The organism is Paenibacillus sp. MAHUQ-45, from assembly GCF_058133325.1.
Genome location: NZ_JBYUPV010000005.1, coordinates 316240 through 373910, shown reverse-complemented (window position 1 = coordinate 373910; position 57671 = coordinate 316240). Strand labels below are relative to the sequence as shown.

The window sequence follows — 57671 nt, the reverse complement described above, 5'->3', positions numbered from 1 at the left end:
ATAATTCCTCTACATCCCCACGCCTCATCCGGATACATCCCAACGACTCATCCTTGCCGATGCTGTTCACATCATTCGTGCCATGAATGGCATAATTCGTATCGGAAAGCTGCATACCGCGACTACCGAACTCTCCGTTGTCATGCCCATTCGGGTTAACGACCTTATCTGAAATTACAAAATGCCCCTCGGGAGTACGGTCACCACCAAGACCCACTTCATAGTTACGCAGCATCACCGAGCCGCTGACGACTGCCAGACGGTGTGTTTTTTTATCTATAATAATAGTAAGCGGGCTGGCAAAATAGGGCTGGCCCGGAGCCCCGCCGCCGGCCCCTGACCCACTTCCAGCAGCTCCTTGGGGCGCTTGGGCCGTATCCTGCTGTTCCGGTTGATCTCCCTTGGCTCCCGGGATCGCCGCCGCCCTGAGCGGCTTAAATGCCTGCTTCATAGCCGGTGTGACGCCCCCCAGCCAATTCCCGGGAAACGGTCCAGCGAGATCCTTCATTGCATCCGGCAGCTTTCCCTTAGCGGCTTGGTAGGCCTTCATTGCACTCCACAACACAGCCTGCTCTTCCTGTGCGTCTTGCCACTCTCCAGCCCGCTTGGCCAGCTCGCCATGCTCTGGCGGCTTACAGTTGCAGACAGCAGGCTCATAGGACTGATACTCGATGGCTCCGTTACCCGTCTTTTCAAGCGTAGAAATCAGTGGCAGCCGCTTCTTCCAGATCAGCCATTGTCCTTGACGCTTCATGCCGAGTACCGTTGTCTTGGAGACCGGCTGCTTGCTACCGAGCAGCGCGACCAGCACCTTGCCGGCTGAGGAAGCGTCTCCACTTTCTACCGCAGTGAAGGATAGCTGACTCTTGTTCGGAGCCTGGCTATTTTCCGGTTTAGCCATCGCAGGAGTCTCGGCAAGATCAGCCGTGTCTGAATCCTCCGAAGCCAGAGCCGGAGCAGAAGCCCCATCGGCTTCCCATGGCCGGACAAGCCCAGGTGCAGCTGCCGAAGGGATGGCTACCAGCAACAAGAGAATTAGTGCCAGCAGCGCGCGGCGAATCTTCTTGTGTTTTCGGTCTCGCTCACGCCCAGCCTGAAGCAGACCTTCCTCATACTCGCGCAGCATCTCAGCTGGCACCTTGCTATGCTCGAAAGCCTCATAGACCTCCCCGGACTGGTTGAAGCAATAATTGGCTTTGCCCTGCTGTCCGTTCTTATAATATTCTTTCCCAAGCAAGTACCATGCCATCTTGTTGTCAGGATGCATCTGCACGTAAGCTTTGAGATGCTGTATATTTTTCATCGGGACCTCCGCTATTAAAAGATTCCTTCATTATTACTATCGGTCAGACAAGAAAAAAAAGACATCCCCAGCACCGAAAATGTGCCAAAGGATGTCTTTTATGTCGTATGACAATAATATCGCGGGTGAATTAACCTTCTTTATTAAACGGCTCGTCCGCAATCTTGATGGAATCTGTCGGGCATCCGTCGCAAGCATCTTGCAGATCGTCGAACAGATCATCTGGAATTGCTGTTACGCCGTGGTTTCCGTCATTCTCATAAATAACTTCCGCCAAACCTTCATCATCGTAATCATAAATATCAGGGGCCGTTGCGCCACATGCACCGCATGCAATGCAAGTATCCTTCTCGACCCAAGTGTACTTAGCCATATTTATCTTTGCCTCCTGTTAAACAATGCAGCGCCGTATGAACGGTCTGTTATTTGTCTCATATTAATATAAAAGGAATGCAATTTCAATGATATTTCAAGACGTTTGCATTTCTGCCTCAAAATATGGTAGCTGACCTAAGGTGACAGCCATGCCTTTATTTCAGTCCTGATCCCGCTCCAAATGCCCGAGATTATCTTTCTGCAGCGAGGTGCCTCGATCCTTGTGGTTACGTAGCAACGAAGAATGCGTGTCGCTCAGCATTCCTGCCGTCAGCACCGCATTCTCGCCAAACTTATTGCGCAGCATGTCCATTGTCTTATTGAGCGATTCCTTCTTGGGCTGACGCTCGTAATCGAACAGATCCAGTTGGATCGCCGCCTCTTCTTTGAGAGACAGCCCTTGAGAGGTCACGCCAAGCAATCGCACGGGCTTATCTCCCCGCCAATGGCGCACAAACAAGTCACAGGCCGCCTTGTAGATATCCTCTGCCGTCTCTGTAGGTGCATCCAATTGCCGCGAACGGGTGATCGTCTTCATATCAGGCGTACGGATGGTCAACTGGATACCGGCAGCCACGAGACCCTGCTTCCGCAGCCGCCTTGCTACCTGGTCACTCAGGTTGAGCAGGATAGGCCGGGCCTCCGCGATGCCTATAACATCCTGCGGCAGAGTAGTCGTATGACCGATCGACTTGCTCTGTTCCCGCTCCGGGTTGACGACACCATGATCGATCCCATTACCTGCCCGCTTCAGCCAGGAACCCATTACACCAAAATGCTCAGTCAGCATCACCTCGTCGGCGGCAGCCAGCTGTCCAATGCTGTAAATCCCAAGCTTCCTTAATTTCTCCGCCGTCTTCCCGCCAATCCCGAACATTTCGTTGCAGGGCTTATGCCACAGAATATTCGGAACATCGCGCAGCCGCAGTACGGAAATACCGTTCGGCTTTTTCAGATCGGAGGCCATCTTAGCCAAGAGTTTATTCGGAGCAATTCCAATGGAGCACGGAAGGCCCAGCTCCTCCATAATGCGGCGCTGGATCTTCTCCGCAATCTCCAGCGGTGTCCCAAACTGGCGAGAGCCGGTAATATCCAGATAACATTCGTCAATGGAGACTGCTTCGAGTAAAGGAGTATAACTATAGGCAATCTGCATGAACGCATTGGAATATTTGCGGTATAGATGAAAGTTTGGCTTAATAACAGTTAGCGATGGACAGATCCGCAGCGCCTTCTGCACCTGCATTCCCGTAGAGATTCCCAGTCGGCGTGCAGCATAGGAGCAGGTCACAATGATTCCCTTACGCATCTCCACACTTCCGGCCACGGCCGTCGGCTTGTCCTTATATTGAGCCGGGTCCTCCGCCTCATGAACAGAGCAGTAAAAAGCGTTCATATCCACATGCAGGATCACACGGCCGCTTGCAGGATAATATTGGTCAACATTCTGCACAATATCTACCCTCTATCCTCTTATGGTTTCTATTGTCAGAATTAGAATACCGCTACCCTGAGCGAAGGTCAACTTGCCGCACCTTCTTTTTTAGCACATACGTTCTCTACCACGTTGCCGTGCAAAAAAGTTCTCTGTTACATTCCCGCGTAAAAATGCTATAATATATGAATTCATTTCCCTTAAGGAGGACTATCATGTCAAAGTCCATCTCCATCTTCGATACAACGTTGCGCGACGGCACCCAAGGTGAAGGTATCAGTCTGTCGGCCGACGACAAACTGAAGATCGCCAAGAAACTCGATGATCTGGGTGTGCACTATATTGAAGGTGGCATCCCGGGAAGCAACAATAAAGACATCGAATTTTTCAAAAGAGTCAAGGAGCTTCACCTGAACGCCAAAATCACCGCCTTCGGCAGCACCCGCCGCAAGAACTCTCTGGCTGAGCATGACGACAATCTGCAGCGAATGCTTGACGCAGGCGTGCCTGCAGCCACACTCGTAGGTAAGTCATGGGACTTCCATGTGCATACCGCACTCCAGACTACTCTGGAGGAGAATCTCGCCATGATTGGGGATTCCATTTCTTTTCTGAAGCACAAGGGCCTTGAAGTTATTTTTGATGCCGAGCATTTCTTTGACGGTTATAAAAATAACCCCGAATACGCCGCTGCAGTCTTGGCCAAAGCCAAAGAAGCCGGCGCAGACTGGCTGGTCATGTGCGACACGAATGGTGGAACACTTCCCCATGAAATACAGGAGATCGTAACATCATTGACGGTACGGCTGCCAGACGCTAAGCTCGGGATCCACACCCACAATGACTGCGAACTGGCAGTGGCCAATACGCTTAGCGCCATCGGTGCAGGTGTCCGCCAGGTTCAGGGAACCATCAACGGTTACGGCGAACGCTGTGGCAACGCCAACCTGTGTTCCATCATCCCTACGCTGCAGCTTAAGATGGGTTACCACTGTATTCCGGGCGATAATCTGTCACAGCTCACCAACACCGCCCGCTTTATTAGCGAAGTGGCCAATGTGAACATGCCTGTGAATCAACCCTATGTAGGGAATGCGGCTTTTGCTCACAAAGGCGGTATTCACGTCTCCGCCATCCTGCGCGATTCGCGTACCTATGAGCATATCGCGCCCGAGCTTGTCGGCAACAAGCAACGCGTTCTCGTCTCAGAACTCGCAGGACAGAGCAATGTGTTGTCGAAAGCCCAGGACATGGGACTTCAACTCGATCCAAGCAGCGAACAGGCTCGCAAAGTTATCGACAAGATCAAGACACTGGAGCATCAAGGCTATCAGTTCGAAGGTGCAGACGCCTCACTAGAGCTGCTGCTTCGTGAAGCAACAGGTGAAGTGAATGAGTTGTTTGTCTTCGAATCCTTCAAAATGCTGGTGGAGAAAAATGCCGGCAGCCCTGTTGTCTCCGAAGCCTTTGTCAAAATCCGGGTCGGGCAAGAGAGCCTCTACACCGCCGCGGAAGGCAATGGTCCGGTCAATGCGCTCGACAACGCGCTGCGTAAGGCTCTGCTAACCTACTTCCCGCAACTCAAAGAAATGCACCTCTCCGATTATAAGGTGCGGGTTCTGGATGAACAGGATCAAACAGCGGCCAAGGTACGCGTATTGATCGAGTCGAAAGACTACCATCAAACCTGGAGTACTGTTGGTGTATCCAGCAACGTGATTGAAGCCAGTTGGGAAGCACTAGTCGACAGTATGCGTTATGCTTTGCTTGGTCAGATTTCCCAGGTGCATGAGCAGCTGGAAGAACATGAGCCAAGAGGTCTCGTTAACCATTAACGAAGCCGCGAACACAGGAAATCCCACTATCAGCAGCGTCATTGCTGATAGTGGGATTTTTCAGGTGCTAATGATTCTCCTTTTCTAAGAACCAGTAAGTGTAACGATCTTCGCTTCCAATTCCTCCGGCGTCAGGATACCCAGTATAATCTCGGAGATGACACCGTTCTTGTCAATAAGCACATTGGTCGGAAAGACCGCGCCATTAAATTTGGCAAAGGCTTCGCCCTTCAGATCGTACATCACCGGAAAAGTCAGCTTGAACTTCTTCACGAAACGCTCAGCATTCGGCTTATAATCATGGCTGGTCACATTGATGCCGTAAATATCCAGCTTGTCTTTATACTTTTGGGCAATAACATTCAGCTCTGGAGCCTCCTGTTGGCAGGGATCGCACCAAGAAGCCCAGAAATTGAGCATGACGGCTTTTTCTCTTTTGCCGCCTACTTGATATGTGCTGCCATCACTTCCTTGAAGGCTCAACGCTGGCGCCAGCAATCCGGCACGAGGTCCAGATTCGGTGGGCAGCTCCTGCGAATTGAATACAGCTACCGCTTCCGATCCCCGTTCACGCCACATTACAAGCACACCCAGAATAACAATCAAGGCTACTACCGCTAAATTCCGTTTATTAACAGCTTTCATTGGCGTCTGTTCCTTTGCGAAATGGGATAGTTTCTTAACTATTGTACCCCCATTCGGTAAAGTTTCAAACCACCCATAAATTTGTCGCACATAAAAAAAGGACTCCGCCGCTGAGGACGAAATCCAAATGAAGAGAGGGGTGAACAATTGACAGCACGCCGGAGAAGGATCCAGTCCACTCGGATGGATTCTTACTTACAGCAAGGGCTGGGGAGGCCACCCGCTGTCCAGTTGTCCACGTCATACATGCGGAGTTCTGCCGGTAGCTGCCGCAGCGGGGGGCATGCGCATCAACAGCTTGTGCCAAGCGCGGGCGTAGCGCCTTACCCGCTGCATCTGTACACCTGCCCATGGATCATGGATACACACATGATGTCTTGTGAAGTTTGCGCGGAACGGTGGACTGGTCAGAGCCCAGCGCGGATGCCCACGGATACACACAATGGCTTGTGTGAATTAGCCGCTCTAGGCTCTACTTAAATAAGCGTACAGATCACCCAGCGTCTCTACCTGACGCCGATTGGCAATCTCACGGAGGTAAGCCACCCAGAGCTGCGCCGTCATTTTAGCATCCTCCAGAGCATGATGCCGTCCTTTAATCGGTATACTATGCACGGCCAGCAGTTCATCCAGAGTGTAATTGCTCCGCTGCGGCTCCAGCCATCTAGCCAGCATCATTGTGTCTAGCACACGATGGGTTAACTGAACCTTAGAGGTTTTCCATAGGGCCGCATTTAGAAAAGCTTTGTCATGTGCACTTGCATGAGCCACCAGTACCCGCTGCCCCACAAAGGACATAAAGTTATGAAGCCCCTCCATCAGAGGTGGCGCTGTCTTGGTCATGTCTTCAGAGATTCCAGTTAGCTCTGTAATGTTAGCCGGAATTGTCGTCTGGCAGTTAACCAAGGTATAAAAGCATTCTTCCTCCTTGATCTCCTCTCCTACCACCCGTATCGCCCCGAAGGACATAATTTCGTCTCCGTGCTGGTGGGAAAAGCCTGTTGTCTCCAGGTCAAAGATTACTGTTTCCAGCTGTGACAGCGGAGTATGCAGCACTTCGGGCCGCCGCTTCTCCCGCATCAACGAGCGAATAAAAGCCATCTGCTGAGCGCTCTGCTGCGCCGTCTCACCACCCCGCATGGAAGCAATCGCCGACGGCATTCCTCCTTGTCTCAAGTTGCTCCAGAATCCGCCGCCCTTGTTCGGCTCCTTCATGACTGCCTCCTCTCCGCTGCTCTAAGCTGTCTTTGCAAGGCACGGTGAATACGCCTGACCAATAGCAGACTTCCACGCAGCTCCGACATCAGCTGCTTGCTCTTAAGGTCCTGCTCCGACACATAATCACTGCTGAGCAACAATCCATCCCGAGTGATATAAGGTGTATTAGATCGCATTCGTAGTGCTGTCAGAAACGCTGTATGGATATCACCAAGATGATCATACTGCCCAAGTTGCTCCAGTTCCGCAAGCCGTTTCAAAGTAGCACTCTGCTGAATTCCATGTAACAGAGACAAGTGCCTTACACTGTTAACCAGCGGGATATACATGCCGTATTTGATATCGAAGCCTCCGGCGTAGTCCCCGAATCGTTCAGTAAGCACTTGACCAAGCAGGTTAAGCGTCGCCTTATGACGGACTGTGTTGCGCAACACGGCTGCGCTAAGCTTCTCATTGCCAATGAATCCTTCATGATAAGCCTTCAGCCATTGCGCCGACAGTCCAGCATCTCCGGCAACATGACGCATATCTGAAGCAATAATGAGATAGCGAACTGGCTCCCATTCCAGCTGCTCTCTCCATCCTTCGAGCTGTTCCTTCCATTCCTGGAGCGTCTTGCGCCACATAGGCTCGGAACACATGACCTTGCCTTCGCATTTCTCATACCCTGCTTCCTCTAATACATCAGAGAGCAGTGCACCAAAGGCTTCGAAATACCGATTCTTAGCTCCATCCGGTTCTCCATCCACAATTAAACCATTGTCCTGGTCACTCCATAATGTAGCTTCTTGTCGGCCCGCACTGCCGAATACAATAAAGGAATAAGCGCAGGGAGGCGGGCCGTAGCCCGCCTCTCTCATCTGCGCCTCGCATATTTGCACTGCGGCCTTGGCAATGAGATCATGCATGGCATTCACGCGTGACAGCCATTCACCAATCGAAATCACATTCAACTGCTGTAGAAGCACATTTTGACAGGTGATGCGCCTTTGCTTAAGTTCATGTGGCGAACCAGCCGTTGCGATGGAAGTATAGTAGTCCTCATTGATCCATCCTGCAGACTCCATCGAAGCCAAGCGGTTCGCCTCCCTTATAAGTGAAGTTATATTAACGATTGACAGCTTTGGATTCCGAATCAGTAATCAACTTCATTTGCTCAGGGTAGCCATAGGTACCATGCTCGCTGATATCCAGTCCCATCAATTCTTCCTCTTCCGTTACCCGGATGCCATTCACCAGTTTCATAACATACAAGATGATAAAGGACAGTGCGGCTACGAAGACGAATGTTCCGGCTACGCCAAGGATTTGAACACCTAACTGATGGAAGCCCCCACCGTAGAACAAGCCCGCTTGACCTACACCCGTAGTTTCAGCCAATTCAGGTGTTGCGAACAAACCAGTGGATACCGCACCCCACATTCCGGCAAGACCGTGAACAGAGAACGCATAGATCGGATCATCCAGACCCGCACGCTCCAGCCATTGTGCTGTCATGAAAGTGAATGCTCCTGCTACAAAACCGATCAGGATTGCAGCCCAAGGCTCAACGAAGGCACATGCTCCTGTGATAGCTACCAATGCTGCCAACACACCATTCAGCATAGCAGGGATATCCGATTTGCCGAAATACAGCCAGGAAGCGATCAGTGCTGCCAAGCCGCCTGCTGCAGCCGCAATGTTTGTAGTTACTGCTACGTGTCCGAAGAAACCACCCATTGGTGACAGCGCACTACCAGGGTTAAATCCGAACCAGCCGAACCAGAGAATGATAACACCGAGGACAGTGAAGACTTGGTTATGACCCGGAATAATGACCGGTTTGCCTTCTTTATTGAATTTGCCAAGTCGTGGCTTCAGCAATATTGTGGCCACTAATGCTGCGGTTGCGCCCGTCAGATGGACTACAGTGGAACCGGCATAATCTTGCATACCCAGAGAAGACAACCAGCCACCGCCCCATACCCAGTGAGCAACTACCGGATAGATGACTACCGAGAAAATAATCCCGAAGATAATATATACGCTAAGTTTAGCACGTTCCGCCATACCACCGGATACGATGGCCAGCGATACCGCTGCAAAAGCCATTTGGAACAGGAATTTAATATTCAGCGTTACATCAGAGCCAGCCAGGGAATCGAAGGAAGCTGCGGTGCTATCCCCACCATAGAGGAAGCCCGTTGTACCGAAGAATCCGTTGCCGTTACCAAAGCCAAGTCCGAAGCCAACAGCCCAAAAGCAAAGGCTTGCGATCGCTAGCGTCAACACTGTTTTACCAGCGACGTGACCCGCGTTCTTCATTCTTACCGAACCAGCCTCCAGCAGTGCAAAACCGGCTTGCATAAAGAATACCAGAATAAAGGCCAGGAAGGTAAATGCTGTGTCGAGCCCGATTTGCAGTTCCGGAGTACTCGGACCATCCGCTGCAAACGCACTTACCGGATAGATCATCAGTGTTATCATCGCTAACACCAAAACCAACCATTTCTTTCTCATTGTTCCCCACTCCCCTAATGTTATATTTTCTAACAAGTTGTGAAACTCTTAATGTCATTATAATCAGGAGTGAGGTAAATTGACAAGGGTTTTTATAAACTTTTCATTATTTATTTTATAGCCGGCATCTAATGCGTTAACTTAAGCTCTGGAGATCCCCGACCAAGGATAGCATGAGAAATCCGTTCGCTTTTATTGTAACCGCATCCATCGAATTGCTGTGTCTGATCATCATTTTATGTATTTTCAATAAGATTCACGAATAACACAACCTTATTGTTCGTGTTTTCATAGTACCGTCTAAAACGCGAATCACTTAACATCACGTGTTATGTTTTTACTATTTCATACCATTCTATAGATGTGAACGATGTATCCCTCCTCTATTTTCAAAGCTGACATAAGAAGGGTCGATCAGGACATCTCATTGTTCATGTCAGGTATTTTCGCCTCATAGCAAGCATATACTTTAGGTAAGTATCACGTTTGACTGTACGGTTTACAGTTTGTTATCATTGTAGAGACAGGTTTAAGATTGCCAAATATAAGGAATGACTGCCACAACCCGGTTGTCTGATTCCCAGCAGCGAGGTGAGTTAACATGGGGATATGACCCTGTATCGAATTGGAGAGTTGGCCAAGTTTGCCGGCATCAGTGAACGTACGATTGATTATTACACCAAGTTAGGTCTTATTTCTCCGGAGTCGCGGAGCATGAAAAATTATCGTTTATACAGTCATGAAACCTTGGCCGCTTTGGAACGTATTACTCAATTGAAGCATGACAAGTATACATTGGAAGAGATCAAGGTCATGATGAGCAAATGGAAAACGGCCGCTCCTGAAGCGGATGTATCCGATAAGCTTGTAGAGCTAGAGCTTCACATGCAGCAGTTAGAACGCGAAGTCAAAGCTCTTGAACCAATGATCAGTGGGCTGAAGCCCGGGCAAGCGAACAGAGCGATGTCCGCACTTCTCCCTCAAGGCTTGGCCTGTATTGAAGCCATACGCCTTTTACTGACCCACGGACCGTCAATGTAAGCAGCTTGTTCACACAACACTCTGGAGGAATGACATATGATGTACTTATTAGTAATTATCGCTTTTATTTTCTCGTTATGGGCCCAGTTCAGGGTCAAAGGCACGTTTAACAAATGGTCCAAGGTAGCAACCTCCAATGGAATGACCGGATATGATGCCGCTCGTCACATGCTGGACGTCAATGGACTCAGCGATGTTCCTATCGAACCTGTAAGAGGCGCTCTATCTGACCACTATGACCCAATCAACCGTGTTGTACGTCTGTCGGAGCCTGTATATTATGAAAGCTCTATTTCTGCCGTATCCGTAGCTTGTCACGAGGTAGGCCATGCAATCCAGCATAAAGTGCATTATCCGATGCTGACCTTGCGTCACCGGATGTTCCCGGTAGTTAACTTCGCTTCCGGCATTGCCCCCTTCATGCTGATCGCTGGATTCCTCTTCAGCTCCTTCAACCTGATCGGTCTTGGCATCATTTTCTTCTCGGCTTCCGTGGCTTTCCAGTTGGTTACTTTGCCGGTAGAGTTCAACGCCAGCAACCGCGCCCGTCAAGTCATGGTGGAGCAAGGCTACATCCGTAATGATGAGGAACACGGAGTTGCAAAGGTTCTGAATGCCGCCGCTTTGACTTACGTGGCTGCAGCACTAGTATCTCTACTTGAACTGCTAAGATTAATAACTTCCTTCCTCGGCAATCGTGACTAATATCTGATCTGCCATCTTTTTAAGGGGTGTCTCCATACCACGTTGTGGTATGGGACACCCCTTATTCGTGTTAATAAAGACACAAAAAACCTCTCCTGTTAAAATGGTGCGCGATCTACCATTTTCCAAAGAGAGGTTTCTTTAGGTCTTCTATATAATTAAGATGTACAACTAGCCTACCGGAGCACCCGAATGCTTCAGCCTGAAGTAGGATAACAGGAAGGCACGGAAGGAGCGAGCTACGAGCGGCAGCTTGCCGTCAGTGCGGTGAATCAGGCCCACCGTTCTGGTAACAACGGGTTCAACCACCTTCACCTGCGCCGGCTGAAGTGGGTTCGTCTGGAATAGCGCCATCTCCGGCAACAGGCTCACTCCCATTCCGGCTGCGACAAGACCACGGATAGTGTCTGTCTCCCCGCCCTCAAAGGCAATCTGCGGCTTGAAGCCCGCCTGGAGGCACGCCTGCCAGACAATAGGACGCAGCGAGTATCCCTGACTGAACAGAACGAACTTATCATCCTTCAGCTGATCCAGCCGAATAACTGATTCCCCGGCGAGCGGATGATTCTGCGGAAGAATCGCGAACAACTCCTCTGTCATCACAATATCTCCCGCCAAATGATCATTACTCTCCGGGAAAGGCGAGATGAAAGCCAGATCTACTTCACCCATCAACACATCCTTGATTAGCGACGGATACGTCCCCTGCTTGAAACGGAATTTGACATGGGGAAAATGTTTGCGGAACTCCGCTACAATACTCGGGATAAGATGCGTGCCCAGGCTATGCGGAAATCCGACACGAATCTCTCCCGACTCTGGATCCAGAAACTCATGCACCTCCGCCACCGAACGCTCAAGCTCTTTGAGTACGGCCTCTACCCTCTTGCAGAATAGCTGACCGACCGGCGTTAACTGCAGGTTTCGGCCTTTCTGCATGAACAAGTCCACTCCCAGTTCCTGCTCCAGCTGATGAATCTGGCGGCTGACCGCAGATTGAGCCACATGCAGTTCTTCCGCCGCGCGGGTGACATGCTCCTTTTGAGCAACCTTGAGAAAATATTGCAGCTGTCTAAGCTCCACGCTTGTCATCTCTCCTGTCTTCGGCTTCTTTTAAATAAGCGAATTATCAGTCCATAGAGGAAAAAGCCAGCGACTAAACCGCCGATATGCGCTACCCAGTCTATATTACGAACCGCAAACGTCATAATAACCCCCGTCAGCAGAAGCCCATAGAGCGTCTTGCGCGACCCTTCATCCATCATTGTTCTCTGCAGTAGGGCAATGTAGAGAAACGCCCCATATACAGCGTAAATTGCGCCTGAGGCCCCTACCGAGACCCGCCACACGTTGTCATTGGGAGTGCTTAGCACGATCGACATCACATTGGCCAGCACACCGCCACCTAAGTAAAGCAGCGCATACCGCCACCATCCAAGAAGCCGCTCCAATGGAGGTGCAAAGACCAGCAGCGCAAAGCTGTTAAAGAACAAATGTGAAAAACCATTGTGTAGAAAGATGGCTGCTCCGTATCTCCACCACTCTCCCCTGAGAGGTCCATTATCCACGATTGCTCCGTAATGGACCAGGGTATCCAGATTGGTTGATCCCCCATTAGCTGTTAAAATTATAAACATGACCACATTCGCCAAAAGCAAGAGCGTGGTCACCGGATAATACCGGATATAGCTTCGCCAATTCTCATATCGTATGAATATCATAAACACCCATCCTTTTATACAAGTTATCCTGTTGGACATACTCCCTTTAAAAAGATTATAATTTATAATGGTACTAACATTCCAATATGCCCATTCGAGGAGGAAACAAGGATATGACGCAAGAAAGAACAGGCGTGGCCACTTTAAAGGGCAGCCCCATCACACTTATCGGACCCGAACTGAAAGTCGGCGACCAAGCACCGGACTTTGTACTCAGCAAGAATCTTCTAGAAGAGGTATCCCTCAGTGATTATGCCGGCAAAATCAAGCTAATCAGTGTTGTGCCTTCTCTGGACACTGGTGTGTGCGATGCACAGACTCGTCGGTTCAATACTGAAGCCGCTGAACTTGGCGATGATGTCGTCATTCTCACTGTCAGCGTAGATCTGCCATTCGCTCAAGCCCGTTGGTGCGGCGCTGCCGGCATTGACCGTGTAATCACGCTTTCCGACCACAAGACGGCTTCATTCGGTGAAGCTTATGGCGTTCTGATCAAGGAACTCCGTTTGGACATGCGTTCCATCTTCGTGATCGACAAGGATAACAAGTTAACTTATGTAGAATACTTGAGCGAAATGGGCGAGCATCCAAACTACGAAGCCGCAATCTCCGCTGTAAAAGAGCTTCTGCAAGCTTAACGCAAGACAAACGCAAGACAAACGCACGTATGCACTTCATTATTTGTGAAAAAAGCGGCAGAAGGCCTCCCTTCTTCCGCTTTTCTTATGCGAATATCTCTCGAAAACGCATACAATCCCCTAATGGAATTGTTATTCGGCTATGCCGCTGTTCTCAATCCACTTTATATTTGCCAAGCTTCTTGTCCAGCGAGCCATAGAGGCGCTGAATTACGCGGTAATTGCCACCCAGGTCACCCAGGGAACCTCTGGAAGCGGAATATATATCAACTGCACAGCGCACCGGCGTCGTATTAAGTACCGAGACGGTGATATCGAGCGTACGGCCTAAGGCTGTTTTTTTCTCTAAAATAATCTCTCCGACTGACTCCACCTCATGCAGCACTTTATAACCCGGAATTTTTTTAAGTGTTGCGGATACTTCTTCCCAAGCCTTGTCCTTCTGCAGATTGTAGTAACGTGTCTTCAGTGCCGGATCTTTTGCGCGGTCACTCGTTCCATCATGGCTGCGGAACAAGCCGACCAAGGTTCTTTTTAACGACAAAATACTTCCCCCTCTTCAAGTCCCATGTTCATTAGTATAAGTGTAACACTCTTGCCTCAGGAACAAAAGAGCAATACTCACTTTCTGAATGTTCTCACAAGACAAGAAGGCGCCCTCTCCGTATAATACGGAAAATAGGGCGCCTGTCATAACCATTGGAAAACCCGCCTATGCCGTCCGGCCACAGTGTCTTCTGAACCTGCTAGAGCAGGTGGGTGATCGCAGAACTCGTTTTTGAATTCCCCAGGCCATATAGGCGGGGCCTTTCAGCCACGTTTCGATTTTGATCTCCCGAGACATTGTCATTGGTTCAAAACAACGAGCAGCCATAACGTACATCGCAGGATTTAGAACTATTATATTGCGTTTTGACGAAAATGTAAACCTGTATGCGCTTTAAATTATAACGGATTAGAAATTTCGCCAGTTTTCCGCAGCGTTATACGATATTGATTTAAACTCGTTTGTTATCTTTATCGCCTTCGTTATCAGCTTTGTCCGTCTCGGACTCGTCATCAGTATTGTCACCCTCAGATTCGCCCTCTTCTTCAAGCTTCCGGGCTTCTTCTGCTTCCTGCTCCTTCAGCTTACTCTGCTCGACTTGCATTTGCAGCTTATTGTAAGTTGCATAGAAGTTAAAGAAAGCAAGCATGGCTATCAGCGTAGGAATGGCAATAAAGTACAATGCAGGATACTTCAGACCTATATAAGCCAGTACCCCAGCTCCGATCAAAGTCATGAACACACGAATCGGTCGAGCAACGGTCAGCAAAAACGAGTTGATGACAACTTGTTTGAAGGTCATTTGGTAATGAACCACGATCGAGAAGAAATTAAACATGGACACGAATAAAATAATCATCAGCACCAGCATCAGAATGCCCACAATTTTGAAGTTGGCCATTTGCGTCATGTATACGGTCACATCAACGTACATAATGACGATCAGCAGCGTGTAAATCAGGCCACCGAGCATACTTTTTACATAATTCTCTTTATACCCCTGGAAGAACGTACGGAAGGTGCCGACATCCGTATTTCCCATTACCCATTTGCGCACAACCGTGAATAATGCGGCCGTAGCCGGAAACACAGTAAATGGTGCGAAAATGCCCATTGCCCAATTCAAGGTCAGCTGTTCGTTGGGGCCACCTGTGCCAGTACCCAACATAATAATTTTCATAACAGCTGCGAACAGAAACGGAATTGAACAGAGCGCCCATAAAATATTACTGAACGCAATCCGTGAAATCCATTCTGTGATGCGGTATAAACCACCCATTGCTCCTTTAAACTCCAATTTCCCTTCCTCCTGTCTGTCTCGCGCATACTGCGTATCTTAACTATACCTCAATATATATTATACAATAATCAAAGCTAATTAAAAATTTGTTTTCTTCCCTCATGGATAGAAAAAGTAATAAATTGTTAATAAAGGAAAATATAGTTCAATAAAACATGTGAGTTCTGAGTGATTTCGTATTCTGAGCATAGCGTCTTTTTCTAATTTTTAGAAAGAGTTTACTAGGAAGCGCATTCTTTTATATCCGGTCCCCTCCTGTCAACCTCAGCTCCTCAACTTTCGCCACAGTTCAGTCTGATGCATTGTATCATGTGTGTAACAGAAAATTGATATGCGCATTAAGTAGTTAATACATTTTTATTTATGTATAATTTTGTTTAAATAAGACCTGTCCGTGATCATTAGTCACGTCAGGAAGTTAATGAATCAGCGAGGTAAAGTTCATCAGGGGAATAGCTAGAGAAGCGAGGCTTTCCATTAACACGGTATCGGAGCTGAATCACGAAAAACGTGCAAGCGTAAAGGTTTAGGAACGCCGGAGAGGTTTCTTAAGCACTTAAAGGTCAGTACCGGAGAATGGCTGGAATACATAGAAGATGAAGAAGCCCCGCCGGAATAGTAAACTGCACTCCATTGTTAGATGCTGTCTAAGAAATGGAGTGCAATTCTCTTGAGTGTGGATGCTGTGAAGTCCCCGTCCTACTTCGAACTTTTGTTGAGCGATTAAAGCCCCTTATGAGAATATAAATATCAGGAACTAAACACAGAGCTCCTTTTCAGGGCTCTAGATCAACTAAAAAACCCTTACTTTAATTTTTTTCATATCTTTACCGTCTGAAAACCATTTAAAACCCTCCTGAACTAGGTCAATGTTAATTTCAAATTTCCCTTTTTCAAGAAACGGTCCTAATTTACCCTCGATTATCACAGATGATCCAGGTTGAACGTCCTGAGGGAGTAACCCAGATCTTCCTTCACGTCTTTCTTCATTATAGGTTTGATAATAGTACCCAAGATTTATTAAAAATCCACCGTCGACTTGCCCAATTGCGGGCCATGTTATTTGGCTACGATTAGTTACCTTTACTTTAAGTGTGCCGGTAACTCCCACAGGCAGTTCAGAAGGGTATTCCATTATTTCAATATCACTCATAGTTCCATCTACTAATGGACCGGTTGATATCGTTCCATTATTTGGCCAGAAAGCAGCATCTGAATAAATAGTACCCAAATCATTTTCCAGCAGTTGGAGAACAACGAACTTCGTGTCTTTATCCAAAAAGGAAGGTGTTCTTTTGAATATATCCGAGTGAATAGAATTGATTTCACTAAAATAGTGTGGAAAGCTATAATCCGAGAAATGGCCTGTAAATGAATTTCCAATTAACAAAGTTTTTGGAAGTACGTTTTTGCATGAATTATCAGACAAATGACTGAATCTGTAAACACTATTCGGAATCAATGTCTTCCCACAATCAGTCCAGTTGTTTTGAATGACCGGAATATCTTCAGTAAGTTTTTTAAATAATCCCATCTGTATATTTTCGCCGCCGGCCCAATTTTTTTCTGTTAAGAATTTAAAATCGTTATTAATAGTTAAATTATTTTCAGTTAAAGAATTTAATTTGCGAGCTATTTCATTCGAAACCACGTACTCAGAGATAGCATTGTAGTGAAAATCAGTTTTGTAATAAGTTTGATAATTCTTTTTTAAATCAAGTAAGACTTTTTTTGTATCTACATATTGAATATCAGAGTTACGTAGATGGTTCATAAATTTATCAAATCCGTTAACCTCAGGGCGCTTTATCTTCGCCATAAACTCATTTGGATAAATCGAGCTTTTACTGGGAATAGGAACTAAAAGCAACTGAATTCCTTTCGATTTAAGCTCTTCATCAAATTTAGCAAATCGTCCAAATAGTGTAGACATTTGCTCATCTGTCTTTCTATCCAACTGTGGTAATTCCACTTCATCAGCAGGCTTATAAAACAAGAATCCATCCTTGCCTATAAACACTTTATCCGAGACATTAAACAATGAGTAATCAATTTGGTTCTTTAGCTTAATTAAAAAGTCTCTATATCCAAAATTGTCATTATAGTACTGTTCGTACTTATGAGTAAACGACTCTTTGCCCTCAAGAAGGTTCGGTATAAATCCGCCATCCGGCAGTTCTGCCTTTACCCTGTTTTCCGAAAGAGGCGTAATCTTAAATAACATTAGTTCTTTTTGAATCCCAGGTAAAAGAATAGCTATCATAAAAATAATCACGAAACTTTTCTTTACGTTATCGGAAACCATCTAGTCCCATCCTTTTTAGAATTGAAAATAAATGAAAGGCTGAAATCCACTCTTCGCGATTGAAGCAGCTGAAAGGATGAACACTAACAAAGATATTATTCCTTTAACTATCGTGGAAAGAGTAGAATCATTTCTTATTACCTTAATCTTCTCATGTGGAACAAAAGCTATCACAAAACCGATTACAGCAAAGACTATAATATTATTTTGCAAGAAATACATTGGTTCAAAGTATGTAATCTTGGAGGCATAACCAAAACTAAACATGGACTTAATGTAAGTAAACGCTCCTTCTAATGATGAAGAACGGAAGAATACCCATCCGATCATTATTAAGTTGAACGTAACCAACCAACCTAAAAATCCTTTAGGTTCAAAATTGTATTTTTGTTTCAGTAATCTTTCTATGATTAGAATAACACCCTGATACATTCCCCATACAACAAACGACCAGGAAGCACCATGCCAAAGACCACATAAAAAGAATACGATAAACAGATTTACGTAGGTTCTTACTGGCCCTTTTCGGCTTCCCCCAAGCGGAATGTACAGAAAATCCCGAAACCATCTAGATAACGACATATGCCACCGTCTCCAAAATTCTGTAACACTTTGAGAACGATACGGCTGGTTGAAGTTCTCTGGGAAATTAAATCCCATAAACTTCGCTAAACCTATAGCCATATCAGTATAGCCGGAGAAATCAAAATAGATTTGAAGTGTATAGCAGATGATACCTATCCATGCAATGCCAGTAGTCAATTCGTTTTGAGGGAGATCAAAGACTTTGTCTGCCACCACACCGATATTATTAGCAATCAACACCTTCTTACTAAGTCCGATAGCAAATCTCCAGATTCCTTCAAACATCATTTCCAACTTGATTTCACGTTCTTCCAATTCTCTCTCTATCTCTGAGTAACGAACGATTGGCCCTGCAACTAGGTGCGGGAACAAAGAAAGATAGGTAGCGAAATCAATGATGTTTCGCGCTGCAGTTTGTCTCCTATAGACTTCAACCAAGTAAGAAATAGCCATGAATGTATAAAACGAAATTGCAGCAGGTAAGATAATTTTTTCCAGACTTCCTGTATATATCCCTATATTTTCAAAAAATAAAGAAAGTTGTTCATAGAAAAAGTTGGAATATTTGTAATAAATCAAAACTGCTAGATTACATGATACTCCCACTATGAGTAATACTTTTCTTATCCCACTCTTTTTTTTCATTAATTGAGCGTTCATCAATATGCCAATGTAATAGTTAACGACTATTGATGCAATAAGAATATACACTGCTTCACCTGAACCCCATAAATAAAAATAAAGACTGGCTAACAAAATATACAAATTGCTGACTAATCTCTTGCTTTTATAGCTAATAATTTCAATAAAATAATAAATCAACAAAAACATGGGTAGAAAACTAAAAAGAAATATGCTGGTGCTAAAAATCATAACTGTACCCCTTATACTGGAAATTATATGATTTGACAACATATTATAACCCATATGACACCATCCAGCAAGGTTTTCCAAAACACGCGCTTATGGTAAAAATATTTTTCACAACACGAAAAATCCCCCGTTAATTCGCTTCAACCAGACCATCTCTCGCATACGGGCTATGATTCGTATAGAGATAGAGCTTTACACTCACTTTCTTTACGTTAATAGTTTATTTCACTTCATTTTTTTACAATTACATTCACGCGACCAAACTTATGCTACAAAAAATTATGAACAGACGAAAAACACCTTTCAGCAGCGTACTAAAACCACCAAGTATTTCAACTTTCTAATATATAAGTGATTTTCATCAATAAACGAAGCTCTGAATACCCATGATATACTTTTGGTTTCAGTGCTGCATGTGTAACTTCAATACCCTATTTGCCCCGTTCTTTTCCAGCGCCCAAGTTTTTGATTAATAGGTTATGGTCTATACCGTCAGAGAAATAAGTCCATATATTAGAGACGTAACCAATTCAATCAACAATTCAAAGGAGGTATTCCTATGTCCTCACCTGTTGGCTACGGCGGCTTCACTTCCACCGGCACAATTCTGGTTCTGTTCATCCTGCTCGTCATCATCACTCGCACATTCATCTAATTTGTGCCTTGGAGCGTCTATATCGTCCAATGAACGATTAGGCGTTCTCCTAACAACGATAAGCAAAGTATTACTTAAAAATTCTTGCTTATACAAAAAAAGACGGGACCCGCGCTGCGGTGTCCCGTCTTCTTCATATGTTCAATCATCAGCAACCGCCGATGACCTGATCAGCTTAAACGTCGGAGGAATCCTCACGTTTTACCGCTGGACGTGTGCTGGTAGTGCTGCCGCTCGGGCGAGTAGAAGGTCTACGCTCACCACTACGGGATGCCGAGTAATCACGGCCTCCTGCGTTGTCACGGTTGCCTTTATAGCCACCGCCGTAGCCGCCATTTCCACCACCGTAGTTGTTGCTGTATCCGCCACGGCTGCTTCCGCCGCCATTGTTGTCACGGTTGCCACGGTATCCGCCGCCGGAACCACCACCGTAGCCACCACGGTTGCCATAGCCACCGTTAGGCTTGCGTCCGCTGCGGATGTCATTCTTGCCACCGCGACGTTTCACGCGAATCGGATCTTCCGGAGTCAGTTCGATTTCGGAATCCTTCTTCTCGCCAGTCAGAAGCTTCATTGCCGCAGACAACAATTGTACGGAATCGTATTGTTCCAACAATTGAATAGCAATGCCTTTATATTCATTCAGTTCACCATTCTCCACCATGTGCAGTAGACGCTCTGCAGTAATGCGTTGCTTACCTTCGATCGCCTCAGCCATTGTTGGCAACGGCTTGCGAGTAATGCGGTGACGGGTAACACGCTCAATCAGGTGCAGGTGATCCATTTCGCGTGGTGTCACGAAGGACCATGCCGTACCTTCCTTACCTGCGCGACCAGTACGGCCGATACGGTGTACATAGCTCTCAGGATCTTGTGGAAGGTCAAAGTTGATTACATGGGTTACACCGGACACGTCGAGACCGCGTGCTGCTACGTCTGTAGCTACCAGTACATCAATGCTTCCGTCACGGAATTTACGCATAACGGCATCACGTTGATTCTGGGAAAGGTCACCGTGAAGTCCATCAGCGGAATATCCACGTTTTTGGAGGGCTTCGGCTAACTCATCAACCCGACGCTTCGTGCGTCCGAAAATGATGGCAAGCTCAGGAGATTCCATATCGATCAAACGGCTAAGCGCTTCGAACTTTTGACGTTCAGGAACTTCAATATAAGCTTGGTCGATCAGCGGAGCGCTGATTTGTTTCGGAATAACCGATACGTGCTGCGGATTTTTCAGGAATTGCTGTGCCAGACGTTGAATGTTAGGGGGCATAGTAGCAGAGAACAACAGGGTTTGACGTTCTTCTGGAACAAGCTTGAGGATGGACTGAATGTCCTCCATGAAGCCCATGTCCAGCATTTCATCTGCTTCGTCAAGGACAACAGTCTGTACATCGTCCAGACGGATGGTTTTGCGGTTAATGTGGTCCAGGAGACGTCCTGGGGTACCGATAATGATTTGAGGTTTCTTCTTCAATCCGCGGATTTGACGACCGATATCCTGTCCGCCATAGATCGCCAGGGAACGAAGTCCTTTGAAGCGAGTCAGTTTGCCGATTTCTTCAGCTACTTGGATGGCAAGTTCCCGTGTCGGGGTCATAACGAGTGCGAGAATCTTCTCATCTTCACGGTTGATTTTGGAAATGAGGGGAATACCAAAAGCAGCAGTTTTACCTGTACCTGTTTGTGCTTGACCAATTAGGTCCGATCCGGTCAATGCCAGGGGAATCGACTGTGCTTGAATAGGTGTTGCTTCCTCAAATCCTAGCTCTGTGATTGCCTGGAGAACTTTTGGCTCCAGGCCGAATTCTGCGAATGTTTTCAAATTATTCATGCTCCTTCTATACAGTGGACATTCCACATGCTTGTCTGTATTCTTAAGTAGCGGTAAACACATTTATAGGCTGTCCAATCATGCCAGAATCTCTGCATGGTTAACGCGTACCTGGGACGAAAAGCCGTCCTATCATCAGGCGCTTCAAAATCACCTGAGCAATTGTAGCTTCACATCCGAAGCAATGCAAAAGTACCATTGTAACGTCCTACTCAAGAATATCCTATACATTATATCACAAACATAAAGGGGAATACCAGTGTATTCCTTTCTTTCATGGTTTACAATACACACCAGAGGTGAATTTGCTTGTTAAAACGTATTGGGAGTTATGCAACAGTAATATTTGGATCTGCATTGATCGCCAGCGGCTTTAATCTTTTTTTGATTCCGCACCGTTTGCTCAGTGGCGGCGTATCGGGTCTGTCGATGCTTGTGGGTTATTTTACACCCTTCAATATCAGTCTGCTGTATCTTTTGTTCAACATTCCACTCCTTGTGGCAGGATGGTTCCAACTGGGACGACGGTTCATCGTTCTCAGCATCCTTTCCGTCGCCTCCACCACCTGGCTGATGACGCTGATCCCCGTAAGAGTTGTGCCCTCGGATATGCTGCTTGCCTCTGTATTCGGCGGCGTGATGGTCGGCGTTGGCAGTGGTATCTCCTTCCGTGCTGGCGGATCGTCGGGGGGATTCGATATTTTGGGTTCCATCATTACCCGTTACCGCGATTTTCCGGTCGGCACCATCATTGCAGGGATGAACGGCCTGGTCATTCTGGCAGCAGCTTATTTTGATAATAACTGGAATCTCGCTTTGGCATCCATGGTTTCAATCTACGTCACCGGTAAGGTTGTCGATATGATTCACATCAGCCATATCAAGGTAACGGTATATATTGTAACCAATCGCACGGAAGAGCTGCTGAAGCAGCTGCTCGTTCTACAGCGTGGAGTTACGAAGATCAGAACCGAAGGTGCTTATTCTCACGTAGAAAAGGACATGCTAATGACAGTAACTACCCGGTATGAGCTTGCAGAGCTGAAACGCATCATCAAAACAACGGACCCGCAAGCTTTTGTTAATATCGTGGAGACTGTAGGCGTCATGGGTTCATTCCGCAAGAGGTAATGAGAAACAATGCACATGCTTCAAATCTGTGGTATATTATAGTCACGCAGGACCCTTTATAATTTCATGAAGATTGTGCTTTACCTTCTTATTCCAAGCATCTCGTTTTTCTGGGTGAACCCTGAATTCAAGTTCAGTACCATTCGAAAAAGGAAGGGTGATTGTTGTGGAAATGGAAACGGTAAAATTGTCAGCAATCGTCATGAGATGGTATCCCGATATGATGCCGTTTCTCAAGCAGGACGAACTGAATTCGGTGATCGTGCTGCGCGACGGACTAAGTATTTTGGAACCGGCTGATGCTATGGACATCATCCATTACAGCATCTGTGAGCATCAGAATTCTGCGTATCTTCACTAAGCAAGTCGCAAGAACATTTTCTTGATTGTTGCCGCTCTGGGTTCGGCCATGCGCTGAACCAGGGCGGCATTTACTTTTTACTCTTCCGTTTAAAAGCAGTATATCCCGTTTATAAACAAAAAAGGGCGCTGCATCAGGAACACATTGTCAGCAAGTTTATGACAAGTCTGTTCTTTTTAGGAGCAGTTGTTCCTGTATAATTCTAAGGAACGTACATAAAGGGAGAGAATGAAGAATGAACATCACCTGGGCTTTACTGATGATGACTCTGGGAAGCGTGGGCGTGCAGCAGGACCAACATTCAGCCAATGTCACCGCCATTCTGCAGGCCGCAGCTAACAATCCTGCCATCATTGCACAAAACAGCAATCCGATCCAGAACACCTCAGGTGGAGAAGGCATAGCCCCGTCAGCATCGGCTGCACCAGTACTACAGACCGGAGACGTGAACGGTGCCCCACTTGCTGACCCCCAACCGGATGCAGCTAAGGTGAAGGGTATTTATGTCACCGCCTACAGTGCAGGCGGCGCCCGCATGGAGCAGTTGCTTAACCTGATTGACTCGACAGAGCTTAACTCCATGGTAATTGATATCAAGGATGATGCCGGGTATATCACTTACAAGACAGACAATCCGGAATTACAGCAAATGGGCGAGCCCAAGCCATTCATCGGAGATATCAACAAACTCATGGAGCGCTTGAAGCAGCACCAGGTCTACCCCATTGCGCGGATCGTTGTCTTCAAGGATACAGTGCTCGCCAAGAAACATCCGGAACTCTCTTTTGTGAATCCGGACGGCACGATTTGGAAGAACAAGGGCGGCGACAGCTTCGTTAACCCTTACAATGAAAACGTGTGGAAATACAATGTGGATATTGCAAAGGAAGCAGTTAAGCTAGGCTTCAAGGAAATTCAGTTCGATTATGTCCGTTTCCCTGAGGGCTTTGAGAAGCGTGCCGAAACGCTGAAATACACCAAGAGCGATAAAGCCCGCATTGATATCATTGCGGATTTCGTTAAATATGCCAAGGCAGAACTTAACCCGCTCGGTGTTCGCGTCTCTGTGGATATCTTCGGCTATGCCGCTTCCGTCCCTGCTGCGGAAGGCATCGGACAGGACTTTGTGAAGATCTCCAAGAATGTCGATGTTATCAGTCCAATGGTCTACCCGAGCCACTACACAACCGGCTGGTTTAGTGTCAAGGACCCGGACAAAGACCCTTATGCTACCATCAAGGGTTCTATGGTGGACACGCACAAGAAACTGGACCCGCTGGGTAGCTACAAACCTGTGATCCGGCCGTGGATTCAGGATTTCACAGCCAGCTGGCTTGGAAGCGGCCACTATGTGAAGTACGGCAAGCAGCAAGTAGAGGATCAGATTCGCGCCCTAAATGAACAGAATATTAATGAATTCCTGCTCTGGAATGCCAACAACCGCTACACCGCTGATGTAAATTACGGAAAATAAGCTTAAAGCCATTATTAATTTATACGGAATCTGAATCAATCTCATAATGCGGATTTCAATCCGAATAGGTATAATATCCAGTCACTTATTGATTTATGAAATTGACTCAATCTGATAGTATATTCTTATTAGGGACCCGGCATCCGCCGGGTCTTTTGCCGGGCATACCGACAAAAGTAACCGAAAAAATTACAGAACCCGAGGCAAACACAATGATCCAAACGAATTCTATTAAGCAAAAAATGGGACAATTCCTGCACATTCTGTTTCCGATTCTGGTAACTCAGATTGCGTTGTCCGCCATCACCTTTTTTGACACAAACATGTCGGGTAAGTTCGGCACAGCTGACCTGGCAGGCGTTGCTATTGGCACAAGTCTCTGGATTCCAATCCAGACCGGATTGAACGGTATTCTGATGGGGATTACTCCCATCGTTTCACATCTTGTCGGCAGCAAAAGAAACAACGAAGTCGCCTTTAAGGTTACCCAAGGTATTTGGCTATCCTTGATTGTCTCTCTGCTTGTCCTGCTGCTCGGCTTCATATCCCTGTCACCGATTCTGAACTTCATGAATCTGGAGCCTGCAGTTAGAGATATCGCAGCCCGTTTCCTGGGCGCCATTTCTTTTGGCGTGATTCCGCTCTTCGGTTACACCGTCCTGCGAAGCTGTATTGATGCGCTTGGTCAGACACGTGTCTCCATGTTCATCACACTGATTGCGCTGCCAGTTAATGTGGGGCTTAACTATCTTCTGATCTTCGGAAAATTCGGCTTTCCGCAAATGGGCGGTGTCGGCGCAGGTGTTGCATCCGCGATTACATACTGGGTGATATTCCTCGTTGCACTCGTCTTTATCTACCGGGCCGAGCCGTTTGTCGGGCTCAGATTGTTCCGCAAGTTCCACTTCATGTCGCTGTCCACCTTCAAGGAACTGCTCAAAATCGGTGTCCCTATTGGCTTCTCGATTTTCTTCGAGACTGCGGTCTTCTCAGCAGTGACCCTGCTGATGAGCCGGTTCGATACAATGACCATCGCCGCCCACCAGGCAGCGATTAACTTTGCTTCGACCCTGTATATGATCCCGCTCAGCATCTGCATGAGCCTTACAATCCTTGTTGGCTTCGAGACTGGCTCCGGGCGCCTCAAGGATGCTCGTCAGTACGGCATTCTCGGCATCGGTACAGCGGCGGTACTTTCATTCGCAACCGCACTGGTGCTGCTATTCGCCGGTAATCATGTCGCTGGGCTCTACTCTGATGAGCCTGCGGTTATCTCGTTAATCCAGCATTTCCTGATTTATGCGATCTTCTTCCAGATCTCGGATGCGATTGCTACACCAACCCAAGGTGTGCTGCGTGGCTATAAAGACGTGAATCCTGCCTTTGTCATCTGCTTTATCGCTTACTGGGTGATCGGACTTCCAGTAGGCTATGTACTGGCGACCTATACAGATTTGGGTGCTTACGGCTACTGGATCGGACTAATCACCGGTTTGGCGATCGGAGCAATACTGCTTCTGTCAAGACTCGTTATTGTGCAGCGCCGTTTTGCTGCCAAGGTGCAAACAGGCGAAGTATAAGGCTGTTAGAATTGATTGACTGAAAAAGCAGCGAAACACGTTGATAGCGTGATCGCTGCTTTTTTTGCATACGATGATAGGTATGTTTTATAACGTGGTTGGTTGCTAAGTGCAGGAATACGCGTGGTTCAAAAGTGAGATAGAGAGCGAGGTAGAGAGCGAGGCAGAAGGCATGTTCGATGGCACGTTCGAAAACGAGTTAGCAAACAAGCTAGAACAGCTGAAGCACTCCCCCCTTTGAAATTAATAGTTTGCTAAGGGGAGGAGAAATTGCTGATAAACGTAGTCCAATTCATCTCCAAACACTCAACTTCGGCCGCACACCTCCCCATCGGGGTATAGTAGATAAGCTCATCTCGCAGGGTACACAAAAAATAGGGGCGAAAATGTATCTTAATTTTTGATGTAAACACGCCAAACGAGAAATAAGGGCAAAAATGTATGCTAATTCTACACTTTTGTCTGAAAAGAGGCTAAACCTGGGAAATTAACATACAATATTGCTCTTATTTGCAAAATTATATGATTTCGTATGAAATTAAGGTACAGAATTGCCGTTATTTCGATGCACCCGTGCACCAGTCAGCTATCTGCATCCTACCGCCAATCGACAGCTATTCGGCCACAAACTACAAGCATCTTCCGTCTTACCTCAGCACCTTTGATTTAGGATAATGTTCTTGGAATATCAATCAGCCACCTTAAAGTTAGGGCACATAATCTAGAGCATGACTCAGCTACCAGCCACACGTCACCAACTCTAGTCATCAAATACCAGCTACCTATCATCCAGCCGCCACCCTCCTTTCGGCTCTCCAGACATCGCCTTGTCTTTTCCAACGGAATGATCCACATTTTAATAATGTTTATAGTTTCCTTAATCAACAAATAAGGGGCAAGCTTCGCTCACCCCAAAAACATGCAAATTCTTAAATATTGAAAAAAGGACAGCATCGCTGCCGTCCACTTTGCTTAAAGCCTTATCGTCTTTGCTAACTAGTTACTTAACTTCTAATCCCTCAACTTCTTCGCTAACTAGTTACTTAGCTTCTAATCCCTTAACTTCTCCGCTAACTGGTTACTTAGCTTTTAAGCCCTTAACTCTTCGTTAACTGGTTACTGGCTTCTAAGCCCTTAACTTCTCCGCTAGCTAGTTGCTTAGCTGCTAAGCCCTTACTTCTTCGCCACCTAACTACTTAATACTCTGATCCCTTATCTACTCTTAACGAGCAGCTCCACAGCTTCCTTTATCACCTTGTCCGGGGAATGGCCCTGCTCCAGTTCTTCCTGAATACAGTGCTCCAGATTGGAACCAATTACCGTTCCTACAGTGCGGTCTACCGCTGTACGAATGGCCGTCAGTTGGGTAACGATCTCACGGCAGTCCTTGCCTTCCTCCAGCATCCCCAGTACACCGCGAACCTGACCCTCGATCCGCTTCAGTCTGTTTTTGATCGCCTTATCATACTCCATTGCTTCACACGTCCTTTAAATAAACAAGTTAACGCCTGCATCGTCGGCAGCACCGAGATAACTGGCTACACCTCCAAAATCCACACCGTCCAGCAGCTCTTCTTTCTTGATCCCCATAATATCCATGCTCATCGTGCAAGCAATCATCCGCACTCCTGCGTTCATGGCTCCCTGCATCAGCTGTTCTAAGGAGTCTACATTCTTCTGTTCCATCGCATGGCGGATCATCTTCGGTCCCAGCCCGCCCATATTCATCTTGGACAGCGGCAGGGATTTACTGCCCTGTGGCATCATAAGTCCGAACATTCGCTCCATGCCGTTCTTCTCAACCGCGGGTGCTTGTATTTTCCGCAAAATGTTTAAGCCCCAGAAGGTAAAGAACATCGTCACTTGCTTACCCATCGCCACGGCTCCGGTTGCAATAATGAAAGAGGCGATAGCTTTGTCCAAATCACCGCTGAACACGACCATGGTCGAACCCTGCTTATCTGCAGGCTGTCCCCCCGGGATCGCTGAACACTGTGGTTTATCCTGACCTTTGCGCAGTACCGCAGTTACCTTACCCTGAGACACATCCAGCGCTTCCAGTGTATTGCCCGTTTTGTGGCACCACTGCTCAATATCTGCTGCAAAGCCAAAGTCTGTTGAGGTAACCTCTAGCTGTCCGCCTTCTTCCAGTGACTGTACCGTCTCGTATACCTTGAGTATAGGCCCCGGACATTGCAATCCGCAAGTATCCAACAAGGTCAACTGCGCATTCGTTCCTATTGAATTATGGGTTACTGGAACCTCTGAGGGGGCTTCAGGTCTGGGATGTTCGGACTCTGGCTGTTCACTCTTTCCTTGAGCCGAACCTCTGAGAGATGAGCCACCGCCTCCCCCTGGGGATTGGGGCAACCGCTGAGCTCGCAGCATGGAAGCATAAGTTTTATAGCCCCCATCCACATTACGAATGCGATAGCCATGTTGACTTAACAGCCGTGCCGCGATATATCCGCGCAGTCCAACCTGACAAGAAACCGCAATTTCCTGTTCGCGCGGAATCTCAGCCAACCGGCCTCGTAGCTCACCAAGAGGAATATGCATGGAACCTGGAATAGTCCCTGCGAGCAGTTCAGCACCATCTCTGACATCAATGATCAACCCGCCGTCATGGTGAAAAGCATCCACCTCATACCATTGCAGCGTATCTACCAGCCCATCCATCAGATTGGAGGCGATATAACCAGCCATATTGACAGGGTCTTTAGCCGAAGAGTAAGGCGGCGCATACGCCAGCTCTATATCGGCCAGCTCCTGCACATCCAGCTTGCCGCGAATGGCTGTGGCGATGACGTCAATTCTTTTATCCACTCCATCCGCTCCGACTGCTTGTGCGCCATAGATTTCACCCGTCTCAGGATTGAACAACAGCTTCATTGAGATCGGCGAGCCTCCAGGGTAATATCCTGCATGGGAGTTCGGGTGAAGATGAACCGCCTTATAAGGAACGTTAAGCCGGCGCAGCGTTTTCTCGTTGTTACCAGTCGAAGCTGCTGTCAGTGCAAAGGTTTTGATGATTGCCGTTCCAAGCGCCCCCTCATAGGCAATGGGCCTACCATTGATATGATCAGCCACCAGTCTTCCTTGGCGATTCGCCCCCCAAGCGAGTGACACCATCGTGGCGAATCCATGATTCCGGTCTTTGACCTCTATGGCATCGCCCACTGCATAGATGGCAGGATCGCTGGTTTGAAGCTGGGCATTCACCTTGACCGCCCCACGGAAGCCAAGCTCAAGCCCGCAGGACTGGGCCAAATCATTCTCTGGACTCACTCCGATCGCCATAATTACCATGTCCGTGTGTATCGATTCTCCGGAGGTCAAGAGCAGCTCACGGCCCGCGGACTTGAATTCCTTCACGCCTTCCTTCAGCCGAATGTCCACCCCATTAAGAGTCATGTGCTGCTCCACAAGGATCGCCATTTCAGGATCGAGCGGATTCAGAAGTTGCTCCCCTAGGTCAAGAATTGTGACCTCCAGTCCACGTTCGCGCAGATTCTCGGCCATTTCCAGTCCTATAAATCCGCCGCCGATAACGGTCGCATGTTTAGGGTGACGCTCATCAACAAAGCCTTTAATCCTATCTGTATCCGGAACATTTCTTAGCGTGAACACGTTGGCTGCACTTTCGATCCCCGGAATCTCTGGCATTATTGGCCTTGCACCCGGCGATAGCACCACGAGATCATAGGTCTGCGTTCCTTCTTCACCCGTGAGTGTGTTGCGGAAGCGAATAAGCTTCTGATCACGATCTATTGCCGTCACCTCTGTCAGCACGCGTACATCAATGTTGAAACGGTCTTTAATCCCCTTGGGAGTCTGCAGGAATAATTTCTCCCGGGAATTGATGCTGCCCCCAATGTAATAAGGCAGTCCACAGTTGGCAAAAGAAACATGCTCTCCCCGCTCGAACATAATAATTTCATCTTCCTCATTCAAACGCCGCAGCCTTGCCGCTGCGGAAGCCCCTCCAGCCACGCCGCCAATGATTATAATCTTTCTACTCATATTTCACCCTCCTCAATATACCCTATGGGGTATATATTATACGGGCGGGGGTATATTGTCAACTATAGAAATCCAATCACCTTCAAGCGTCCACACCGTAGATCGCTCGCAACGCCCGCAATCCCCTAGTACACGTTGCGCTGAACCGCTGTGCACATAACTGTGCACATATCGCACGGCATGGTGGACTGGTCAGAGCCTGGTGCCTGCACCTTCCAGCATATCGCACAGCATGGTAGACTGCTTAGAGCCGGTGCCCGCACCTACCTTCCAACATAGCGCATGGCGTGGTGGACTGGTCAGAGCCTGGTGCCCGCACCTTCCAGCATAGCGCACGGCATGGTGGACTGGTCAGAGCCCCGTGCCGTCACCTTCCAACATAAAAAGCCCTGCGGTCCGCCGCAGGGCTCATAAACTACATAATTCCAGTACACAATCATTGCCGTTCTTACTGGGAAAGACGGGAAGCCAGTTCGTACAACTCAACGTTGAAGTCCTTCTTGCTATTAACCACGGTGTCAATGTCAGTCAGAACAAGTTCACCTTTAATGATACCGCATGCTTTACCGGATTCGCCTTCCATCAGCTTGCGCACAGCGAAGTCACCGAGACGGCTGGCCAGGTTGCGGTCTGCCGGTGTCGGTGTTCCGCCGCGTTGAATATGTCCAAGCACAGTAACACGTGCATCCAAGGAAGAGTGACGGTCCTTCAGTGCCTGAGCAACATCTTCGCCCTTGCCAACGCCTTCAGCTACGATCACAATACTGTGTCTCTTACCATTAACAAAGTTATCGCGCATACGATCAGCGACTTCATTAAGATCATAAGGCATTTCAGGAACAAGAATGGTCTCCGCACCGGAAGCAAGACCCGCATGCAGCGCGATATCGCCGCAGTGACGACCCATAACTTCAACGACAGAAGAACGCTCGTGCGAGGACATTGTATCGCGGAGCTTATTGATGGCATCCACAACTACACCTACTGCAGTGTCAAAACCAATGGTGTAGTCTGTGTAAGAAATATCATTGTCGATGGTTCCTGGCAGAGCCATTGTCTTGATCCCAAGCTTGCTCAGCTTGTTGGCGCCATGATATGAACCATCGCCACCAATAACCACCAAACCGTCAATCCCCATCTCGTTAAGGATGTCCGCACCCTTCTGCTGGCCTTCCGGCTTCACAAACTCCAGACATCTGGCCGACTGCAGGATGGTACCTCCACGCTGGATGATATCGCCGACGCTGCGCAGATCCATTGGGAAGATGTCCCGGTTCAGAAGTCCTTGGTATCCACGTTGAATACCGAACACTTCAATACCGAAATAAAGTGCGCTGCGCACAACTGCGCGGACCGCAGCGTTCATTCCTTGGGAATCCCCGCCACTGGTCAAGACTGCGATTTTTTTAACTGTTGACATTCTGATGTTCCTCCTTAAAATTGTGCGGAGCCGCCTCGCCCTAGAAAACTGCTCCACAACAGTGCTAATACATGTGCTTGCGTATCCAGCGGCTGTTCACGAAGAAGAAAATCCTCGTCAGCGGGCTTCCCTTCATCAGCCGTTTCGATACTGAGCGAACTTCCCGCTGTTCGCTAACTTTCGGATCGGATAAATACAATGCCAGCAAACCTTCGATGACCATGCGATGCATCGAGGTCTCGGGAAGATTCCGGACATCCTTGCGGGCCCACTCCACAATGGAAGCGATCCGATTCAACATGGTATCAGTGTCGTCATAATAATTGCAGAAATTGAGATCACCGCCGGCCCTGTCTTCATCCTGATCGATGAGGTAATCCAGCATAATGTGCAGACCGCACACATTCGGGAAATACGCGGCACGAATGGACGCCGACTGTGCCTTGCTCAGCTTGGGATCACATGAGGACAGAAAAAGCATAAACACTCCCAGGGTAGATCCTGTAGCAGCAGCAAACTCATTCCAATACAAATGAGGGGCGCGGCTTCCATGTTCCTCCCACCATTCCTTCAGGGCAGCTTCCCTGAGTTCTGGGCGGATGTGCTTGTACACCTGCAGGTCCGTATACAATTTAGCCAAGTCGGCAATCTCATCCGCCGCAGCCGCATAGCCCGGCAGTTGGGAAATCATCTCCTGGCATTTGCGGACCAGTCTGTGCAGATAACCGCCATCATTCTGCTCGGTACGAAGCGCATAATAATTGACAAGCTCCGCCTCAGGATTGATGGCATCCAGCATCGACTGATGCAGCAGCCTGAAATCGGCAGGATCCAGCGAGGTGCTACGGTCACATAAGTTGTCCAGATAATCGCTGATCGTTTGATAAGCAACAATAAGCGGAATAAGTATATGTCTCATCGATAAATTACCGGCAGCATAAATACCGCCGCCCTCGCAGTGAAACTGTTTGGTTTCAATGCTGGCTAGCGCTTGCTTCCGGAGCTCGGGATCGGGAATCCCTTCCGCATCTTGACGCCAAAAGCCGAGGCATGACCTCACTTCCGGCAGCACGTACTTGTAGACCCTCTTCATAAGTCCTATAGGACCTTTGGGGCTTAGGTAACGGCCTTGCTCAAATTCATTCAATGACAGTGCCTCCACATTGTTGTCTCCTTATCCAAATCATCATTATTATAATATGATCACCGTATTTGTACAAACAACAAAATCACTTTCGCAAATCCTTGCAAGATTCAGAAATACTACCATTTTCGTAAACATGGCTTCCTTCCTTTGTGCTATACTATGCGTATTTGATATTCGGAGGAGTGCAAAACATCATGTTCCCAGAACGGACCGGCAGCAGTTCCAGCGATCAGAACTGGCTGCGATCCTTTATGTTTACGGTTTTTGGCACCAGTGTACTGGTTGTATCTTATTTCCCATTATTCTATACCCATCTGGGCTTTAGCAGTTCGCAGGTAGGATACCTGTACTCTCTCGGACCGCTTATTTCAATTCTCTCCAATCTGTTCTGGAGCATGATCAGCGACCGGCTGGGCACCATCAAGAAGATAATGGTCATCCTGCTGGCAGGTCAGCTCGTTCTGGCACTTCTTTTGGCGAGGGCAACTGAATTTTCATCGGTTATGATTATTTTATCCCTTTTCTATTTCTTCTATTACCCTGTTTTTCCACTCGCAGATACGATGGCTATCAAAACCGCTGCCCGTTATGGACGAAATTTCATTACGATTCGGGTATTCGGTTCTCTCGGCTATGCCTTTTTCGCATTGACAGTAGGCTACGTACTCCGAGCGATAGGCTCCTCCTGGAGCATGGCTGTCTGTATCGCAATAGTAATTGCTGCCCTGTTGATCACCATACCCTTAAAGGATGCTAAAAGGGACCCGGCGACGCTGAAGAACAAGCCTGAGAAGAGCCAGAAGAGTAGCAAAGGCAGTGGATTGAAGGAAATTTTGCTGCAAAAAGAAGTGTTATCATTCTTCGGCATCGTCTTTATACTTGCCCTGGGACATCGAATGAACGAAGCTTTTCTGACGATTAGCCTAAAACAGCTCGGGGCTGGCGAAGAGATTATCGGTTGGGCGCTGCTCGCTTCCGCGTTAAGTGAAATTCCGGTGTTCTTTCTTCTTAGCAAATATGGAGAGCGCTTCAAGGAGCTACCTCTGCTCGTCTTTGCCAGCCTCATGTACGCCCTGCGCTTCCTGCTCATGTCCTACGTCCATACTCCATGGGCGATGGTGTTCGTACAGGCCATGCACAGTGTGACTTTTGGTGTTTTTTATGTCACCTCGGTTCGTTACATTACACGGATGATCCCCGATCATCTGCGTGCCACAGGCATGGCGCTCTTCACCATCGTTTGGTCGAGTGCTTCCGGACTGCTGAGTGGAACCTTCGGTGGGATCATCTATGAAAATGCCGGGCGCTCCACCTTCTATATGGTAGCAGCACTCTTCTCGATCCTTGCATTTGGAGGGTTTTTGGTAAAATACCTGCTGGCCTTCACCCCGAGGTTCGCATCGCGTGCTTCCCACAAGAAGCAGGCTGTGCAAGCACAGGAATCCCAGCCAACAGCAACCACTCCTGCTGAGAATTCTACGCTGTAAATGTGCATTCCTTATAAGGAACATATTACGATAACAATTATACCCTGTGTCTTTCCATGGAGAGGCTCAGGGTTTTTGTCAAAATATAAAAATTTATATGTTCTACGCTATAAATTATCCTTATATTTCTCGCTGAAACGGATACCGACGCTTAGCAGACGGCAATGCCGTTTCTACTTGTCATGAGATATAACAAAAAAACACAGTTCCCGAAAGAACTGTGTGTTGTGTAATTCGTTGGTTACCACTTTTACAAGAGCTAGCCAAATAGATATATATTTCTCAGCAGACAGCCGGGCTGTCAGATCCGATTCTTATAGTTTTACTACGTTAGCTGCTTGTGGACCACGGTTGCCATCAGTGATGTCAAACTCAACAGCTTGACCTTCATCCAAAGTCTTGAAACCGTCGCCTTGGATTGCTGAGAAGTGAACGAATACATCTTCGCCGCCTTCTACTTGAAGAAAACCGTAACCTTTTTCTGCGTTAAACCATTTTACTGTACCTTTCAAATGAACAACCTCCTAAAAATAGCGCCATATATGGCGTATGCTTACATTATACTCCATTTTATTGTCCAGTGCAATCCGTCTTTCCCCCGGATCCCTGAATTAATTTGCTTTTCCCTTCCCCATTGCGTTATCATTGACCCAAAAGCCAAAAATCGCCAGGGTGGTAATGAATATGATCAAAAAACACGAAATATACAAAACAGACAAATGGAACATGATGACGGTCGAGGTACAAGGCCGCTATATTATTCTTCGGGAAATTTCCGATCAATGGGGTGAGGAAACCCATACCTTTATGAGCCGTCCGGCCATGATGCAATGGGTGAACAACCGCTTCAACAAAGAATCCTACAAAGACAACGAAGAAGAGTATAAGAAAATTATGGAAGCTTTCAAGCAGGTATAACGCGGATGAACACAGAGAATCTCACGATTTATACAATCGTTGTTCTATGTCTCGGTGCCGTGCTGATTATGTCCAGGGACCGGATCCCGCAACGATTGAAGCGGGGGATGGCCCTGACAGCCGCCATTATGATTCTTCTAGCTTTTGTCTTCATTGTTTACAGCTTTCTAGCATAACCTGCGCATAAGCGACGCGGAGATTACATAATCATGGTCCGGCAGGGCATATTAGGAACACCTTTTATTATAAGGAGGCTTCCGCCCTTGCCTGTATGGCCCCATACGCTCTCGTTACTGCTTGCGCTCTCTATTGTGCCGGGTGATCTATCATCCGCCATGCTGCCGCAGGAATCAACACCTGCATCATCCCATCATTCGAGGAGGATTTCCATGGAACAATTACCAAAAAGAAGTGAAGTGCCTGCGGAGAACCGCTGGAAGCTTGAAGATATGTTTGCTTCGCAGAAAGATTGGGATGACGCTTACACTGAAACCAAAGATCTCCTTAAAAAGGCTGCCGACTTTCAGGGCAAGCTGGGCACTGCCGGAGCACTGAAGGACTGCTTCGAACTGGATGACAAGGTCTCCTTACTCACTGAACGGCTCTATGTCTATGCACATATGCGTCAGGATGAAGACACAGCAGATCCGGTCTATCAAGCCCTTTCCCAAAAAGCAAAGAAGCTTAGCGTAGAAGCCGGAGAGGCACTTTCTTTTATCACACCGGAAATTCTAGCCTTGCCAGTCGAGAAGCTCGATCAGTTCATCGCTGATTCCGAGTTGTCTGATTACACCTTCACACTCACGGAGATGAAGCGCCAGAAAGCGCATATTCTCAGCAAAGCCGAGGAGGCACTGCTGGCCCAAGTGGGGAACCTGTCCCAGGCACCGCAGAACATTTTTGGTATGCTGAACAACGCCGATCTTAAGTTCCCGAAGATTAAGGACGAGACCGGCAAGGAAGTAGAACTAACGCATGGCAGCTACATTAAGTTCTTGGAAAGCCCGGACCGTGAGGTTCGCAAAAATGCTTTTAAAGCCGTGTATGAGACTTACGCCAAACAGAAGAATACAATTGCAGCCACGCTGAGTGCCAATGTGAACAAGAATGTGTTCTACTCCCGCGTGCGCAAATATCCTTCAGTACTGGAAATGTCGCTCTACGGAGATAATATCCAAAAAGAGGTATACACCAACCTGATCGATACAATCCATGAGAGCCTGCCGCTGATGCACCGCTATATGAAGCTGCGCCAGAAGCTGCTTGGGGTTGACGAGCTACATATGTATGATCTGTTCGCTCCGCTCGTGGACGAATACAAGCTGGACATCACCTTCGATGAAGCTAAGAAGATCACTAAGGAAGGCCTTAAGCCGCTCGGCGAGGACTATCTGAAGGTGCTGCAGGAAGGCTATGACAATGGCTGGATCGATGTCTATGAGAATGAGAACAAACGTACAGGTGCATACAGCTGGGGAGCTTACGGCACTCACCCTTACGTGCTGCTGAACCATAACGACAACCTGAACAGTATGTTCACGCTGGCGCATGAGATGGGTCACGCCCTTCATTCCTACTATTCGGACAATGCGCTGAAGTATCGTGATGCACAGTACACGATTTTCCTGGCGGAGGTTGCTTCCACTACCAACGAAGCGCTGCTGATGGATTATTTGCTTCATAAGTCCACCGATCCGAAGGAAAAAATGTACCTGCTCACCTATTATGCCGACCAGTTCCGTACGACCGTATTCCGACAGACGATGTTCGCCGAATTCGAGAAGATTGTGCATGAGCGTGCTGAGGCCGGCGAGTCCCTGACTCCGCAGGATCTGTCCGCCATCTACTATGACCTGAACGTGAAATACTATGGCAAGGACATGGTTGTTGACAAGGATATCGAGATGGAATGGGCCCGTATTCCCCATTTCTACAACAGCTTCTATGTGTACAAATATGCCACAGGCTTCTCGGCAGCCACCAGCTTTGCAAAGCAGATCCTCGAAGAGGGCAAACCGGCGGTGGATCGTTACCTCGGCTTCCTGAAGAGCGGGGGCAGCGATTACTCTATCAACATTCTGTCCAAAGCCGGAGTTGACATGTCCTCCCCTGCACCGATCCGTGAAGCTATGAGCGTATTCGAAAGCGTGATCGAGCAGATGGAACAGTTGACCAAGTAAAAAAGAACGTTTAGTATAAAGTTAATCCCTTGTCCGGTCGCGGGCAGGGGATTTATACTGTAACCCTTTAAGGAGGAACACCCTCATGAAATTACAATGGTCACTGATCGCGGGTCTGATCTTCGCGCTGCTTACCGCAGTTTTTGCGGTGATTAATGTCGATCCGGTACAGGTCAATTTCTTCTTCACTGTTGTCAGCATGCCACTGATCCTTGTCATTCTGGGCTGCGCCCTGATCGGCGGGATTATCGTCGGGTCCTACGGCATTTTCCGCCAGTACAAACTGCAGAAGCAGATCAAACAGTTGACCGCCGAATTGGCCAAGCTGCGTGAGAGTAGCACATCACTGGACGGCTTTTCGCTAAACGATGAGAGCCTGTCAACAGACAGTGCTACTAAGTTGTAATACATACATAGGGGTATCGGCTTCAGCCGGGGCCCTATTTTCCATGAACAGGAGGCTTTAATCCATGCTTACAATTCAACCTAATGAAGAATACATTCTATCCTTTCTGAAAAAATTACTCGACACTCCCAGCCCTAGCGGTTTCACCGCTGAGGTTATGAACCTTGTAGCCGAAGAGGCAGCTGCGCTGGATATCCCGTTGTCCTGGAACGAGAAAGGCGGCGTGGTGTTGACCGTCCCGGGCCTCGATCCTTCCCGTACGGTAGGCATCAGCGCCCATGTGGACACCCTTGGCGCGATGGTCCGTTCCATTAAAGCCAACGGTACCCTGCGCCTGACTTCCGTAGGCGGCTTTACCATGAGTAGTATCGAGAATGAATACTGTATTATTCACACCCGCAGCGGCAAGACCTATACGGGCACGATCTTGACGAGCCACCCTTCCGTCCACGTCTATGCCGATGCGCGCGACTTCAAACGCCAGGAAGAGAACATGGAGGTCCGGATTGACGAACTGGTCTCTTCCAAGGACGATGTGCTTAAGCTCGGCATCTCCGTGGGGGATTTTATTTCCTTTGATGCCCGTGCGGTGATTACGCCTAGCGGTTATATCAAGTCCCGTCACCTCGATGACAAAGCCAGCGTAGCCGCGCTGTTTGGCCTGCTGGAAAGCATCAAACGCGAGGGCTGGAAGCCCCTGCATAATCTCTCCCTCTTGATCTCCAATTATGAAGAGGTCGGTCACGGTGCCTCATGGATCCCTGGCGAGATCAACGAGATGATCGCTGTAGATATGGGCGCCATGGGCGATGACCTGAGCTGCAAGGAGACGGATGTCTCCATCTGTGCCAAGGATTCGTCCGGCCCTTACGATTATGCTATGACCGGGCGCTTGATCGAGCTGTCACAAGCGCTGGAGATCCCTTATGCCGTAGACATCTACCCGATGTATGGCTCTGACGCCTCCGCCGCATTGAGAGGCGGCAACAATATCCGTGCAGCCCTGATCGGTCCGGGCGTACATGCTTCTCACTCCATGGAACGTACACATAAGCAGGCTGTCTTGAATACGACGAAGCTTCTTGCTGCTTATGTCGGAGCCAACTGAGAACCTTGTCGTCCGTGAGGAACGGTTATGGAAACGTCGACCCCGGCTGTTTATTACCGTCCTTACATTAACGCTTGCTCTGATAGCTATCACCTGGATCTTCCTAGTCAAAGAGGAGAAACGAGAGGTCTTTAACGGCCTCCCGCACTCCTACTCGTACCGGGAGACCGAAAGTTCAGGCAAGGTAGCTTTGCACATGATGTCCCTCTCCCCTGATCGTGTAATTCTCCGTACCGCTGGCGTGCCACTGCGGCAGATTGCCGCCTATGGAATCAACGGCGGGTTCTTCTATGGCAAAGATCTGTTATCGATTGCCATTATGAATGATAATCCAGTCAGCGGTGCCAGACATGCTTACGGCTCGGGCTGGTTCAATGCCAAGTATGCCCGTGGTACCTTGGTCTGGGACGGCGCGAAGCGCCAGTTCTCAGTCCAGGTGGTATCCACTGGCGATGAACTGGTGGTCAGCGACCGCAATCATTATTTTGCCCAGGGCGGCATCAGTATGAATCTGGAGCATGACGACCTTTGGGCGGTGACGGCGGAAAACGAACATTTGCCGTATGCCGATGAACAGCGGATGCGCTCGGGCATGGTCTATAACAAAGCCGGAGGGTTGTGGCTGATCGTTACCCCGACTCTCTGTACGGCCGAGGAGTTCCGGGTAGCTATCCTGGAGAGCGTACCGGGCGAAGGCCGGGAAGGCATCTTTCTCGACGGGGACGGCTCATCACAGATGAATGCCGACGAGGCCGTCTTGACTGGTGATCAACGTCAGGTCGTGCAAATGATCGCCGTATCACGAGAATAGGGAATCTATGTAGAATAGGTTTAACGGGTGTATTTCAAGAGTAGATTTTATGAGCGTATCTGAAGAACGTATCTAAAGAGCACATTTTAAAGAGCACATTTTAAAGAACACATTTAAAGAACAAACATGGCCGAGAAAAGAAGAGTCTCTAATAAGGATTCAACAAGACAACGCCACTCTCCATATGGATACACACACGTCATAAGGATTCCCGAAGTGAAATTAACAGCATTTTTGTACCCTAAATACTCTGCAACTAGGGGTTAGCGAGAATTAAGTGCAATATGGTACCTTAAATCTTCCAGAACACCCCGTTCAGCGTGCTTTTTCGGAAAATAAGCTACGATAATGCTCTTATTTTCCTAATTTTCCTCTTTTTTATAAAAATAAGGTGCAAAAATGCCGTTACTTGGGGAGACCGACCCTCTTTTTCACTGTTAAAACGACTGGTGAAGGGAATGGGAGGTTTGCGTCCTAAAACCCTGACTTCGAAGAATAACGCCTGCTTTTCTGTGTGAATCCACCTTTCACATCATTCGATTAAAAAGTTAAAAAAAGCACCGCGGAGCCTCCTCACTGAATGAGAACCTTCAAGTAAACCAAAGAAGCTGACGTCCGTCACCGGCGTCAGCTTCTTTATGCTGTGTACTAATTTTATCCTCGGATTCTCTAGTCTACGGAAACTAGAGTCTCGAATTCACTTGTATTCAAATTCACTAGTCTTCGAATTCTCAATCCCAGGTTTGTTCCAGCTTATCGGCATAAAAGGCAATAGCCTTACTGTAGCTGCGGATTCCTTCGTCAACCGAGGTGGCCGCGAGCTGTTCCAGCAGAATACGCATCGCATCGCTATGTGCCCCCAGATTATGCAGCGCCATCGCGTAGAATACCGGGAACTCCCGACGATCCGGGAATTCGGCCATACCTTGGGCCAAAATGGCCTTGGCACGCTCGTATTCGCCGAGCGTTCTGTAGGTGCTTCCCAGCCCAAGCAGCGCACCCGCCTGATCCTCTGGCGGGAGGCCAAGCGCCAGGCTTGTCTCGTAATAAGGCACTGCCGCCCGTTCCAGGCCCAGCACATCGTGTGTCCAGGCCAGCTGATAATGCAGCCTGGCATGCTGCGGGTGGCCTTCAAGCTGCTCTAACAGCAGCGTCCTAGCCTGCTCTGCCTGCCCGGAACCCCTGAGGGCCACAGCGGCTTCTATGATCCCCTCTACCACTAGCCCTCATCCTTTCAAATTACATGGCCTGTTATAGGATGAAGCTTACATATTAAGCTTTGCTTGCAACGTTAAGCTTTGCCGGCAATCTTCTCTGCCAGCTCGTTGAGGTAAGTCCAGCGTTCCATTAGACGCTCCAATTCGGCTTCACCCTGGCGTTGCTTTTCCACCAACTCTTGCAGAAGCACGGAGTCAGCAAACGCCGCTTCCATCTTCACACTGATGTCAGCCAAGTGCTGCTCTGCCAGCTCAATCTGCTCGTCAATACCTTCAAACTCACGTTGCTCCTTGAAGGTGAATTTAAGTTTCTCCTTGGCTTGAGGCGGTGCTGGGGTATCTGCTGCGGATGCTTGCGGTGCACTGCGTTTGGCACCACCGGCAGCAGTATCGCCTTTGCTCCCTGTCCCACTGCCCGGAGCAATATTCTTGGCCAGCCACTCTTCATACTCACTATAGTCACCGACATGAATTCGGATCTTGCCATTCTCAAAAGCGATCAGTTTGTCGATAGTCCGGTCCAGGAAGTAACGGTCATGGGATACTGTGAAGACAACACCTGGGAATTCATCCAGATAATCTTCCAGAACCGCCAGTGTACCAATATCGAGATCATTGGTCGGCTCGTCTAGCAGCAGCACATTCGGAGCTCCCATCAAGACGCGGAGAAGATATAGGCGTCTCTTCTCTCCACCGGACAGCTTGGAGATCGGCGTCCACTGCGCTGCCGGAGGGAACAGGAAGCGTTCCATCATCTGCGAGGCTGTAATGACGCTGCCGTCTGCTGTGCGGACCACTTCGGCCTCTTCCTTCACATACTCGATAGCTCGTAGGCTGGGATCCATATCCTGATGCTCTTGGGTGAAATAGCCGAGCTTCACTGTAGCGCCCAATTGAACTTCACCGCTGTCCGGCTGTAATTTCCCGGCGATCAGGTTCAGCAGCGTGGACTTGCCGCTGCCGTTCGGCCCGACAATCCCCACCCGATCCTGTGGTACAGCGATATAAGTCAAATCGCTAATCAGCTGCCGTCCGTCCAGTGATTTGGACAGCTCTTGAATTTCAATGATTTTACGCCCCAGTCGGGTCGAAGCTACGGACAGGTCAAGTGTACTACTTGATGCATTTCCAGTAGCTTCCTTGAGCTTCTCGAAGCGGTCAATTCTGGCCTTCTGCTTCGTAGTACGCGCCTTCGCTCCGCGGCGAATCCAGGCCAGCTCTGTACGCAGTAGATTTTTACGTTTCTGCTCCTCCGACGCCTCACGCTCTTCACGATCAGCCTTCAGCTCCAGGAAGCGGGAGTAATTCGCTTCATAGCGGAATAGTCGTCCACCATCCAGCTCCAGCATGACGCTGGCTACCCGGTCCAGGAAGTACCGGTCATGCGTAATCATGAGCAGTGCTCCGCGCCGTTTCTGCAGATACTGCTCCAGCCAGGCCACAGAGTCCGTATCGATATGGTTGGTCGGCTCATCCAGAATGAGCAGCTCTGACGGCGTGATTAGCGCCGCAGCAAGGGCCACACGCTTGCGCTGTCCGCCGGACAGATTCTCCATAAGCGCATCGAAGCGGGTGATGCCAAGTTTTGTCAGGACACTCTTAGCTTCACTTTCAAGATGCCAAGCATCCGCAGCGTCAATAGCTTGGCCCAATTTGGCTAACTTGCTCTCTAGCGCGGTATTGCCAGGATTGACCTCCAATTGCGCCACTACATCCATATACTCGCGGGTCGCAAGGAGCGCCGGGTCCTCTCCGGCAAAGACCTGCTGGAGAACTGTATTGCCTGGCTCATAAGGGGGATTTTGAGCCAAATACTGTACCCGCACATCGTTACCGATAGCAATTTGTCCTTCATCCGGTGTATCCAGACCGGCGATGATACGCAGAAAGGTCGATTTTCCCGTACCGTTCACGCCGACAATACCGATCTTATCTCTGTCATCCATCCCGAATGAGGCGTCTTTGAACAGAGTTTTTTCGCCATAGCTTTTGGAGAGATGCTCCACGGTCATAATATTCATGCTTTATCCTCGCTTGCCTTAGTTTATATTTGAAGCTGATTGAAATCTGGAGAAAACCGCCCGGTGACCGGACGGCCTTATCTTCTGATACCTCGATGTTTTCCAGCCGTTACAGTCCTTAACGTATCTCAGCCTGGCGGCCGTTCCGCTTCCGGCATATGTAGGGTGTCCATCGCCCCGTTAATGAACAAACCCGCGGCAAAATGCGCCCGCTTGCGGGCATCGTCAGCTGTGAAATCCGGTTGAAACAGGATGTCCATCTTCAGCCTGTCCAGCATGCCGATATAGGACTGCGCCATTAACTCCGGCTCTATGGCCCCGCCTTCTAGCAGCACCTTCATTACTGCCTGCATGTACTGCTCCATAAATTGAGCCATGTACGTTACGAGCTCCGGGTTATTATTAGGCGCCAAAAAGAATAACTTCGTGTGCTGCTTGCGATCGTAATAATAGAACAAGTGATGATCCGCTATAACCGCCAGCTTGCCGGTCAGGCTGTTCTCGGCGTCCAGCTTCTCTTCCAGTTGCTCCAGAAAGCCTGCGCAGTCACGCTGCGTAACGGCCATGAAGAGCTCTTCCTTGTTCTTGAAATACAGATATATCGTCCCTTTGGCAATCCCCGCCTGCTCCGCTATCTGCGACATCTTCGTTTCGTAGAAACCGGCTGAGCCGAAAAGTTCGTAAGCAGCATCGAGAATGGACGTATGTTTATCATTGGATGCGCTGCCCATGCAGTCCACCCCCTACTGTGTATTTCACCAGGCTAGTCCAACCAGCAGTGCCACGAGCCCGCCGACCGCCGAGCTGATGGCATTGACAGCGTCATTGGTCATCCAGCGCCAGCCACGAGCGTGCACAGCAGGAGTACCGCAGTGCTGCGGACTCTCTACCTCACGACCACAGACTGTGCAGCGATTCATCTGCTGTACGGTTGCACCGAGCAACGAGTCGGCAAAAGCACCTGCGAGTCCACCCAGCAGCCCGGCTAGCACCAGCGTCCAGAAGGCTTGATCCGCCATTCCGGCACTCTTCTGAAGCAGCCATGAGCCGACGCCGATCAGGACACCCCCGGCAGCAGCCGCCAGTGTTCCCAGAAGCGACACTCCGCCAGAGGCACCCGCAGGCAGCACTTTGCCCGTAAGCACGGAACGTGGCTGCTTTTTGCTGAGTGTACCGATCTCTGTAGCCCAAGTATCCGATGTCACGGTAGCCATGACGCCGATGAACAGGAAGCTCCACAGCTCCAGCGGGTACAAGGCGTTTAGCAGCACAACCAGCATGCCGATCCCGCCATTGGCGAATACCTGCCCGGCATCGCGGCGTCCCGTCTTGGCGTAGGTCTCTTCCAGTTCGGCCTTGTTGTCATGCTTAAGCTTGGACAGCAGGCTTGAGGTAATGAAAAACAACAGCAGAATACCAAACCAGAAGGCGTTGCCCGCTCCAAAATAAATCGTACCCATCAGCACTGCCGCCAGCATACCCGAGAGGCTCAGCGACTGTCTCCAATAAGCGGCTCCGGCGACAAGCAGAGCGCCACAGGCACCGATTATAAGCTGCATGATTTCAACTCCTGCCACGATAGGGTTGCTTCTCGTACTAGCCGATCAGGCAAGTACCGAGCAGCCTTTCCCCCCAGTATAATTCGAAGGAATCACCAGTAACCGCGGGTCCTACACCCGCAGGAGTTCCGGTGAAGATAAGATCATTTTTACCTAACCCATAACGGGCGGCAATAAAGTCAACGATTCTCTGAAGGGAGAAGATCATGTCCTTCACGTTGCCGCGCTGTACTTCCACACTATTTTTCAAAATCACAAAATCCGTGTTCTCCAGCTCCTCCTTCTCGGGAAAAGCAATATACGGGGTCAACGGAGCCGAATTCTTGAACCCCTTGGCTGCGGTCCAAGGCAGACCTTTCTGCTTCAGGTCACTCTGCACATCACGTAGCGTGAAGTCCAGTCCCAATGCCATCACATCCACCAGTTCCTCCACACTCATTCCCGGTACATAGTCACGCGCGATGCGCAGGACAAGCTCACCTTCAAAATGTACCTGTCCGGCATCCTTCGGAAGTTCGATGACAGCTCTATCAAGAGGAACTGCCGCATGAGAGGGCTTCAGGAAGATCAGCGGCTCAGCCGGGACCTTGTTGCCCAGTTCCTCTGCATGCAGCAGGTAATTACGTCCAACACAATACAGATTATTTATAGCCGCGCACATAGATAGTCAGCTCTCTTTCTCGTCGATTATAAAAGTTATTGTCTTTCAAGAAACGTATCGCCCCATAGATCAGGACGGTTCGTACAAATCATTATATCAGAATGCATGGCCGCCAAGCGACGCATGTCCCGTGCTTTATTCACTGTCCAGGCCATCACCTTGATGCCTTGCTCTGCCAGCAGACCGGCCATATGTGGATTCAGTCGTGAAAAGCGGATCGAAAGGAAAGAACATTGCAGCTCCTGCGTCCTTGCAGCCGGGTCACCCGACCTGGAATCATAGATCAGCCCTGTGCTGAAACGGGGGTCCAGCGCCTTGATCCTCTGCAGTGACCCATGATCAAATGAAGTCAGGACAACTTTATCCCGCATATTGCGGGCGTTGACCAGATCGATGACCGCCTGCTCAAGACCGGGGTACAAATCGTTGACGGTTTTAAGCTCAATATTGAGGTGTATCTTGCCTGATACCAGCGTCAGCACTTCATCGAGCGAAGGGACCTTCTCACCACGAAAAGCCCTTCCTTTCCAGCCGCCAGCATCCAGCCGCCGAATACTCTCCCAGGTCATCTCCCTCACCTTGCCGTGACCGTTGGTGGTCCGGTCCAGGGTATAATCATGAATGACCACTGGCACGCCGTCCCGTGAAAGCTGGACATCGATCTCCATCCAGCGCACAAAGGGAAGCTCAAGCGCCATACGAACGGCGGCCAGCGTATTCTCCGGTGCCTTGCCGGAAAATCCCCGGTGCGCCACACAAGGGTTCTTCATCATAAGGTATAAGGTCCCTCCTAGCCCGCTCACAGCCTGCCCATGGCTGCTCTCTATGCATCTATTCAGTTATACGCTTAATATTTATTTTCTCTTCTGAGTCACATTACCGTTAGCATCAATCCGCACAAGACCGGAAGACAAAGACTCGACCCGCTTCAAGAGAATTCCCCCAGCCACATCATTCATTGGAACAGGGCGGGCCAGCTCGGCGTCCATCGGTTTGAGTTTCATCGAGCATTGCCCTTTGATATTACACTCGGCTTGAAAAACCGCTGTCTCCCACGTCGTGGGAATGGAGCCTTTGGTAAAAATGAAATTCCCCGTACTATAGGCGATCCATTTGCCTTTGTAGGGCTCTATACCCTGCAGCACATGGGGATGCCCGCCAATGACGAGATCCGCCCCTGCATCTATAAAGCTCCGGCCCAGCGTCTGCTGAACACTGTCGTATTGATCCACCCGTTCCTTGCCCCAGTGCACAACTACAATCACCAGATCTGCCTTCTTCTTGGCTGCGGCAATCGCTTGAAGTCCCTCAGCACTATCATAAACGGAGGCGACACCCGGAGTGCTCGGCCCCGCCTTCCAATTCATGACTGGCATCACTCGGGTGAATCCGAGCAGCGCGATCTTGATTCCATTTCGTTCAAAATATTGCGCGCTATAAGCTTCGTTACTATTGAGGCCTGCACCGACATGTGGAATACCTCTCTTATCCAGGTGAGCCAGTGTGTCTTTAAGGCCCTCCTGTCCCTGATCCAAGGTATGGTTATTAGCCAGATTCACAGCATCAATGCCAGCTGCCTTCAAAGCATCCAGTGCCTCGGGCGCACCCTTGAACACAAATTGTTTATTCTGCGCGCCAACTCCCCGGGTCGTGATCGGCGTCTCAAGGTTCACCACAGTTAGATCATCTTTTTTGAACATGCCGCCAAGCGCGGAATACGAATAATCATAGCCTTTCTGCTTGAGCAGTTCACCCGCTTTTCCAGAGAAGATAACATCTCCGGCAAAGCTCAGCTTAACCGTGCGTTCCCCTGCCAGACCTTCAGGCAGTCCTGCGATAAAATTACCGTCTTTACCCTGCACATCTCCAGTCTTGCTGTCAGAGGGGCTCTTACTACCCGTCCCGTTCTTTCCTCCGGTGTCAGTGGGAGAGGTATTATCCGAACTGTTCCCTGCGGAATTCTGCTCTCCATTCGTACCTGGGTTATTCTTAGCACCTCCACCGTCTCCCGGGATGTTGCTTGGTATCGGGGTCTCCGTTGGTGCCACTGTTGCCGTTACCTTAGGTGTTGCCGTCGCTTCAGGTGTCGGCGTTACTTCGGGGGTTGGCGTTATTTCAGGTGTGACTGCCACTTCGTCTTCGTTGGTCGCCGAGGTGGGTGGGTCACTCTCCTGCTCCGCCTGGTCCGGGGAGGGCAAGTCGGTAGCCTGCGCCACTGGAGGCGGATAGGAAGATCTATAACCATTTTCGCTGGTAAAACCATAAGTCAATGCGGCGGTGATCATCAATAGTAAACTTACATTAATCCAAGCCCAAACGGTTCTGCGACGACGTCTGTTCGGTTTATCCTTGCGTCTGGCGCTTGATCGCGGCGAATACATGGGTACAATGGTTCTCCTTTGTGATTAAAATTGTTTCTATTATATCATATCACGGGCTTGTCCCCGCAAATGGTAGAATTGCTCCTCCAATTAAACGCCCGTTAATGTTCACCTCTGATTTTTAGATAGGGCCTTAATTAATGTTCAAAAAAACGGTGAGGCGTTAGAAGTACGCCTCACCGTTCCCAAATTCTATATAGGTTATACCAACAATTTACGAAGTTTGATTAACGACATTTTTGTACCTTAAACACCCTGCTACTAGGGGTTGATGGAAATTTAGAACAATAATGTACCTTGAATATTCCACAATAACCCACTAAGCGTTTTTTTGAAAATAAGATACAAAAATGCTGTTACTTGGGCAGGCAAACCAATCATTTCTTCAAAGCACCCGCAGCGGCTTCGGCTATAAGCTTAGCCTGCTTGATACAGTCCGGCATGCCAATACCATCATATCCTGCGCCGAACGCGTAAATCCCGGGTAACGTCTCGGCCATATCACTGCGGAGCCGGGCGATCGCAGCCGGATGGCCTACCGGGTACTGTGGCATGGAATGCCGTAGACGGGTGATTTCCGTAAACAGAGGTTTCGCGGTAATGCCCATGATCTCGCGCAGATCCTTGCGCACCAGTCCTTCCAAAGCATCATCGGGAAGCTCCACATTCTGTTCATCTCCGGAACGTCCTACGTAGCACCGCAGCAGAACCTTGTCATCAGGGCTGGTATGCAGCCATTTTGAAGAGGTCCAGGTGCAAGCCGTAATGTTACGACCTTCCTTGCGAGGGACAAGAAAGCCTGAGCCATCATACTCGCCGACGGTATCTTCCTTATTGAATGCCATGACCACATTTGCAACAGATACATAGTTTACGGCATCCAGTGCTGATACATCGACATGCGGACGCAGTAATTCTGCCGCAGCGAAATTTTGTGTCGTCACATATATATCATCCGCCTGCAGGCTCTCACCGTTATCCAGTACGATTTCATAACGGTGAGCCCGATCAGACCCCTTATGAACTTTAATGGAGGCCGCTGAAACTTCCGTGCGCTGCTCCACATCATGCAACTCATGAATCAGGCCATGTACCAGGCTTTGCAGCCCTTTGGTGAAGGTCAGGAACGCACTCTTCTTGGTTCCTGTATGTGTCTCGGCTGGTTTGCGCCCGGTAATCATCCCACGGATCAGACTGCCGTACTGACGTTCCACCTCACCGAACTGCGGGAACGTCGCCTGGAGACTGATTTTCCGCATATCTCCGGCATAGATTCCTGCCAGCAAAGGCTCGGTCATATTCTCCAGCACCTCTGTGCCAAGACGGCGCTCAATCAGTGAACCAAGCGATTCATCTTCCTTGCTACGCCGCGGCGGGAGCATAAAGTCCAGCATCGCCCGAGCCTTGCCGCCGAAAGATACGAGCCCGCTTTTCAGAAACGGTCCAATCTCTGTAGGAATACCGAGCACCAGACCCGCCGGCATTGGATGAAGCTTACCACGTTGCAAGATGTAGGTCTTCTTGGCATTGGGATTGGTGGTGACCAGTTCATGGTCAAGCTCCAGCTCCTTCGCCAGGTCGCTCATCGCCGTCTTGCGGGCCAGGAAGGAATCCGGGCCTTTCTCAATTACGAAGCCGTCGCGGTGCAGCGTTTCGATCTTGCCACCAAGTGTCTTGTCTTTCTCTATCACAGTAATGTCCGGGGTAATACCAGCTTCTTTATAGTATTTCCGCACGTAAAAAGCGGCGCTGAGGCCGCTCAGGCCTCCGCCGACAATTACGATCTTCCTGGGGGAGCCGGTCATGGCTGACTCACCTTCATTTGATCCACCTGGCTTCGCACAACATCGCTTAGCACAGACATATAAGCCGGATCGCTGTTCAGAGATTCAATACGCATCAGGCGCATATCCAGCTCAGCGGCAATTGCCGTGGCTTCGATATCAAGATCGTACAGCACCTCCAGATGATCGGAGACGAAGCCGATCGGTGCGGACAGCACATATTCCACCTGTTCCTTGCTGAGATCACGCAATGTGTCAAGGATATCCGGCCCCAGCCAAGGCTCGGCCGTGCGCCCTGCACTCTGCCATGTGAATTGCCATGAAGTTACACCTGCTTTGTCCGCGATAGCCTTCGATGTCTCCATCAACTGGTCACGGTACGGATCCCCCATGGACAGTATGCGTTCCGGCAAGCTATGAGCGCTGAACAGGACACGAATTTCGTCACGTGCCGCACCTGCTTCCACGTACTGATCCAGCTTGGCTGTTACTCTCCGGCTCAATACATCAATCAGTTCGGGATGCATATGGTAGCTCTCCACGAAGGACATGTTGATACCACTTTCCTTCGCTTTGGCCTCTGCCCGTTTGATATACGTGCCTACACTCATCACCGAGTAATGGGGTGCCAGCACAATGCCCACAGCTTGTGTAATCCCATCCTTCGTCATTGCTTCCACACCATCTTCAATATACGGGCGGGCATGCTTCAATCCTTGATAGCAGACGAATTCATAGTCCTGTTCACCCTTGTCCGCATTCAACTTCGCTTGAAGCGCCTCAACCTGACGATCTGTGTTCTCCCGCAGCGGAAAAACACCCCCTACAATCGCTTCGTAGCGATCCTTCAGCTCCTTGAGCTGCTCTGCTGACGGCACATTGCCGCGCCGAATATGCGTATAGTAGGCTTCAACATTATCTAGGCTTTCAGGAGTGCCGTACGACATGACCAGAACACCAATTTTTGTTGTCACGGATTCCATCCCCTTTAGTAAATTTTAGGTCCAGTTGCTCAGGAATGCTACTTCCCAGCTTCCGCCAATACACCCGCCGAATACTCGTGAATGTATTCCGTTAATTCCCTTAGCTTGTCCAGTGAAGCCTCAGGGAATAAGCCGTGGCCCAGGTTGAATACATATCCTGGCTCCAGCACGCCTTCATCAATTAGGTTTTTAGCCCGCTCCTTCAGCAGTTCCATTGGCGCCGTTAGTAGGTAAGGGTCAAGGTTACCCTGTACCGCGAACTTCCCGCCTAGTCGGCGTCGTCCTTCGGTCAGACTTACGCGCCAATCCAGGCCGATGACATCGGCTTGAAGTCCCTGAAGGCTCGGCAGCAATTCGCCTGAGCTCACGCCTGGAAAATAAATTTTCGGTACATCCAGATCGGACAGCTCGGCAAAAATGCGCTGGATCGTCGGCAGTACATAGATCTCGAAATCCCGAGGCGCCAAGGAGCCCACCCAACTGTCAAACAATTGGAACGCCTTGCCCCCGCTGCGGACATGACTGCGCAAATAAGCGATCACCATATCGCCCAGCTTGTTCATCAGCTTTTCCCATACTAGTGGCTCACTGTACATCAGTTCTTTTGTACGGATGTAATTCTTGGACGGTCTGCCTTCAATTAGATAACTAGCAATTGTGAAGGGAGCACCAGCAAACGTGATCAGCGGCACATCCAGTTCCTTCTCCAAAATAGAGATCGTTTCCAAAATGTGGCTCAAGTCGCCCTCAATGTCAATCGGCTTAAGCTTGTCCACATCCGCTGCGCTGCGGATCGGATTCTCGATCACTGGCCCGATGTTTTTGACAATGTCGAAGTTCACCCCGATAGAAGCCACAGGATTCATAATATCCGAATATAAAATCGCCGCGTCTACGCCCAGCTTCTGCACAGGCATCATAGTCACTTCTGCCGCCAGCTCCGGCTGTCTGCAGATTTCCAAGAGGGAGTATTTCTCCTTGATTTTACGGTAGTCAGGATCATACCGACCGGCCTGCCGCATGTACCAAACGGGAACGTGTTCCGTCTCCTGCTTCCTGCAGGCACGGATAAAAGTATCATTGTAGGTCATGATAAGATCTCCATAAGATTTAATAAAATCTAAAATTCACATATTAACTATTATGCCCTTTTTGCAGAGTTGTAACAACCGCCGCACCCGCTGCAGAATGACAATCCTATGACATTACTATGACAAGTGTTGCACCGAAGATGTCGAATTATGTGATATACTGATAGAATGTCAATTTTTCGTGAACTTTATATCTATGATTTCCCTGAAAGGAAGTGAAGCACTTTGAAGAATTGGGAGACTTGGAAAGTCAATCTCATGGTGCTTTGGTTTGGACAATTCCTGGTTAACGCCGGGATGACAATGATTACTCCATTTCTTACACTGTACCTTGCCAAGGATCTTGGCGTGCGGGGCGAGCATGATATCGGAATCTGGGCCGGCCTTATCTTTGCGGCCAATTTCCTGACCTCGTTTCTGTTCCAGCCCCTGTGGGGTAAGCTGGCCGACAAATACGGGCGCAAAATCATGCTGCTGCGCTCCAGCTTCGGGATGGCGATTGTCATCGTGCTGATGGGTTTTGCCCAGACCCCAATGCAGCTTCTGTTGCTGCGACTGTTGAACGGTACGATTTCCGGCTTCAATCCCGCCTCCATCGCGCTCGTCTCTGGCACAACGCCAAAGAACCGCATGGGCTTTGCTATGGGCCTCATGCAGTCTGGTTCGGTGGCAGGTACTATTCTGGGGCCGCTGATCGGCGGATTGCTCGCCGACTGGATTGGATTCCGCCCGATTTTCTATGTCGTAGGCGCATTGCTCTTTATTGCTTCCTTGCTCGCGCTCTTTCTTGTTAAAGAAAAGTTCGACCGACAGGAAGCTGCGCATGTACCGCAGATTTCGGTGCTGGCCGGCTTGAAGGAGCTTACAAAGGTCCCACAATTACCAGCTTTGTTCGGTATTACCTTCCTGCTGCAATTTGCCATGATCAGTCCCATGACACTGTTGCCGTTGTATGTAGAGAAGCTCCATGGCTCTGCTGTGAATATCGCCTTCTGGGCCGGGATGGTCAGTGCCGTCACAGGTGTATCCAATATGCTGGCATCACCCGTTCTCGGCAAGCTAAGCGACAAAGTCGGGGCGCACCGCATCCTGACCTACGCACTAATCGGAGCAGCTGTATTCCTGATTCCGCAAGCTTTTGTAACCTCTGTCTGGCAGCTGATCATCGTCCGCTTCCTGATGGGTGTGTTCATGGGTGGCTTGCTGCCCAGCGTCAATGCTCTGATCCGTGCCTATACACCGGACGGCAAGGAAAGCCGGGCGTTTGGCTTCAACAGCAGTACCCTGGCTCTCGGCAATATGCTCGGCGCCATGATTGGCGGCTTCCTCGCTGGTTATATCGGCATCGAAGGGCTATTCATTATTTCCGGCAGCCTGCTGCTGGTTAATATGTTGTGGGTACGTCTAAGACTGTTCAAGACTACTCCACCTCGGCTGTTCCGCTAGCACCTCGTTGGGTTGCTTAACTACTTGACGACTGCCAAGGCCAGCCCGTCGTATGCTGGCAGCAAGGTGCTGGTCAGACGCTCATCGCTGGCGATCATTTCATTGAAGCGACGCATGGCTAGCACAGCCGGTCCATTCTTCTCCGTATTCAAAGTGCGTCCGCGCAGAAAAATATTATCTCCGGCAATAATCGCTCCCGGCTTCGCCAGCCGGATGGCGTATTCCAGATAGTTCGGATAGTTCTCCTTGTCGGCATCAATGAAAAAGAAATCGAAGCTGGCGCCCTCTGCTTCCAACTGCTTAAGGCTGTCAAGTGCCGGGCCTACTCTGTACTCTACAGTCTCGGCCCCAAAGCCGGCCTGCTCCAGATGACCACGCGCCAGTTCCGCGTATTCGGGCTTCAATTCTAGCGAGGTCAGCTTGCCGCCGGGCGCCAGCCCGCGGGACAGGCAAATGCCGCTGTAACCGCCAAGTGCGCCGATCTCGAGAATCCGCGACGACCGGGAGAGGCTGACGAGCATGCCGAGCAGCCGTCCATAACCCGGAGCAATGGAAACCTCCGGCATTCCGGCGGCAACGATAGCTGTTTTGACATCTAGCAGCAATTGATCTTCTGTATATAGCTGTTCACTGTATTCTTCCTGATTAAGCATGTATAATCTCCTTTGATCGACCTGCCGATCTCCATAAAAGAGCGCGGTAGGTGCATTAATTATTTTTTACGGAATGACGGTCATTGTGAACTGCCGCGCATTCCCCTATACTTGATTGTACTGGCTTTATGTATTTATCTACAAGTTAAATGGAGTTGAGACCTTTTTGAGTAAATTACAATTAATCGCTACGGCACCAATGGGCCTGGAGGCCGTTGTGGCGCGCGAACTGAACCAACTGGGCTATGAGACCACCATCGAGAATGGACGAGTTCTGTTCAGCGGGGATTACATCGACATCTGCCGCTGCAATTTGTGGCTTCGTACCTCCGACCGTGTTCTGGTCAAAATGGGTCAGTTCCCGGCGTCCACCTTCGATGAGCTATTCGAAGGCGTCAAGGCACTGCCTTGGGCCGACTGGATTCCCGAGCACGGTGAATTCCCTGTGGAAGGCCGTTCCCATAAATCACAGCTGACGAGTGTCCCTGCTTGCCAAGGTATCGTCAAGAAGGCGATTGTCGAGAAGATGAAGCTGTCTTACGAGACTGACTGGTTCCCGGAGAACGGACCTCGTTATGTCATTGAAGTGATTCTGTTGAATGATATCGCCTTAATCACGCTGGATACGACAGGACCGGCGCTACATAAGCGCGGCTATCGTAAACATTCTACCGAAGCCCCGATCAAGGAAACGATGGCGGCGGCTCTGCTACAGCTCAGTCGCTGGAACGGCAGCCGTCCGCTATACGATCCATGCTGCGGTTCCGGTACCATTCTGATTGAAGCCGCGATGATCGCCTGGAACATCGCCCCTGGTCTACGCCGCTCCTTCCCTTCCGAGCATTGGCCAGTCATTCCGAAGGCACTCTGGGAGGAAGCACGCGAGGAAGCCTTCGACGCTGTGCGTGATGACTACCCACTACAGCTATTCGGCAGCGATATTGATCCTGAAGCCATTGAAATTGCCGAAGCTGCTGCCAAGAGCGCCGGACTGTCCGGTGAGATTACCTTTACCGTTCAGGCTGCCGCCAAGGTCAGACCAGAGGGTGAATACGGCTGTATTATCACCAATCCGCCGTACGGGGAACGTATCAGCAGCGACAAGGAAGTAGAGAAGCTGACCCGCCAATTCGGCGAGATGATGATCTATCTGCCAACCTGGTCCTTCTTCGCCATCAGCCCTTACAAAGAATTCGAGCAGTATTACGGCCGCAAAGCCGATAAACGCCGCAAGCTCTATAACGGCCGCATCGAGTGTCAATATTATCAATATCTAGGTCCACTGCCGCCGCGCAAGCCGCAGTAATTAAGCAGCTACGGACATTCTCCCGCCAGGGAGGGTGTCCTTTTTAATTGTACTGCTCATTGCTTTGCATTCTCCGCACTGCAACAAAACAGCCTTAAAGGCGTGTGCATCACACGTATTAAGGCTGTTTGTTTATGCTGGTTTATCTTGAATCTAGAAAAAAAGCTTATCTGGGTTCGTACCGATCCGCTCGCCGGCATCCAACCCGCTAATCGCGTTCAAATCTTCCCGAGATAATTCAAAATCGAAGATCTCACTATTTTCCTTTATTCTGGAAACCGTGACCGACTTGGGAATAATGATGATTTCATTCTGTAGGCCCCAGCGCAAAATTACCTGTGGCACTGTTTTCCCATGTCTTGCTGCAATCTCTGCAAGCAGCTCATTGTCCTGAAGTCTGCCTTTCATGAGTGGCGCCCAGGCTTCGATCTGTATCCCATGTAGCTTGCAGAAATCATGCAGTTCCTTTTGTAAGAAACGAGGATGCAGTTCCACCTGGTTAACAGCAGGCACAATAGAGCTCTCTTTCATCAATTCCTGCAGATGGTGAATCTGAAAATTGCTCACTCCGATAGCCCGTACCCGGCCTTCCTCGTAGAGCCGTTCCAGCGCCCGCCATGTATCCTTGTATTTATCCTGACCAGGCCAGTGGACGAGATAGAGATCAATGACTTCCAGTCCCAGCTTACGACTGCTCAAATCAAAAGCTTTCAGTGTAGTATCATATCCCTGATCGGTGTTCCATACCTTTGTCGTAACGAATAGGCTGTCGCGCGATACGCCGCTTGACGCAATGGCTCCTCCGACTTCTTCCTCATTCCCATAGATCGCTGCAGTATCAATGCTTCGATAGCCTAGCTCCAGCGCTGCCGCCACCGACTTGGCAACCGCATCTCCCTCAGCTTTGTAAGTGCCCAGTCCAAACCAGGGCATCGCTATCCCATTGTTCAATATCGTTGTATCGGTAATATGCTTCATGCCGATCTTCACCTCACTGTTATATTTTCACAAAAACCGCCCCTGCAAAATGCAGCGGCGGCCAGATGTGCGGCATATTATTATTGCTGGGCAACGGGCCGCTTGACGAAAGATTCTACTTTCTTCAGCACTTCATCCTCTGTGGGAGCGCTAATATAGCGTCCGTTAATAAAGACAAATGCCCGTTTGCCACAAGGTCCACAGTAGGACTTGCAGCCAATCTTTATCTCGGCGTCTGGTGCCATTTTCTGCAGCTTCGGCACAATGCTCTTGAGACTGGTGAAATTGCATTTATCGCATACTCGTATATCGTTAGCCATGGAGCAACCCTTCTTTATGTCCGAAAATCCGGGGCGAATTCTTAGTGATCGCCATGATTTCCTTTAGACGGATTAGTGATGACAAAGCCTTCTTCCGGGAAGTACAGATAGTCAATCTTAACGCCGTCAAGCAGCGGCTGGCCCGCTTCCAGAACTACGTCGATTTCCTTGTCTGTAGAAACTACAACATCATTCTCTTTAGGCGTGTCCAAATCCAGACCGTAGTGTGCATGGTCGCCATGGGCATGCGTAATCGCAACGCGCAGCTTCAGTTCGCTGTTGCCTTCAAGTTCCATCTGCTTCTTTATGACTTTAGCCGCATTGCGGGTAATTTTGACGTTCATCTGCAATCCATCTCCCAGCATCTATAGTTTAAATACTCAATAATCTATTTTAAAGGAACTAAGCTGCTAAAAGCAACCATATTGACAAAATAGACACGTCTTCCGGATGCTGAAATCATCTGAACACTCATCTTCTGTTGCGTAGCTCAGGATATTTGCGATCCATTCTAGATACGAACCAGCCTGCCAGCAACATCGTTACCCCGATATCATCGATAGGCACAAATGGCATAACATCTGGTAGCACCCAATACAACAGGACCGGAATCGTAAATAACAGCTTGTCCCCCAAGGTGACCTGAGATGATACAATGTATCGCCAGGAAGCACGGAAAATCTGGTACCATATCTTAAGCGAAAACCATCTTCTCCATTTCATCAGATGCCCTCCCGTTATCCAAATCCCATATAAAAAGGATACAGCCGCAGGTAGTTTGAACAGCGGCCATACCCTATAGCATATATTACTCAATATTGCTGAAAATGTTTCAGAATGACTTCACATCTGATAAAATGCTGCCCAGAATCAGCCCGGTCTCCAGGGCCATATCCTCAAAATCGCCGAGCGGCAGCGGATTCTTGCCGATGCCCAGTTCCACCGTAAAGCCCGGCCGGCGGAATCGCTGGATGAACCAGTCCTTGTAGCCAGCATCGCTGCCTGTCAGATGCACGGCCCGATAGCCGCTGGCTGCAGCCAGCTTAGCTGCCAGGGCCTTACTTTCCGGTGGCTCATAGCCCCGGTAGTTCCAGTAGATCTCCGCCCCCTGGCTGTGCAGTGATACCGCCGCATGTCCCGGCACCTCCTCTGCCACTGCTGCCAGCGCCGCAGCTTCAGGCTCACTGAGCGGGGCGCTCCCACCATAGTCACGTGGCGCCGGGCCCACGGTGCCCCGACGCTGCGCCTCCTCTTCCCAGTGAGCCGGGAACTGGTCGCCCAGGTCCACTCCCCGGATGTTGGCCTTCCAGTGGCGGAAGCTGCGCCGTCCGCCATTCCATTCCATCAGCTGATCATAATAGGGATGACCTGGCATGACTCCCTCTTGAACCAATTCTACCCCATCCGGATTTGCCAGAGGAACCACCCATATCGTCCAATCTTTGAACCACTGGGCGGGAGAGTGGCCATTCCACTGCCTACCTTCCGCATAAGCGGCCGCATATTCCTCCAGAAACGCCATCAGGCAGGGTGTGGTCAGCCATTCATTGGCATGCAGTGCCGCATTAACATGCAACTGGCGCGGCCCTTCTCCCAACCGGAGCAGCTGTAACGGCTTGCCCAGCACACTGTTACCGATCGTTTCCTGTACGATGAAAGGATAACGCTCCACCAGTCGGTCGATATCGACCTTTACCTCGGCCGGGCC

The 57671-nt window shown here is 49.2% G+C and carries 54 protein-coding genes and 1 other RNA gene (2 of these 55 only partly in view); 18 read left to right on the top strand and 37 right to left on the bottom strand.

All coding sequences use genetic code 11. The annotated features are described in order from the left end of the window. The 3 genes from AC3Y23_RS14355 to AC3Y23_RS14345 form a co-directional block, all read right to left on the bottom strand. Positions 1–1303 carry the 5' portion of a L,D-transpeptidase gene (locus AC3Y23_RS14355; protein ID WP_379199967.1) on the bottom strand. It extends 143 nt beyond the left edge of the window, so 1303 of the gene's 1446 nt are visible here — the first part of the coding sequence; it begins with the start codon at positions 1301–1303; the stop codon falls past the left edge of the window. Between the two features lie 130 nt (positions 1304–1433). Further along, positions 1434–1676, bottom strand: a complete 243-nt coding sequence (locus AC3Y23_RS14350) for a ferredoxin (protein WP_379199965.1) — start codon at positions 1674–1676, stop codon at positions 1434–1436. 162 nt (positions 1677–1838) lie between these two features. Continuing rightward, entirely contained in the window at positions 1839–3131 is a 1293-nt protein-coding gene (locus AC3Y23_RS14345; RefSeq protein WP_379199963.1) for a DNA polymerase IV, read from the bottom strand. Positions 3132–3328: 197 nt separating this feature from the next. On the opposite strand from AC3Y23_RS14345, the gene cimA reads away from it, so the two are divergent. Continuing rightward, the gene (gene cimA / locus AC3Y23_RS14340) at positions 3329–4948 is read left to right on the top strand and encodes a citramalate synthase (RefSeq protein WP_379199961.1); all 1620 of its coding nucleotides are present in this window, start codon (positions 3329–3331) and stop codon (positions 4946–4948) included. A gap of 84 nt (positions 4949–5032) precedes the next feature. Here the strand turns inward: cimA and AC3Y23_RS14335 are convergent, their stop codons facing one another. The 5 genes from AC3Y23_RS14335 to AC3Y23_RS14315 all read right to left on the bottom strand — a co-directional run bounded on the left by AC3Y23_RS14335 (position 5033) and on the right by AC3Y23_RS14315 (position 9310). Beyond that, positions 5033–5593, bottom strand: coding sequence for a TlpA family protein disulfide reductase (locus tag AC3Y23_RS14335; protein ID WP_379199959.1), 561 nt, complete (start codon positions 5591–5593; stop codon positions 5033–5035). Positions 5594–5657: 64 nt separating this feature from the next. Continuing rightward, complete coding sequence (locus AC3Y23_RS14330) at positions 5658–5945, bottom strand: hypothetical protein (RefSeq protein WP_379199957.1); 288 nt, start codon at positions 5943–5945, stop codon at positions 5658–5660. Between the two features lie 113 nt (positions 5946–6058). Then, a complete protein-coding gene (locus tag AC3Y23_RS14325) occupies positions 6059–6808 on the bottom strand; it encodes an exonuclease domain-containing protein (RefSeq protein ID WP_379199955.1) in 750 nt (249 codons plus the stop codon). Beyond that, positions 6805–7887, bottom strand: a complete 1083-nt coding sequence (locus AC3Y23_RS14320) for a DUF294 nucleotidyltransferase-like domain-containing protein (protein ID WP_379199953.1) — start codon at positions 7885–7887, stop codon at positions 6805–6807. The genes AC3Y23_RS14325 and AC3Y23_RS14320 overlap by 4 nt, the downstream gene beginning before the upstream one ends. A gap of 31 nt (positions 7888–7918) precedes the next feature. Beyond that, complete coding sequence (locus tag AC3Y23_RS14315) at positions 7919–9310, bottom strand: ammonium transporter (protein WP_379199951.1); 1392 nt, start codon at positions 9308–9310, stop codon at positions 7919–7921. Between the two features lie 609 nt (positions 9311–9919). Between AC3Y23_RS14315 and AC3Y23_RS14310 the strand changes: the two genes are divergently transcribed. Both AC3Y23_RS14310 and AC3Y23_RS14305 read left to right on the top strand, forming a co-directional pair. Continuing rightward, positions 9920–10351, top strand: a complete 432-nt coding sequence (locus tag AC3Y23_RS14310; protein ID WP_379199949.1) for a MerR family transcriptional regulator — start codon at positions 9920–9922, stop codon at positions 10349–10351. 36 nt (positions 10352–10387) lie between these two features. Then, positions 10388–11056 carry a zinc metallopeptidase gene (locus AC3Y23_RS14305; RefSeq protein ID WP_379199947.1) on the top strand — a complete coding sequence of 223 codons (669 nt, stop codon included), beginning with the start codon at positions 10388–10390 and terminating at the stop codon, positions 11054–11056. Positions 11057–11227: 171 nt separating this feature from the next. Here AC3Y23_RS14305 and gltC read toward each other — a convergent pair whose 3' ends face one another. Together gltC and AC3Y23_RS14295 are read right to left on the bottom strand one after the other, a co-directional pair. Then, positions 11228–12139 carry a glutamate biosynthesis transcriptional regulator GltC gene (gene gltC / locus AC3Y23_RS14300; protein WP_379199945.1) on the bottom strand — a complete coding sequence of 304 codons (912 nt, stop codon included), beginning with the start codon at positions 12137–12139 and terminating at the stop codon, positions 11228–11230. A gap of 5 nt (positions 12140–12144) precedes the next feature. Further along, positions 12145–12777 carry a rhomboid family intramembrane serine protease gene (locus tag AC3Y23_RS14295; protein ID WP_379199943.1) on the bottom strand — a complete coding sequence of 211 codons (633 nt, stop codon included), beginning with the start codon at positions 12775–12777 and terminating at the stop codon, positions 12145–12147. 113 nt (positions 12778–12890) lie between these two features. Here AC3Y23_RS14295 and tpx point away from each other — a divergent pair, with 113 nt between their 5' ends. Continuing rightward, positions 12891–13415 carry a thiol peroxidase gene (gene tpx / locus AC3Y23_RS14290; protein WP_379199941.1) on the top strand — a complete coding sequence of 175 codons (525 nt, stop codon included), beginning with the start codon at positions 12891–12893 and terminating at the stop codon, positions 13413–13415. Positions 13416–13569: 154 nt separating this feature from the next. Here the strand turns inward: tpx and AC3Y23_RS14285 are convergent, their stop codons facing one another. The 5 genes from AC3Y23_RS14285 to AC3Y23_RS14265 all read right to left on the bottom strand — a co-directional run bounded on the left by AC3Y23_RS14285 (position 13570) and on the right by AC3Y23_RS14265 (position 18908). Further along, positions 13570–13959 (bottom strand): DUF1499 domain-containing protein, encoded by a 390-nt coding sequence (locus AC3Y23_RS14285; protein WP_066371822.1) that lies wholly within the window; start codon positions 13957–13959, stop codon positions 13570–13572. 157 nt (positions 13960–14116) lie between these two features. Continuing rightward, positions 14117–14309, bottom strand: a non-coding RNA gene (gene ssrS / locus AC3Y23_RS14280) — 6S RNA. Between the two features lie 104 nt (positions 14310–14413). Continuing rightward, positions 14414–15259 (bottom strand): YesL family protein, encoded by an 846-nt coding sequence (locus AC3Y23_RS14275; RefSeq protein ID WP_379199939.1) that lies wholly within the window; start codon positions 15257–15259, stop codon positions 14414–14416. 796 nt (positions 15260–16055) lie between these two features. Continuing rightward, complete coding sequence (locus AC3Y23_RS14270; RefSeq protein ID WP_379199937.1) at positions 16056–17567, bottom strand: alginate O-acetyltransferase AlgX-related protein; 1512 nt, start codon at positions 17565–17567, stop codon at positions 16056–16058. Positions 17568–17582: 15 nt separating this feature from the next. Further along, the gene (locus tag AC3Y23_RS14265) at positions 17583–18908 is read right to left on the bottom strand and encodes an MBOAT family O-acyltransferase (protein ID WP_379199935.1); all 1326 of its coding nucleotides are present in this window, start codon (positions 18906–18908) and stop codon (positions 17583–17585) included. Between the two features lie 676 nt (positions 18909–19584). Between AC3Y23_RS14265 and AC3Y23_RS14260 the strand changes: the two genes are divergently transcribed. Continuing rightward, positions 19585–19680 (top strand): YjcZ family sporulation protein, encoded by a 96-nt coding sequence (locus AC3Y23_RS14260; RefSeq protein ID WP_379199933.1) that lies wholly within the window; start codon positions 19585–19587, stop codon positions 19678–19680. A gap of 175 nt (positions 19681–19855) precedes the next feature. Here AC3Y23_RS14260 and cshA read toward each other — a convergent pair whose 3' ends face one another. Continuing rightward, entirely contained in the window at positions 19856–21508 is a 1653-nt protein-coding gene (gene cshA / locus AC3Y23_RS14255) for a degradosome RNA helicase CshA (RefSeq protein ID WP_379200008.1), read from the bottom strand. A gap of 318 nt (positions 21509–21826) precedes the next feature. On the opposite strand from cshA, the gene AC3Y23_RS14250 reads away from it, so the two are divergent. From AC3Y23_RS14250 to AC3Y23_RS14235, 4 genes are all read left to right on the top strand, one after another. Next, the gene (locus AC3Y23_RS14250) at positions 21827–22648 is read left to right on the top strand and encodes a YitT family protein (RefSeq protein ID WP_379199931.1); all 822 of its coding nucleotides are present in this window, start codon (positions 21827–21829) and stop codon (positions 22646–22648) included. Between the two features lie 172 nt (positions 22649–22820). Beyond that, positions 22821–23009, top strand: a complete 189-nt coding sequence (locus AC3Y23_RS14245) for a hypothetical protein (RefSeq protein WP_175374354.1) — start codon at positions 22821–22823, stop codon at positions 23007–23009. Between the two features lie 235 nt (positions 23010–23244). After that, entirely contained in the window at positions 23245–24483 is a 1239-nt protein-coding gene (locus tag AC3Y23_RS14240; protein WP_379199928.1) for a putative glycoside hydrolase, read from the top strand. A gap of 212 nt (positions 24484–24695) precedes the next feature. Further along, the gene (locus tag AC3Y23_RS14235) at positions 24696–26063 is read left to right on the top strand and encodes an MATE family efflux transporter (protein ID WP_379199926.1); all 1368 of its coding nucleotides are present in this window, start codon (positions 24696–24698) and stop codon (positions 26061–26063) included. Between the two features lie 1212 nt (positions 26064–27275). Here AC3Y23_RS14235 and AC3Y23_RS14230 read toward each other — a convergent pair. The 4 genes from AC3Y23_RS14230 to AC3Y23_RS14215 form a co-directional block, all read right to left on the bottom strand. Beyond that, entirely contained in the window at positions 27276–27536 is a 261-nt protein-coding gene (locus AC3Y23_RS14230) for a metal-sensitive transcriptional regulator (protein WP_379199924.1), read from the bottom strand. Positions 27537–27551: 15 nt separating this feature from the next. Beyond that, positions 27552–30086, bottom strand: coding sequence for a CoA-disulfide reductase (locus tag AC3Y23_RS14225; protein WP_379199921.1), 2535 nt, complete (start codon positions 30084–30086; stop codon positions 27552–27554). A gap of 448 nt (positions 30087–30534) precedes the next feature. Then, positions 30535–31506, bottom strand: a complete 972-nt coding sequence (pfkA, locus tag AC3Y23_RS14220; RefSeq protein WP_379199919.1) for a 6-phosphofructokinase — start codon at positions 31504–31506, stop codon at positions 30535–30537. 64 nt (positions 31507–31570) lie between these two features. After that, the gene (locus AC3Y23_RS14215; RefSeq protein WP_379199917.1) at positions 31571–32653 is read right to left on the bottom strand and encodes a tetraprenyl-beta-curcumene synthase family protein; all 1083 of its coding nucleotides are present in this window, start codon (positions 32651–32653) and stop codon (positions 31571–31573) included. A 194-nt stretch (positions 32654–32847) separates the two neighbouring features. Between AC3Y23_RS14215 and AC3Y23_RS14210 the strand changes: the two genes are divergently transcribed. Further along, positions 32848–34140: an MFS transporter gene (locus AC3Y23_RS14210; RefSeq protein ID WP_379199915.1), complete on the top strand. Its 1293-nt coding sequence runs from the start codon at positions 32848–32850 to the stop codon at positions 34138–34140. A 314-nt stretch (positions 34141–34454) separates the two neighbouring features. Here AC3Y23_RS14210 and AC3Y23_RS14205 read toward each other — a convergent pair whose 3' ends face one another. After that, positions 34455–34652 carry a cold shock domain-containing protein gene (locus tag AC3Y23_RS14205; protein WP_019911834.1) on the bottom strand — a complete coding sequence of 66 codons (198 nt, stop codon included), beginning with the start codon at positions 34650–34652 and terminating at the stop codon, positions 34455–34457. 172 nt (positions 34653–34824) lie between these two features. Between AC3Y23_RS14205 and AC3Y23_RS14200 the strand changes: the two genes are divergently transcribed. The 6 genes from AC3Y23_RS14200 to AC3Y23_RS14175 all read left to right on the top strand — a co-directional run bounded on the left by AC3Y23_RS14200 (position 34825) and on the right by AC3Y23_RS14175 (position 39563). Beyond that, entirely contained in the window at positions 34825–35058 is a 234-nt protein-coding gene (locus AC3Y23_RS14200) for a hypothetical protein (RefSeq protein ID WP_379199913.1), read from the top strand. 5 nt (positions 35059–35063) lie between these two features. Next, a complete protein-coding gene (locus AC3Y23_RS14195) occupies positions 35064–35234 on the top strand; it encodes a hypothetical protein (protein WP_379199911.1) in 171 nt (56 codons plus the stop codon). Positions 35235–35447: 213 nt separating this feature from the next. Continuing rightward, positions 35448–37238, top strand: coding sequence for an oligoendopeptidase F (pepF, locus tag AC3Y23_RS14190; protein ID WP_379200006.1), 1791 nt, complete (start codon positions 35448–35450; stop codon positions 37236–37238). Between the two features lie 85 nt (positions 37239–37323). Continuing rightward, a complete protein-coding gene (locus tag AC3Y23_RS14185; protein WP_379199909.1) occupies positions 37324–37644 on the top strand; it encodes a LapA family protein in 321 nt (106 codons plus the stop codon). 64 nt (positions 37645–37708) lie between these two features. Beyond that, a complete protein-coding gene (locus AC3Y23_RS14180; RefSeq protein ID WP_379199907.1) occupies positions 37709–38752 on the top strand; it encodes a M42 family metallopeptidase in 1044 nt (347 codons plus the stop codon). After that, a complete protein-coding gene (locus tag AC3Y23_RS14175; RefSeq protein ID WP_379199905.1) occupies positions 38736–39563 on the top strand; it encodes a hypothetical protein in 828 nt (275 codons plus the stop codon). Before AC3Y23_RS14180 ends, AC3Y23_RS14175 begins: the two co-directional genes overlap by 17 nt. Positions 39564–40294: 731 nt before the next feature. Here AC3Y23_RS14175 and AC3Y23_RS14170 read toward each other — a convergent pair. The 10 genes from AC3Y23_RS14170 to hemE all read right to left on the bottom strand — a co-directional run bounded on the left by AC3Y23_RS14170 (position 40295) and on the right by hemE (position 51260). After that, positions 40295–40783 carry a tetratricopeptide repeat protein gene (locus AC3Y23_RS14170; protein ID WP_379199903.1) on the bottom strand — a complete coding sequence of 163 codons (489 nt, stop codon included), beginning with the start codon at positions 40781–40783 and terminating at the stop codon, positions 40295–40297. A gap of 71 nt (positions 40784–40854) precedes the next feature. Continuing rightward, a complete protein-coding gene (locus AC3Y23_RS14165; RefSeq protein WP_379199901.1) occupies positions 40855–42801 on the bottom strand; it encodes an ABC-F family ATP-binding cassette domain-containing protein in 1947 nt (648 codons plus the stop codon). A gap of 128 nt (positions 42802–42929) precedes the next feature. Next, positions 42930–43532, bottom strand: a complete 603-nt coding sequence (locus AC3Y23_RS14160; protein ID WP_379199899.1) for a TetR/AcrR family transcriptional regulator — start codon at positions 43530–43532, stop codon at positions 42930–42932. Between the two features lie 24 nt (positions 43533–43556). After that, complete coding sequence (locus tag AC3Y23_RS14155; RefSeq protein WP_379199897.1) at positions 43557–44360, bottom strand: DUF92 domain-containing protein; 804 nt, start codon at positions 44358–44360, stop codon at positions 43557–43559. Between the two features lie 37 nt (positions 44361–44397). Beyond that, entirely contained in the window at positions 44398–45021 is a 624-nt protein-coding gene (locus AC3Y23_RS14150; RefSeq protein ID WP_379199895.1) for a fumarylacetoacetate hydrolase family protein, read from the bottom strand. Positions 45022–45056: 35 nt separating this feature from the next. Further along, entirely contained in the window at positions 45057–45791 is a 735-nt protein-coding gene (locus AC3Y23_RS14145; RefSeq protein WP_379200004.1) for a glycerophosphodiester phosphodiesterase, read from the bottom strand. Positions 45792–45875: 84 nt separating this feature from the next. Beyond that, on the bottom strand, positions 45876–47402 hold the full coding sequence (locus AC3Y23_RS14140) for a CapA family protein (protein WP_379199893.1): 1527 nt from the start codon (positions 47400–47402) through the stop codon (positions 45876–45878). 377 nt (positions 47403–47779) lie between these two features. After that, complete coding sequence (gene hemG, locus AC3Y23_RS14135) at positions 47780–49207, bottom strand: protoporphyrinogen oxidase (protein ID WP_379199890.1); 1428 nt, start codon at positions 49205–49207, stop codon at positions 47780–47782. After that, positions 49204–50160, bottom strand: a complete 957-nt coding sequence (gene hemH / locus AC3Y23_RS14130; protein WP_379199888.1) for a ferrochelatase — start codon at positions 50158–50160, stop codon at positions 49204–49206. The genes hemG and hemH overlap by 4 nt, the downstream gene beginning before the upstream one ends. Before the next feature lie 47 nt (positions 50161–50207). Beyond that, entirely contained in the window at positions 50208–51260 is a 1053-nt protein-coding gene (gene hemE / locus AC3Y23_RS14125; protein ID WP_379199886.1) for a uroporphyrinogen decarboxylase, read from the bottom strand. A gap of 225 nt (positions 51261–51485) precedes the next feature. On the opposite strand from hemE, the gene AC3Y23_RS14120 reads away from it, so the two are divergent. Continuing rightward, a complete protein-coding gene (locus AC3Y23_RS14120) occupies positions 51486–52706 on the top strand; it encodes an MFS transporter (RefSeq protein ID WP_379199884.1) in 1221 nt (406 codons plus the stop codon). 20 nt (positions 52707–52726) lie between these two features. Here the strand turns inward: AC3Y23_RS14120 and AC3Y23_RS14115 are convergent, their stop codons facing one another. Beyond that, positions 52727–53359 (bottom strand): O-methyltransferase, encoded by a 633-nt coding sequence (locus AC3Y23_RS14115; protein ID WP_379199882.1) that lies wholly within the window; start codon positions 53357–53359, stop codon positions 52727–52729. A gap of 166 nt (positions 53360–53525) precedes the next feature. Between AC3Y23_RS14115 and AC3Y23_RS14110 the strand changes: the two genes are divergently transcribed. Further along, positions 53526–54665, top strand: a complete 1140-nt coding sequence (locus AC3Y23_RS14110) for a THUMP domain-containing class I SAM-dependent RNA methyltransferase (protein WP_379199880.1) — start codon at positions 53526–53528, stop codon at positions 54663–54665. A gap of 153 nt (positions 54666–54818) precedes the next feature. On the opposite strand, the gene AC3Y23_RS14105 is transcribed toward AC3Y23_RS14110, so the two are convergent. The 5 genes from AC3Y23_RS14105 to AC3Y23_RS14085 all read right to left on the bottom strand — a co-directional run. Next, positions 54819–55643 (bottom strand): aldo/keto reductase, encoded by an 825-nt coding sequence (locus AC3Y23_RS14105; RefSeq protein ID WP_379199878.1) that lies wholly within the window; start codon positions 55641–55643, stop codon positions 54819–54821. 80 nt (positions 55644–55723) lie between these two features. Next, a complete protein-coding gene (locus tag AC3Y23_RS14100; protein WP_066371926.1) occupies positions 55724–55963 on the bottom strand; it encodes a YuzB family protein in 240 nt (79 codons plus the stop codon). 41 nt (positions 55964–56004) lie between these two features. Next, a complete protein-coding gene (locus AC3Y23_RS14095; protein ID WP_379199876.1) occupies positions 56005–56307 on the bottom strand; it encodes a HesB/IscA family protein in 303 nt (100 codons plus the stop codon). A gap of 127 nt (positions 56308–56434) precedes the next feature. Beyond that, a complete protein-coding gene (locus AC3Y23_RS14090) occupies positions 56435–56686 on the bottom strand; it encodes a hypothetical protein (protein ID WP_379199874.1) in 252 nt (83 codons plus the stop codon). 109 nt (positions 56687–56795) lie between these two features. Continuing rightward, positions 56796–57671: the 3' portion of a M14 family zinc carboxypeptidase gene (locus tag AC3Y23_RS14085; protein ID WP_379200002.1), read on the bottom strand. The gene runs 339 nt beyond the window's last position; the window shows 876 of its 1215 coding nt (coding positions 340–1215); its start codon lies off the right edge, out of view; its stop codon occupies positions 56796–56798.

Bases quoted from the DNA above. Each gene is read 5' to 3' on its own strand.
- hemG (WP_379199890.1), bottom strand. From the start codon at position 49,207: ATGACCGGCTCCCCCAGGAAGATCGTAATTGTCGGCGGAGGCCTGAGC.
- AC3Y23_RS14295 (WP_379199943.1), bottom strand. From the start codon at position 12,777: ATGATATTCATACGATATGAGAATTGGCGAAGCTATATCCGGTATTAT.
- AC3Y23_RS14240 (WP_379199928.1), top strand. From the start codon at position 23,245: ATGAACATCACCTGGGCTTTACTGATGATGACTCTGGGAAGCGTGGGC.
- AC3Y23_RS14090 (WP_379199874.1), bottom strand. From the start codon at position 56,686: ATGAAATGGAGAAGATGGTTTTCGCTTAAGATATGGTACCAGATTTTC.
- AC3Y23_RS14235 (WP_379199926.1), top strand. From the start codon at position 24,696: ATGATCCAAACGAATTCTATTAAGCAAAAAATGGGACAATTCCTGCAC.
- AC3Y23_RS14260 (WP_379199933.1), top strand. From the start codon at position 19,585: ATGTCCTCACCTGTTGGCTACGGCGGCTTCACTTCCACCGGCACAATT.
- AC3Y23_RS14160 (WP_379199899.1), bottom strand. From the start codon at position 43,532: ATGGGCAGCGCATCCAATGATAAACATACGTCCATTCTCGATGCTGCT.
- AC3Y23_RS14315 (WP_379199951.1), bottom strand. From the start codon at position 9,310: ATGAGAAAGAAATGGTTGGTTTTGGTGTTAGCGATGATAACACTGATG.
- hemE (WP_379199886.1), bottom strand. From the start codon at position 51,260: ATGACCTACAATGATACTTTTATCCGTGCCTGCAGGAAGCAGGAGACG.
- AC3Y23_RS14105 (WP_379199878.1), bottom strand. From the start codon at position 55,643: ATGAAGCATATTACCGATACAACGATATTGAACAATGGGATAGCGATG.
- AC3Y23_RS14195 (WP_379199911.1), top strand. From the start codon at position 35,064: ATGAACACAGAGAATCTCACGATTTATACAATCGTTGTTCTATGTCTC.
- AC3Y23_RS14305 (WP_379199947.1), top strand. From the start codon at position 10,388: ATGATGTACTTATTAGTAATTATCGCTTTTATTTTCTCGTTATGGGCC.
- AC3Y23_RS14115 (WP_379199882.1), bottom strand. From the start codon at position 53,359: ATGCTTAATCAGGAAGAATACAGTGAACAGCTATATACAGAAGATCAA.
- AC3Y23_RS14245 (WP_175374354.1), top strand. From the start codon at position 22,821: ATGGAAACGGTAAAATTGTCAGCAATCGTCATGAGATGGTATCCCGAT.
- AC3Y23_RS14270 (WP_379199937.1), bottom strand. From the start codon at position 17,567: ATGGTTTCCGATAACGTAAAGAAAAGTTTCGTGATTATTTTTATGATA.
- AC3Y23_RS14150 (WP_379199895.1), bottom strand. From the start codon at position 45,021: ATGTGCGCGGCTATAAATAATCTGTATTGTGTTGGACGTAATTACCTG.
- AC3Y23_RS14225 (WP_379199921.1), bottom strand. From the start codon at position 30,086: ATGAGTAGAAAGATTATAATCATTGGCGGCGTGGCTGGAGGGGCTTCC.
- cimA (WP_379199961.1), top strand. From the start codon at position 3,329: ATGTCAAAGTCCATCTCCATCTTCGATACAACGTTGCGCGACGGCACC.
- AC3Y23_RS14325 (WP_379199955.1), bottom strand. From the start codon at position 6,808: ATGAAGGAGCCGAACAAGGGCGGCGGATTCTGGAGCAACTTGAGACAA.
- pepF (WP_379200006.1), top strand. From the start codon at position 35,448: ATGGAACAATTACCAAAAAGAAGTGAAGTGCCTGCGGAGAACCGCTGG.
- AC3Y23_RS14100 (WP_066371926.1), bottom strand. From the start codon at position 55,963: ATGGCTAACGATATACGAGTATGCGATAAATGCAATTTCACCAGTCTC.
- AC3Y23_RS14335 (WP_379199959.1), bottom strand. From the start codon at position 5,593: ATGAAAGCTGTTAATAAACGGAATTTAGCGGTAGTAGCCTTGATTGTT.
- AC3Y23_RS14210 (WP_379199915.1), top strand. From the start codon at position 32,848: ATGTTCCCAGAACGGACCGGCAGCAGTTCCAGCGATCAGAACTGGCTG.
- AC3Y23_RS14180 (WP_379199907.1), top strand. From the start codon at position 37,709: ATGCTTACAATTCAACCTAATGAAGAATACATTCTATCCTTTCTGAAA.
- AC3Y23_RS14165 (WP_379199901.1), bottom strand. From the start codon at position 42,801: ATGAATATTATGACCGTGGAGCATCTCTCCAAAAGCTATGGCGAAAAA.
- tpx (WP_379199941.1), top strand. From the start codon at position 12,891: ATGACGCAAGAAAGAACAGGCGTGGCCACTTTAAAGGGCAGCCCCATC.
- pfkA (WP_379199919.1), bottom strand. From the start codon at position 31,506: ATGTCAACAGTTAAAAAAATCGCAGTCTTGACCAGTGGCGGGGATTCC.
- AC3Y23_RS14350 (WP_379199965.1), bottom strand. From the start codon at position 1,676: ATGGCTAAGTACACTTGGGTCGAGAAGGATACTTGCATTGCATGCGGT.
- AC3Y23_RS14175 (WP_379199905.1), top strand. From the start codon at position 38,736: ATGTCGGAGCCAACTGAGAACCTTGTCGTCCGTGAGGAACGGTTATGG.
- AC3Y23_RS14230 (WP_379199924.1), bottom strand. From the start codon at position 27,536: ATGGAGTATGATAAGGCGATCAAAAACAGACTGAAGCGGATCGAGGGT.
- AC3Y23_RS14145 (WP_379200004.1), bottom strand. From the start codon at position 45,791: ATGAAGAACCCTTGTGTGGCGCACCGGGGATTTTCCGGCAAGGCACCG.
- AC3Y23_RS14200 (WP_379199913.1), top strand. From the start codon at position 34,825: ATGATCAAAAAACACGAAATATACAAAACAGACAAATGGAACATGATG.
- AC3Y23_RS14140 (WP_379199893.1), bottom strand. From the start codon at position 47,402: ATGTATTCGCCGCGATCAAGCGCCAGACGCAAGGATAAACCGAACAGA.
- AC3Y23_RS14155 (WP_379199897.1), bottom strand. From the start codon at position 44,360: ATGCAGCTTATAATCGGTGCCTGTGGCGCTCTGCTTGTCGCCGGAGCC.
- AC3Y23_RS14330 (WP_379199957.1), bottom strand. From the start codon at position 5,945: ATGGGCAGGTGTACAGATGCAGCGGGTAAGGCGCTACGCCCGCGCTTG.
- AC3Y23_RS14310 (WP_379199949.1), top strand. From the start codon at position 9,920: ATGACCCTGTATCGAATTGGAGAGTTGGCCAAGTTTGCCGGCATCAGT.
- AC3Y23_RS14095 (WP_379199876.1), bottom strand. From the start codon at position 56,307: ATGAACGTCAAAATTACCCGCAATGCGGCTAAAGTCATAAAGAAGCAG.
- AC3Y23_RS14185 (WP_379199909.1), top strand. From the start codon at position 37,324: ATGAAATTACAATGGTCACTGATCGCGGGTCTGATCTTCGCGCTGCTT.